The organism is Nonomuraea sp. NPDC047529, assembly GCF_040642995.1.
Taxonomy (GTDB): Bacteria; Actinomycetota; Actinomycetes; order Streptosporangiales; family Streptosporangiaceae; genus Nonomuraea.
The window spans coordinates 111,269-161,085 of the sequence record NZ_JBEYTJ010000026.1 but is presented as its reverse complement, the minus strand read 5'-3'; the positions used below and the strand labels follow the sequence as shown (position 1 = coordinate 161,085).

47 protein-coding genes, 2 tRNA genes and 1 riboswitch (1 of these 50 cut by a window edge) are annotated in these 49,817 nt (G+C 70.6%); of the genes, 23 read left to right on the top strand and 26 right to left on the bottom strand.

Annotated features, from left to right (window positions below; translation table 11 throughout):
- Window positions 1-369: 369 nt before the first annotated feature.
- The 6 genes from ABZ815_RS33955 to ABZ815_RS33930 form a co-directional block, all read right to left on the bottom strand.
- A complete protein-coding gene (locus ABZ815_RS33955; protein ID WP_357705276.1) occupies window positions 370-2,934 on the bottom strand; it encodes a valine--tRNA ligase in 2,565 nt (854 codons plus the stop codon).
- Between the two features lie 72 nt (window positions 2,935-3,006).
- On the bottom strand, window positions 3,007-4,290 hold the full coding sequence (gene clpX / locus ABZ815_RS33950; protein WP_185067261.1) for an ATP-dependent Clp protease ATP-binding subunit ClpX: 1,284 nt from the start codon (window positions 4,288-4,290) through the stop codon (window positions 3,007-3,009).
- Between the two features lie 184 nt (window positions 4,291-4,474).
- Window positions 4,475-5,098 carry an ATP-dependent Clp protease proteolytic subunit gene (locus ABZ815_RS33945; protein WP_357705273.1) on the bottom strand — a complete coding sequence of 208 codons (624 nt, stop codon included), beginning with the start codon at window positions 5,096-5,098 and terminating at the stop codon, window positions 4,475-4,477.
- An 11-nt stretch (window positions 5,099-5,109) separates the two neighbouring features.
- Window positions 5,110-5,742, bottom strand: coding sequence for an ATP-dependent Clp protease proteolytic subunit (locus tag ABZ815_RS33940; protein WP_352323605.1), 633 nt, complete (start codon window positions 5,740-5,742; stop codon window positions 5,110-5,112).
- Window positions 5,743-6,261: 519 nt separating this feature from the next.
- The gene (tig, locus tag ABZ815_RS33935; RefSeq protein ID WP_357705271.1) at window positions 6,262-7,644 is read right to left on the bottom strand and encodes a trigger factor; all 1,383 of its coding nucleotides are present in this window, start codon (window positions 7,642-7,644) and stop codon (window positions 6,262-6,264) included.
- 166 nt (window positions 7,645-7,810) lie between these two features.
- Window positions 7,811-8,677: a helix-turn-helix transcriptional regulator gene (locus ABZ815_RS33930; protein ID WP_357705269.1), complete on the bottom strand. Its 867-nt coding sequence runs from the start codon at window positions 8,675-8,677 to the stop codon at window positions 7,811-7,813.
- 233 nt (window positions 8,678-8,910) lie between these two features.
- Here ABZ815_RS33930 and ABZ815_RS33925 point away from each other — a divergent pair, with 233 nt between their 5' ends.
- Entirely contained in the window at window positions 8,911-9,390 is a 480-nt protein-coding gene (locus ABZ815_RS33925) for an ATP-binding protein (protein ID WP_357705267.1), read from the top strand.
- Between the two features lie 11 nt (window positions 9,391-9,401).
- Here ABZ815_RS33925 and ABZ815_RS33920 read toward each other — a convergent pair whose 3' ends face one another.
- Window positions 9,402-9,902, bottom strand: a complete 501-nt coding sequence (locus ABZ815_RS33920) for a DinB family protein (RefSeq protein ID WP_357705265.1) — start codon at window positions 9,900-9,902, stop codon at window positions 9,402-9,404.
- Window positions 9,903-9,999: 97 nt separating this feature from the next.
- Window positions 10,000-10,076, bottom strand: a tRNA-Pro gene (locus ABZ815_RS33915).
- A gap of 89 nt (window positions 10,077-10,165) precedes the next feature.
- On the opposite strand from ABZ815_RS33915, the gene ABZ815_RS33910 reads away from it, so the two are divergent.
- Window positions 10,166-10,239: transfer RNA gene (locus tag ABZ815_RS33910), tRNA-Gly, on the top strand.
- Between the two features lie 615 nt (window positions 10,240-10,854).
- On the top strand, window positions 10,855-11,484 hold the full coding sequence (locus ABZ815_RS33905) for a uridine kinase (protein WP_357705263.1): 630 nt from the start codon (window positions 10,855-10,857) through the stop codon (window positions 11,482-11,484).
- On the opposite strand, the gene ABZ815_RS33900 is transcribed toward ABZ815_RS33905, so the two are convergent.
- On the bottom strand, window positions 11,438-12,076 hold the full coding sequence (locus ABZ815_RS33900; RefSeq protein WP_357705261.1) for an HAD family phosphatase: 639 nt from the start codon (window positions 12,074-12,076) through the stop codon (window positions 11,438-11,440). The two genes, ABZ815_RS33905 and ABZ815_RS33900, sit on opposite strands and share 47 nt — an antisense overlap.
- Before the next feature lie 95 nt (window positions 12,077-12,171).
- Here ABZ815_RS33900 and ABZ815_RS33895 point away from each other — a divergent pair, with 95 nt between their 5' ends.
- From ABZ815_RS33895 to ABZ815_RS33880, 4 genes are all read left to right on the top strand, one after another.
- A complete protein-coding gene (locus ABZ815_RS33895) occupies window positions 12,172-13,482 on the top strand; it encodes a TrpB-like pyridoxal phosphate-dependent enzyme (RefSeq protein WP_357705259.1) in 1,311 nt (436 codons plus the stop codon).
- A gap of 256 nt (window positions 13,483-13,738) precedes the next feature.
- Window positions 13,739-14,518, top strand: coding sequence for a DeoR/GlpR family DNA-binding transcription regulator (locus ABZ815_RS33890; protein ID WP_125636437.1), 780 nt, complete (start codon window positions 13,739-13,741; stop codon window positions 14,516-14,518).
- On the top strand, window positions 14,515-15,585 hold the full coding sequence (galT, locus tag ABZ815_RS33885; RefSeq protein ID WP_357705256.1) for a galactose-1-phosphate uridylyltransferase: 1,071 nt from the start codon (window positions 14,515-14,517) through the stop codon (window positions 15,583-15,585). Before ABZ815_RS33890 ends, galT begins: the two co-directional genes overlap by 4 nt.
- A 69-nt stretch (window positions 15,586-15,654) precedes the next feature.
- Window positions 15,655-15,793, top strand: a riboswitch (cyclic di-AMP (ydaO/yuaA leader).
- 5 nt (window positions 15,794-15,798) lie between these two features.
- Window positions 15,799-16,752: a hypothetical protein gene (locus ABZ815_RS33880; RefSeq protein WP_357705254.1), complete on the top strand. Its 954-nt coding sequence runs from the start codon at window positions 15,799-15,801 to the stop codon at window positions 16,750-16,752.
- A 57-nt stretch (window positions 16,753-16,809) separates the two neighbouring features.
- Here the strand turns inward: ABZ815_RS33880 and pip are convergent, their stop codons facing one another.
- Window positions 16,810-17,742: a prolyl aminopeptidase gene (gene pip, locus ABZ815_RS33875; protein WP_357705252.1), complete on the bottom strand. Its 933-nt coding sequence runs from the start codon at window positions 17,740-17,742 to the stop codon at window positions 16,810-16,812.
- Window positions 17,743-17,760: 18 nt separating this feature from the next.
- On the opposite strand from pip, the gene ABZ815_RS33870 reads away from it, so the two are divergent.
- Window positions 17,761-18,261: a MarR family transcriptional regulator gene (locus tag ABZ815_RS33870; protein WP_357705250.1), complete on the top strand. Its 501-nt coding sequence runs from the start codon at window positions 17,761-17,763 to the stop codon at window positions 18,259-18,261.
- Window positions 18,262-18,271: 10 nt separating this feature from the next.
- On the opposite strand, the gene ABZ815_RS33865 is transcribed toward ABZ815_RS33870, so the two are convergent.
- Complete coding sequence (locus tag ABZ815_RS33865; RefSeq protein ID WP_357705248.1) at window positions 18,272-19,201, bottom strand: zinc-binding dehydrogenase; 930 nt, start codon at window positions 19,199-19,201, stop codon at window positions 18,272-18,274.
- A gap of 76 nt (window positions 19,202-19,277) precedes the next feature.
- Between ABZ815_RS33865 and ABZ815_RS33860 the strand changes: the two genes are divergently transcribed.
- Complete coding sequence (locus tag ABZ815_RS33860) at window positions 19,278-19,934, top strand: TetR family transcriptional regulator (protein ID WP_357705246.1); 657 nt, start codon at window positions 19,278-19,280, stop codon at window positions 19,932-19,934.
- Here ABZ815_RS33860 and ABZ815_RS33855 read toward each other — a convergent pair.
- On the bottom strand, window positions 19,921-21,222 hold the full coding sequence (locus ABZ815_RS33855) for a M50 family metallopeptidase (RefSeq protein WP_357705244.1): 1,302 nt from the start codon (window positions 21,220-21,222) through the stop codon (window positions 19,921-19,923). The genes ABZ815_RS33860 and ABZ815_RS33855 overlap by 14 nt on opposite strands.
- A 155-nt stretch (window positions 21,223-21,377) precedes the next feature.
- Here ABZ815_RS33855 and ABZ815_RS33850 point away from each other — a divergent pair, with 155 nt between their 5' ends.
- Window positions 21,378-21,974, top strand: a complete 597-nt coding sequence (locus tag ABZ815_RS33850) for a response regulator transcription factor (RefSeq protein WP_357705242.1) — start codon at window positions 21,378-21,380, stop codon at window positions 21,972-21,974.
- Between the two features lie 141 nt (window positions 21,975-22,115).
- Here ABZ815_RS33850 and ABZ815_RS33845 read toward each other — a convergent pair whose 3' ends face one another.
- Window positions 22,116-23,231 (bottom strand): PP2C family protein-serine/threonine phosphatase, encoded by a 1,116-nt coding sequence (locus tag ABZ815_RS33845; RefSeq protein WP_357705240.1) that lies wholly within the window; start codon window positions 23,229-23,231, stop codon window positions 22,116-22,118.
- Between the two features lie 118 nt (window positions 23,232-23,349).
- Here ABZ815_RS33845 and ABZ815_RS33840 point away from each other — a divergent pair, with 118 nt between their 5' ends.
- Entirely contained in the window at window positions 23,350-24,582 is a 1,233-nt protein-coding gene (locus ABZ815_RS33840; protein WP_357705238.1) for a GNAT family N-acetyltransferase, read from the top strand.
- Window positions 24,583-24,653: 71 nt separating this feature from the next.
- Window positions 24,654-24,809, top strand: a complete 156-nt coding sequence (locus ABZ815_RS33835) for a hypothetical protein (protein WP_357705236.1) — start codon at window positions 24,654-24,656, stop codon at window positions 24,807-24,809.
- On the opposite strand, the gene ABZ815_RS33830 is transcribed toward ABZ815_RS33835, so the two are convergent.
- Window positions 24,806-25,273: a ribose-5-phosphate isomerase gene (locus tag ABZ815_RS33830; protein WP_352360446.1), complete on the bottom strand. Its 468-nt coding sequence runs from the start codon at window positions 25,271-25,273 to the stop codon at window positions 24,806-24,808. The genes ABZ815_RS33835 and ABZ815_RS33830 overlap by 4 nt on opposite strands.
- A 90-nt stretch (window positions 25,274-25,363) precedes the next feature.
- On the opposite strand from ABZ815_RS33830, the gene def reads away from it, so the two are divergent.
- Entirely contained in the window at window positions 25,364-25,849 is a 486-nt protein-coding gene (gene def, locus ABZ815_RS33825) for a peptide deformylase (RefSeq protein WP_357705234.1), read from the top strand.
- 8 nt (window positions 25,850-25,857) lie between these two features.
- Here the strand turns inward: def and ABZ815_RS33820 are convergent, their stop codons facing one another.
- Together ABZ815_RS33820 and ABZ815_RS33815 are read right to left on the bottom strand one after the other, a co-directional pair.
- Complete coding sequence (locus tag ABZ815_RS33820) at window positions 25,858-27,261, bottom strand: aldehyde dehydrogenase family protein (RefSeq protein ID WP_357705232.1); 1,404 nt, start codon at window positions 27,259-27,261, stop codon at window positions 25,858-25,860.
- Between the two features lie 129 nt (window positions 27,262-27,390).
- The gene (locus ABZ815_RS33815; protein WP_357705230.1) at window positions 27,391-28,011 is read right to left on the bottom strand and encodes a disulfide bond formation protein DsbA; all 621 of its coding nucleotides are present in this window, start codon (window positions 28,009-28,011) and stop codon (window positions 27,391-27,393) included.
- Window positions 28,012-28,101: 90 nt separating this feature from the next.
- On the opposite strand from ABZ815_RS33815, the gene pepN reads away from it, so the two are divergent.
- The 3 genes from pepN to ABZ815_RS33800 all read left to right on the top strand — a co-directional run bounded on the left by pepN (window position 28,102) and on the right by ABZ815_RS33800 (window position 33,171).
- Window positions 28,102-30,666: an aminopeptidase N gene (gene pepN, locus ABZ815_RS33810; protein ID WP_357705229.1), complete on the top strand. Its 2,565-nt coding sequence runs from the start codon at window positions 28,102-28,104 to the stop codon at window positions 30,664-30,666.
- A 94-nt stretch (window positions 30,667-30,760) separates the two neighbouring features.
- Window positions 30,761-32,191 (top strand): protein kinase, encoded by a 1,431-nt coding sequence (locus tag ABZ815_RS33805; RefSeq protein ID WP_357705227.1) that lies wholly within the window; start codon window positions 30,761-30,763, stop codon window positions 32,189-32,191.
- 29 nt (window positions 32,192-32,220) lie between these two features.
- Window positions 32,221-33,171: a hypothetical protein gene (locus ABZ815_RS33800; protein WP_357705225.1), complete on the top strand. Its 951-nt coding sequence runs from the start codon at window positions 32,221-32,223 to the stop codon at window positions 33,169-33,171.
- An 18-nt stretch (window positions 33,172-33,189) separates the two neighbouring features.
- Here the strand turns inward: ABZ815_RS33800 and ABZ815_RS33795 are convergent, their stop codons facing one another.
- Genes ABZ815_RS33795 through ABZ815_RS33785 form a run of 3 tightly spaced genes read right to left on the bottom strand, consistent with a single transcriptional unit; the run spans window position 33,190 to window position 35,310 of the window.
- Window positions 33,190-33,552, bottom strand: coding sequence for a DUF5130 family protein (locus tag ABZ815_RS33795; RefSeq protein WP_357705223.1), 363 nt, complete (start codon window positions 33,550-33,552; stop codon window positions 33,190-33,192).
- A 7-nt stretch (window positions 33,553-33,559) separates the two neighbouring features.
- A complete protein-coding gene (locus ABZ815_RS33790) occupies window positions 33,560-33,850 on the bottom strand; it encodes a hypothetical protein (protein ID WP_357705221.1) in 291 nt (96 codons plus the stop codon).
- Window positions 33,851-33,903: 53 nt separating this feature from the next.
- Window positions 33,904-35,310: an amidase gene (locus tag ABZ815_RS33785; protein WP_357705219.1), complete on the bottom strand. Its 1,407-nt coding sequence runs from the start codon at window positions 35,308-35,310 to the stop codon at window positions 33,904-33,906.
- Window positions 35,311-35,500: 190 nt separating this feature from the next.
- On the opposite strand from ABZ815_RS33785, the gene ABZ815_RS33780 reads away from it, so the two are divergent.
- Window positions 35,501-36,277 carry a nuclease-related domain-containing protein gene (locus ABZ815_RS33780; protein ID WP_357705217.1) on the top strand — a complete coding sequence of 259 codons (777 nt, stop codon included), beginning with the start codon at window positions 35,501-35,503 and terminating at the stop codon, window positions 36,275-36,277.
- A gap of 6 nt (window positions 36,278-36,283) precedes the next feature.
- Here the strand turns inward: ABZ815_RS33780 and ABZ815_RS33775 are convergent, their stop codons facing one another.
- Window positions 36,284-37,012, bottom strand: a complete 729-nt coding sequence (locus ABZ815_RS33775; protein ID WP_357705215.1) for a TetR/AcrR family transcriptional regulator — start codon at window positions 37,010-37,012, stop codon at window positions 36,284-36,286.
- A 68-nt stretch (window positions 37,013-37,080) separates the two neighbouring features.
- Between ABZ815_RS33775 and ABZ815_RS33770 the strand changes: the two genes are divergently transcribed.
- The 3 genes from ABZ815_RS33770 to ABZ815_RS33760 all read left to right on the top strand — a co-directional run bounded on the left by ABZ815_RS33770 (window position 37,081) and on the right by ABZ815_RS33760 (window position 40,386).
- On the top strand, window positions 37,081-37,890 hold the full coding sequence (locus ABZ815_RS33770) for a thioesterase family protein (protein WP_357705213.1): 810 nt from the start codon (window positions 37,081-37,083) through the stop codon (window positions 37,888-37,890).
- Window positions 37,891-37,975: 85 nt separating this feature from the next.
- Complete coding sequence (ilvD, locus tag ABZ815_RS33765) at window positions 37,976-39,814, top strand: dihydroxy-acid dehydratase (RefSeq protein ID WP_357705211.1); 1,839 nt, start codon at window positions 37,976-37,978, stop codon at window positions 39,812-39,814.
- A gap of 74 nt (window positions 39,815-39,888) precedes the next feature.
- A complete protein-coding gene (locus ABZ815_RS33760; RefSeq protein WP_357705209.1) occupies window positions 39,889-40,386 on the top strand; it encodes a WYL domain-containing protein in 498 nt (165 codons plus the stop codon).
- 946 nt (window positions 40,387-41,332) lie between these two features.
- Here the strand turns inward: ABZ815_RS33760 and ABZ815_RS33755 are convergent.
- Genes ABZ815_RS33755 through ABZ815_RS33745 form a run of 3 tightly spaced genes read right to left on the bottom strand, consistent with a single transcriptional unit; the run spans window position 41,333 to window position 42,941 of the window.
- A complete protein-coding gene (locus ABZ815_RS33755; protein WP_357705207.1) occupies window positions 41,333-41,548 on the bottom strand; it encodes a zinc ribbon domain-containing protein in 216 nt (71 codons plus the stop codon).
- A 9-nt stretch (window positions 41,549-41,557) separates the two neighbouring features.
- A complete protein-coding gene (locus ABZ815_RS33750) occupies window positions 41,558-42,385 on the bottom strand; it encodes a GNAT family N-acetyltransferase (protein WP_357705205.1) in 828 nt (275 codons plus the stop codon).
- 46 nt (window positions 42,386-42,431) lie between these two features.
- A complete protein-coding gene (locus tag ABZ815_RS33745) occupies window positions 42,432-42,941 on the bottom strand; it encodes an HNH endonuclease (RefSeq protein ID WP_352322827.1) in 510 nt (169 codons plus the stop codon).
- A 280-nt stretch (window positions 42,942-43,221) separates the two neighbouring features.
- Here ABZ815_RS33745 and ABZ815_RS33740 point away from each other — a divergent pair, with 280 nt between their 5' ends.
- The 3 genes from ABZ815_RS33740 to ABZ815_RS33730 are packed head-to-tail and all read left to right on the top strand — an operon-like array spanning window position 43,222 to window position 46,437.
- Window positions 43,222-45,279, top strand: coding sequence for a prolyl oligopeptidase family serine peptidase (locus ABZ815_RS33740; RefSeq protein WP_357705203.1), 2,058 nt, complete (start codon window positions 43,222-43,224; stop codon window positions 45,277-45,279).
- A gap of 10 nt (window positions 45,280-45,289) precedes the next feature.
- Window positions 45,290-46,090, top strand: a complete 801-nt coding sequence (locus tag ABZ815_RS33735) for an AraC family transcriptional regulator (RefSeq protein WP_357705201.1) — start codon at window positions 45,290-45,292, stop codon at window positions 46,088-46,090.
- Complete coding sequence (locus ABZ815_RS33730; RefSeq protein ID WP_357705199.1) at window positions 46,087-46,437, top strand: VOC family protein; 351 nt, start codon at window positions 46,087-46,089, stop codon at window positions 46,435-46,437. The genes ABZ815_RS33735 and ABZ815_RS33730 overlap by 4 nt, the downstream gene beginning before the upstream one ends.
- Window positions 46,438-46,451: 14 nt before the next feature.
- Here the strand turns inward: ABZ815_RS33730 and purU are convergent, their stop codons facing one another.
- The 3 genes in view from purU to ABZ815_RS33715 are tightly spaced (each overlapping or abutting the next) and all read right to left on the bottom strand, a layout consistent with a single transcriptional unit that may run on beyond the window.
- The gene (gene purU, locus ABZ815_RS33725; RefSeq protein ID WP_357705197.1) at window positions 46,452-47,306 is read right to left on the bottom strand and encodes a formyltetrahydrofolate deformylase; all 855 of its coding nucleotides are present in this window, start codon (window positions 47,304-47,306) and stop codon (window positions 46,452-46,454) included.
- Window positions 47,303-49,687, bottom strand: a complete 2,385-nt coding sequence (locus ABZ815_RS33720; RefSeq protein WP_357705195.1) for an FAD-dependent oxidoreductase — start codon at window positions 49,685-49,687, stop codon at window positions 47,303-47,305. Before ABZ815_RS33720 ends, purU begins: the two co-directional genes overlap by 4 nt.
- On the bottom strand, window positions 49,684-49,817 hold the 3' portion of the coding sequence (locus ABZ815_RS33715) for a LysR family transcriptional regulator (protein ID WP_357705194.1). Its footprint extends 790 nt past the window's final position; the window shows 134 of its 924 coding nt (coding positions 791-924); the start codon falls outside the window, past its right edge; it ends in the stop codon at window positions 49,684-49,686. The genes ABZ815_RS33720 and ABZ815_RS33715 overlap by 4 nt, the downstream gene beginning before the upstream one ends.

The window sequence follows — 49,817 nt, the reverse complement described above, 5'->3', positions numbered from 1 at the left end:
TTTCATGCACTGGCTTTTAACACACTGTTGAGTTCTCAAGAAACGGACGCGTACTTCCTCACCAGAACCCGTTCCCGGATCCTCGTTCAGAGGCGCTCACATTTTCTTTCCTTCAGTCTACCAGATCCGGACGATTCTTGTCAAACCGCCCGATCCGGGAGCTTCCGGACCTGCCCCGTTTCGGAGCAACCCTGCTAACTTACTCTAACTTCCGGCCTTTGTCCAACCGCTAGGTCAGACCGCCCGAAAGTCGGGGTTGATCAGAAGGGGTGTGGGGCCGATCGGCCCCGCGTTGAAAACTGTAGCAGCCCTGAGGACGACGAAGGTCCATCTTCGGTAACGAATGGACCTTCCCCGCGTTCGTATGGTCTAAACCCCGAGCCCGGACAGCTGCGCCTCAAGGCGCGCGATGTCCGCGGCGGCCTGCTCGGCACGGGCCCTGACCTTGGCCACCACGTCGTCGGGCGCCTTGGACATGAACTGCTCGTTGCCCAGCTTGCCGGTCGCCTGAGCGGCTTCCTTCCGGGCGGCGGCGAGATCCTTCTCCAGACGCTTCCGCTCGGCCACGACATCGATGGCGCCCGCGGTGTCGATCTCCACGGTCACCGCGCCCACGCTGAACCGCGCCGTGGCGTTGAACGTCTCCGCCGGCTCGGTCAGCCGCAGCAACGCGCGGATCGCCTTCTCCTGGGCCTCCAGCGGCGTGGCGGACAGCCCCAGCCGGGCGGCCACCTTCTGGCCGGGCTTGAGCCCCTGGTCGGAACGGAACCTGCGGACCTCGGTGACGAGCTCCTGGAGGGCGTCGATCTCGGCCTCGGCCGCCGGATCGGCGTAGCGCGGGTCGGCCTGCGGCCAGGGGGCCACGACGATCGACTCGCCACCTGTCACCGCTCGCCACAACTCCTCGGTGACGAACGGCACCAGCGGATGCATCAACCGCAGCAGCGCGTCGAGCACGTGCCCGAGCACGAGCCGGGTGTGTTCGAGCCCCTCCCCGAGCTGGATCTTGGCCAGCTCCAGGTACCAGTCGCAGACCTCGTCCCAGGCGAAGTGGTAGAGCAGGTCGGAGGCCTTGGCGAACTCGTACTCGTCGAAGGCCGCATCCGCGGCGTTCACCACGGTCTGCAGGCGGGACAGGATCCAGCGGTCGGCCGCGGTGAGGTCGAGCCCGTCGAGCGAGCCCACCGTCGCGCCGTTCATCAGCGCGAACCTGGTGGCGTTCCAGATCTTGTTGCAGAAGTTGCGCGAGCCGGCCGCCCATTCCTCGCTCACCGCCACGTCGGCGCCGGGGTTGGCGCCGCGCAGCAGCGTGAAGCGGGTGGCGTCGGCGCCGAAACGCTCGACCCAGTCGAGCGGGTCGACCACGTTGCCGAACGACTTCGACATCTTCTTGCCGTATTGGTCGCGGACCATGCCGTGCAGGGCCACGGTCTGGAACGGCGGACGGCCGTCCATGGCGTAGAGGCCGAACATCATCATCCGGGCCACCCAGAAGAACAGGATGTCGTAGCCGGTGACCAGGACGGAGGTCGGATAGAACTTCTCCAGCTCCGGGGTGGAGTCGGGCCAGCCGAGCGTCGAGAACGGCCACAGGCCCGAGGAGAACCAGGTGTCGAGGACGTCGGAGTCCTGGGTGTAGCCGGCCGGCGGCTCCTCGTCGGGGCCGACGCAAACGACCTCGCCGCCCGGGCCGTACCAGACCGGGATGCGGTGGCCCCACCACAGCTGGCGGGAGATGCACCAGTCGTGCATGTCGTCGACCCAGTCGAAGTAGCGCTTGGCCAGCTCCGGCGGGTGGATGCGGGTGCGGCCGTCGCGCACGGCGTCGCCGGCGGCCTTGGCCAGCGGCGAGACGTTGACGAACCACTGCAGCGACAGCCGCGGCTCCACCACGGTCTTGCAGCGCGAGCAGTGGCCGACCGAGTGCAGGTACGGGCGCTTCTCGGCGACGATGCGGCCATCGGCGCGCAGCGCGGCGACCACGGCCGGGCGTGCCTCGAAGCGGTCGAGCCCTTGGAAGGGACCGTGAGCGGTGATGACGCCGCGCTCGTCCATGACGGTGAGCGACGGCAGCGAGTGGCGTCGGCCGATCTCGAAGTCGTTGGGGTCGTGAGCCGGGGTGACCTTGACCGCTCCGGTGCCGAAGGCGGGATCGACGTGCTCGTCGGCGACCACGGGGATCATGCGGCCGGTCAGCGGCACCTCGACCATCGTGCCGACCAGGTGGGCGTAGCGCTCGTCGGAGGGATGGACGGCCACGGCCGTGTCGCCGAGCATGGTCTCGGCGCGGGTGGTGGCCACCACGATCTCGTCGGAGTAGCGGATCGAGACCAGCTCACCCTCGTCCTCGCTGTGCTCGACCTCGATGTCGGACAATGCGGTCAGGCAGCGCGGGCACCAGTTGATGATGCGCTCGGCGCGGTAGATGAGCCCGTCGTCGAAGAGCTTCTTGAAGATGGTCTGGACGGCCCGCGACAGCCCCGGGTCCATGGTGAAGCGCTCGCGCTCCCAGTCGACGCCGTCGCCGAGCTTGCGCATCTGGCCGAGGATGCGGCCGCCGGACTCCTCCTTCCACTCCCAGACGCGCTCGACGAACGCCTCGCGGCCCAGGTCGTGGCGGGACAGGCCCTGCTTGGCCAACTCGCGCTCCACGACGTTCTGGGTGGCGATGCCGGCGTGGTCCATGCCGGGCAGCCACAACGTCTCGCGGCCCTGCATGCGGGCGCGGCGGGTCAGCGCGTCCTGGACGGAATGGTCGAGGGCGTGCCCGATGTGCAGGACGCCCGTCACGTTGGGCGGCGGGAGGACGATGCTGTACGGCACTCGCGAGCTGCCCGGGTCGGCGTGGAAGTAGCCTTCGGACACCCAGCGCTCGTAGCTACGGGTCTCGACGTCGGCCGGCGTGTATTGGGTGGGCAGCTCTTGCGTGGTCACAGTGACCAATTCTAGGGAGCCGGGCAAGCGAAACGCCCCCGGGTTGATTCCCGGGGGCGTTTTCGACGACGGTCAGGCCGACTTCTCGCGCGGCGTGCGCTGCTGCTTGGCGGCGAGCTGGTCGCGCGGCACGAGCGTCGGGATCGCGTGTTCGAGCACCGACTCGCGGGTGATGACCACGCGGGCGACGTCCTGGCGGGAGGGCACCTCGTACATGACGGACTGGAGCACTTCCTCCAGGATCGCGCGCAGGCCGCGCGCGCCGGTGCCGCGCAGGATGGCCTGGTCGGCGATGGCCTCCAGCGCGCCGTCGGTGAACTCCAGCTCCACGCCGTCGAGCTCCAGCAGCTTGCGGTACTGCTTGACCAGCGCGTTGCGGGGCTCGGTGAGGATCTGGATGAGGGCCTCGCGGTCGAGGTTGTGGACCGAGGTGATGACCGGCAGACGCCCGACGAACTCGGGGATCATGCCGAACTTCAGCAGGTCTTCGGGCATCACGTCGCCGAAGATGTCGGCCGTGTCGACCTCTTCCTTCGAGCGGATGATGGCGTTGAAGCCGATGCCCTTCTTGCCGATGCGCGACTCGATGATCTTTTCGAGGCCGGCGAAGGCTCCACCGCAGATGAACAGCACGTTGGTGGTGTCGATCTGGATGAACTCCTGGTGCGGGTGCTTACGCCCGCCCTGCGGCGGCACCGAGGCCGTCGTGCCTTCGAGGATCTTCAGCAGCGCCTGCTGCACGCCCTCGCCGGAGACGTCACGAGTGATCGACGGGTTCTCGCTCTTACGGGCGATCTTGTCGACCTCGTCGATGTAGATGATGCCCGTCTCGGCCTTCTTGACGTCGTAGTCGGCGGCCTGGATGAGCTTGAGCAGGATGTTCTCGACATCCTCGCCGACGTAGCCCGCCTCGGTGAGGGCGGTGGCGTCGGCGATGGCGAAGGGCACGTTGAGCATCTTCGCCAGAGTCTGTGCGAGGAGAGTCTTTCCCGACCCGGTGGGCCCGAGCAGCAAGATGTTGCTCTTGGCCAGTTCAAGGCCGTCGTCTCTGCCCCGGTCGCCGGACTGCACCCGCTTGTAGTGGTTGTAGACCGCCACCGAGAGCGCCTTCTTCGCCTTGTCCTGTCCGATGACGTAGGCGTCGAGGAACTCGTAGATTTCCCTCGGCTTGGGCAGGTTGTCCCACTTGAGCTCGGAGGACTCGGAGAGCTCCTCCTCGATGATCTCGTTGCAGAGATCGATGCACTCATCGCAGATGTAGACGCCTGGACCGGCAATGAGCTTTTTGACTTGCTTCTGACTCTTTCCGCAGAAAGAGCACTTCAGCAGGTCTCCCCCGTCGCCGATGCGTGCCACCCCAGATACTCCTTTGCGTGGGACCGCCCTGCTCACGCGAGCAGTGTCTCCGGACATCCTCCGGACTAGGCCGAACCGCTCAGGTTTCGACGTTACCGTCTTCTGGGCCCTCAGTGAGCCCCCTAGCGGCGAGTCGCACCGGAACGTGCCCTATTGGGCAGCGCTCCGGTGCGTCACATCTCAACTAGGAAGCGACGGCCTGAGCTCGTTTCTTCCTGGTCGGGATGATGTCGTCGATCAGACCATACGCCTTTGCCTCGTCCGCGCTGAGAATTTTGTCGCGTTCGATGTCCTTGCGGATGTCGGCGGAGGCCTTGCCCGTGTGCTTCGCCACGATGTCCTCAAGGAGGGATCGCATGCGGAGGATCTCGCGGGCCTGGATCTCGATGTCGCTTCCCTGGCCACCGCCCTCGGTGGAGGGCTGGTGGATCAGCACCCGGGCGTTGGGCAGCGCGAAGCGCTTGCCCGGGGTGCCGCCGGCCAGCAGCACGGCCGCGGCGGACGCGGCCTGGCCGAGGCAGACGGTCTGGATCTCCGGCCGGACGAACTGCATCGTGTCGTAGATCGCCGTCATGGCCGTGAACGAGCCGCCGGGCGAGTTGATGTAGATGCTGATGTCACGGTCGGGGTCGAGCGACTCCAGCGTCAGCAGCTGGGCCATCACGTCGTTGGCCGACGCGTCGTCGATCTGCACTCCGAGGAAGATGATGCGGTCCTCGAAGAGCTTGTTGTACGGGTTCATCTCCTTCACGCCGTAGGACGTGCGCTCGACGAAGGAGGGGAGAACGTAACGGCTCTGGATGTTCATGTCAGCTCCCCCTAGGAGACCGGGCCCACGGAGGGCACCTGCCGCGCGCTGCGCACCACGTGATCGATGAAGCCGTAGTCCTTCGCCTCCTCGGCCGTGAACCAGCGGTCACGGTCGGAGTCGGACTCGATCTGGTCCAGCGGCTGCCCGGTGTGGAAGGCGATCCGCTCGGCGAGCGTCTTCTTCACGTAGAGCATCTGCTCCGCCTGGATGGCGATGTCGGCCGCGGTGCCGCCGATGCCGCCGGACGGCTGGTGCATCATGACGCGGGCGTGCGGCAGGCCGTAGCGCTTGCCGCGGGCGCCGGCGGTGAGCAGGAACTGCCCCATGGAGGCGGCCATGCCCATCACCACCGTGGACACGTCGTTAGGCACATATTCCATCATGTCGTAAATCGCCATACCGGCACTCACCGAGCCCCCCGGCGAGTTGATGTACAGCGTGATGTCGCGCTCGGGGTCGTCGGCCGCGAGCAGCAACAGCTCGGCGCAGATCCGGTTGGCGATCTCGTCGTTGACCTCCTGACCGAGCACGATGATGCGCTCACGCAGCAGGCGCTGGTAAAGCTGGTCCTCAAGCCGGAAGGACGAGCCGTTCTCACGGCCTCGCGACTCAGGCTGATAGAAGGTCGGCGGGCTGGTCACAGCGTCACCTTCCGATGCGTCGTAAGTGATTGGCTTTGCTTGTGACCTTAACGCGCGACGCCCACAGGTCATGCCCGGTCCCCCGTACTGTTCGCTGACGGCGCAGGTCTGGGTGACCGGTCTTCTGTCAGGCTACGCCGTTCCTCCACGTCCAGCTCATGGTCCGGCTCTGTGGGCGTTTCGGCGGGGATGATTCCTGGCTGGTGGGGCTTGTGGAGCTTCTGAGGTTGCGTCCCGGTGAATGCCGTCCGGCGGCGGGGAAGCCATCGCGCGAGCGGTGGCGGTGAGGGGCTTGACGAGCCCTCAGAGGGCGGCCCCCGCCCCCCAGGGCCGGATTCGCTCCTGCGGGATCGTCAGGAGCCCTCTGGGCGCGCACACGCGTTCCATCGCGCGCGGGGACGCGTGACAGCCATGTCCAGAAGGCTTCTGGCCTGAAAACGCGAAACCCCGAACCGGAGTGGTTCGGGGCGGAATGCGCGAAGCCCCCGAACCGTGGTGGTTCGGGGGCTTCGGGGAAGATCAGGCTTCGGCCTTGTCCTCGGAGTCGGCCTCCTCGGCCTCCTCCTCGACCGGGGCGCCGTTGATCTCGGCGTAGATGGCCTTGAGGTCGACCTCGTTGCCCTCGCTGTCGACGACCTTGGCGGCGTCGCCGAGCACGGACTTGGCCTTGTCGCGGACGATCTCGACCATGGCCAGCGTGAGCTGGTCGTTGTCGGCGAGGTGCTTGGCCAGCTCGTTGGGCTGGACGCCCATCTCCATGGCGCGGCGCACCACGAAGTTGGTCAGCTCCTGCTCGTTGACGCCCAGCTCCTCGGCCTTGACGATCTTGTCGAGCACGAAGCCGACCTTGAGCGCCTTGGCGGAGTTGGTGTCGAACTCGGTGAAGCGCTCCTCCTCCGTCGTCTGGTACAGACGGAAGAAGGCGTCGCGGCTCAGGCCGCTCTCGGCGATCTGGTGGTCGAGGTTGTGCTTGCGGGCGTCGACCTCGGCCTTGAGCGCGCTCTCGGGCAGCGGGATGTCGATCTTCTCGAGCAGCGCGTCGAGGGCTTTCTCGCGGGCCTGGACGACCTGGTCGATGAGCTTGTTGCGGCGGGACTGCTCGCGGATGCTGGCCTTGAGCTCGTCGAGCGTGTCGAACTCGCTGGCGAGCTGGGCGAACTCGTCGTCGAGCTCGGGAAGGACCTTCTCCTTGACCGACTTGACGTTGATGATCACGTCGGCCTCCTCGCCGGCGTTCTCGCCGCCGACGAGCTCGGTCTTGAAGCTCTTCTCGTCGCCCGCGGACATGCCGACGAGGGCGTCGTCGAGGCCCTGCAGCACCGAGCCGGCGCCGACCTCGTAGGAGACCTCGCTGGCCTGCTGCTCCTCGATGTTCTCGCCGTTGATCTCGGCGCGCAGGTCCATCACCACGAAGTCGCCGTTGGCGGCCGCGCGCTCGACGCCGGTCAGCGTCGCGAAGCGCTGGCGCAGCGAGTCGAGCTGGCCGTCGACGTCCTCGTCGGAGACCTCGGCGGAGTCGACGGTGACCTCGGCGCCCTGGTAGTCGGGCACCTCGAAGTTGGGCCGGATGTCGACCTCGGCGGTGAACTCGATCTGCTCACCGTCGTCGATCTTCGTGACCTCGATGTCGGGCTGGCTCACCGGGAACACGTCGACCTCGTCGACGGCCTGGCCGTAGAGCTTGGGCACCGCGTCGTTGAGGGTCTCCTCCAGCACTACCGCCCGGCCGAAGCGCTGCTCGATGATGCGGGCCGGAACCTTGCCAGGCCGGAACCCGGGGACGCGCACCTGCTGCGCGACCTTCTTGTACGCCGCATCCATGCTCGGGCGCAGCTCTTCGAACGGCACCTCGACGGTGAGCTTGACCCGGGTCGGGCTGAGCTCCTCGACAGCGGTCTTCACGGAATGGTCTCCTTGATCAAGCTACGAGTGATCGCGGGCGCGTCCATTCGGTACGGCTCACGCGCCGCGCCCACATGAGCGGCGTTGGGCATGCTCCGCCACGGCGGGATCCAACGCCGATGGCCAGTCTAGGGCAGATGCGTACCGAACAACGACGCCGTCGCCGTCAGAACTCCTCGGCGATCGTCCGCAGGAGATCGATCGTCTCATCCGGGGTGGTGCTCACGGCGCACAGCCGCTCCATGACCTCTGTGTAGCGGTCCACGTCCTCACGCTTGTCCAGGTACAGGGCGCTGGCCAGTTGCTCGACGTAGACCACGTCGGGCAGGTCGCGGTCGGGGAAGCGCAGGACGCTGAAGGCCCCGCCCTCGGCGCTGTGGCCGCCGAAGCTGAACGGCATGATCTGGATGGTGATGCTGGGCTGCCGCATGAGGTCGATGAGGTGTTCGAGCTGGGCGCGCATGACCTCGACGCCGCCGATGGGCCGGCGCAGCGCCGCCTCGTCGATCACGGCCCAGAAGATCGGGCCGTCCGGGCGGTCGAGGATGCGCTGGCGTTCGAGCCTGAGGTCGACCCTCCTGGCGATCTCCTCCGTCGCGATGCCCGCCGCTCCCGCGGTCACGACGGCCCGGGCGTACTCCTTGGTCTGCAGCAGTCCCGGCACGAACTGGACCTCGTAGGTCCTGATCCGGGCGGCGGCCTCCTCAAGGCCGACGTACGCCTGGAACCACGTGGGCAGGACGTCGTTGAACCGGTGCCACCAGCCGGGTTCGTTGGCCGTGGCCACCAGGTCGAGGACGGCGGCGCGCGCCTGCGGATCGACGACCCCGTACAGGGTGAGCAGGTCGGCGACGTCACGTTCCTTGAACCCCACCCGGCCCAGCTCCATGCGGCTGATCTTGGATTCGGACCCCCTGATGAGGTGACCCGCCTCCTCGCGGCTGACGTTCTTCGCCTCCCTGAGCTTTCGCAGCTGGGAGCCCAGGAGGATGCGCAGCGCCGTCGGCCCCGAACCCGGCTGGTTCTGCGTCACTTTGCCTCCTACTCAAGGTCCGCACACACAGTGACACCACATTGCCGGGTATGACAAGGTCTCAACCCCGTGTCCGATTAGGAGAGTTTTGCCCCAAAAGGCGCATGCTGCTGCACATTGCAGCTGCACGTGCATTTGGGTCTTGCAGCCGCCGCGTTCGTGACCCATGATGGCTTAGTGCATTGTGGGCCAAACATGCACTAAACCGAGGGCTACGGGGAGGTATCGGCGGCATGGTGGAGGATCCTCTGGCCACTGCCGATTGCCTGCAGATCACCCGTGAGGTGGGGTTCGACCACCTGCTCAAGGGCGGGAAGCCGAACACGACCGCGTGTCCCCTGCCCTTCCAGGCCGACTCGGTGAAGACCGCCAGGGACGTGACCCGCTCCACGCTGCGGGGATGGGGCCTGCACGAGCTGAGCGACGACGCCGCGCTCGTGGTGTCGGAGCTGGTGACGAACGCCGTCAGGTACGCCATGTACGCGGCCGGCCGGCGGGAGATCGAGCTCCTGCTGATGCGCGTGTCGCCGCACGTGCTGCTGGCGGTGGCGGACCCGAGCGACGAGGTGCCGCGCCGCAAGGAGCCGGACTTCATCTCCGAGAACGGGCGCGGCCTCTACATCGTCGAGACCTACAGTCAGTGCTGGGGGTGGGACCCGCTCGACCGCGGCGGCAAGGCCGTGTGGGCGTTGTTCCGCGCCGAAGAGGGCTGACCCGCTCGTCCCTACTCGCCGGTGACGCCGTCGATGCGCTCGCGCAGCAGGTCGGCGTGGCCGTTGTGGCGCGCGTACTCCTCGATCATGTGGACGAGGATCCAGCGGTGGGTGCAGTCCTGGCCGTTCCTGTCGCCCGTGGCGTCCAGGGACTTGGCGGCCGAGATGGCACGTGCGCGCTCCATCTCGTCCTGCCAGGCGGTGAACGCCTCCTCGACCGAGGCGTCGTCCACGTCGTTGAAGTCCGCGTCGGCGTCGACTTCCTTGTTCCAGAGGCGGGGGATGTCCTCGCCGTCCAGCACGCGGCGGAACCAGACGCGCTCCACGTGCGCCATGTGCCGGACCAGGCCCAGCAGTGACATTGTGGAGGGCCCGGCCGAGCGGAGCCTGAGCTGGTCGTCGGTCAGGCCGTCGCATTTGACGGCCAGAGTGCCGCGATGCCATTCGAGCCAGTTGTTGAGCATGGTCCGTTCGTCGCCGGCATAGGGCGGCGGCACGCGATTGTCTGTCACGCCATGACCTTAGTGGGCAGTTCGTCCTGCTTCGACGTGATTTTTGGGGCGCGGAAAAGCAAGAGGCCCCCTCCGGATGGGAGGGGGCCTGCTGAGCTGGTCGGGGCGACAGGATTTGAACCTGCGACTTCTTGCTCCCAAAGCAAGCGCGCTGCCAAGCTGCGCCACGCCCCGCCTCGTCGGGTGCGCATGCGGTCCGTGACTCCGGTACGCTTACGCCCTGACGACCGGATGAAGTCTAGACCAGAGTTCGACCGGTTCGCGCGGACGTAGCTCAATGGTAGAGCCCTAGTCTTCCAAACTAGCTACGCGGGTTCGATTCCCGTCGTCCGCTCCAGACACGAAGGCCCAGGTCCGGGAGATGATCCCGAGCCTGGGCCTTACTGTTGTCCGATCTTGTCTCTTTGTGGCCGCGCCGGCCTCATGCCGTCCGGCCATCTGCCCTACAGGGGACACCGACACTGATCGCACGCTCTACGGGAGGGCGCTGAAGTACATCCATGCGGCGACGGCCTCCACCCTCAAGGCCGATGGAACCTCAGGGCTCCTATGATCGGCACGACGACAGGAGGCCCAGTGTTCTTCCATCCGTTCACGCTCTTCGTCATCGCGATTCTGCTCGGCGGAGTCGCCTTGTTCGTCGTGATGAGCATCCAGCTGTGCAGGCTGTTCTGTGGGAACGCCTCCGGCGGGGGCGCTCGGCCCCGGGGTGATCGCGAAGGCGGCCCTGTCTCCGGGTAGTCAGCGGCCGAGGCAGAGCCCATGATCTTCATGGCCATAGCCGCGTTCCCACTCTCGTCACGCACCAGGACTGCAAGAAGCGGCCGACCACGGGGGCGTCGCGGTGATCGACGGTGTGCGTCATGACGGACCCGACGTACGGCGGAGCAGCTCTCGTGCGTGGTTCGGGGGCCTGGGGTTTTCGTGATCTTCGGGGCGTAGGGTGGTGGTGATGCGTGCACGACCGATCTCACGGGAGGCGCTCGTCGAGGAGCTGGCCGAGCGTGTCGCCGCGTGGCCCAGGGACTCATGGGTGCGGGTGGCCGTCGACGGGGCGCCCGTGGCGGGGCCCGGCGCGCTGGCCGACGAGCTGGTCGCGCCCCTGCGGCTGTGGGGGCGGCCCGTGCTGCGGGTGTCGGCCGGCGACTTCCTGAGGCCGGCCTCGCTGCGGCTGGAGCACGGCCGGACCGATCCCGACGTCTTCTACGAGGACTGGCTCGATGTCAAGGGGTTGCTGCGCGAGGTGCTCGAACCGCTGGAACCGGGCGGCTCGGGGCGGGTGCTGCCGGCGTTGTGGGACAGCGGGATCGATCGGGCGTACCGGCTGCCGTACCGGGAGCTGGCGCCGGGCGGGGTGGTGCTCGTGGACGGGACGCTCCTGCTGGGACGGGGGCTGCCGTTCGAGCTGAGCGTGCACGTGTGGCTGTCGGCGGGTGCGCTGGCGCGGCGCACCCCCGAGGACGAACGGTGGCGCCTGCCGGCCTACGAGCGGTACGAGCGCGAGGCGCGCCCGCAGCGGGCCGCCGACGTGGTCGTCAGGGCCGACCATCCGGACCGTCCGGCGGTGCTGACGGACGGCTGAGCCCCAGCAGGGCGTCCAGCTCGGCGACGGCCTGGGCGTTGGAGGTGAAGCGCACGGCGTGCAGGCCGGCCGCGCGGGCGCCCTCGACGTACGGCTCGTGGTCGTCCAGGAACACCGTGGCGGCGGGATCGGCGCCGAGGGCGTCGCAGGCCAGCAGGTAGATGCGCGGGTCCGGTTTGCGCACGCCCGCCTCGTGCGAGTAGACGATGTGGTCCACCAGGTCGGCGTAGCCGTACGCGGCCTGCTCGCGTTCCCTGGCTCCGACGTAGCTGTTGCTCACCAGGCCCGTACGGAAGCGGGGACGCAGGGCGCCCAGGTACGCCATCAGCCCGGTGTTGGGGCTGCCGAGGTACTCGGTCCAGACGTCGGCCATGAACGCCTCGGCGTCCGCGCCGAGCAGCTTCGCCACCTCGGCGTCGGCCTGCTCCTCCGTCACCTCTCCCACGGCCCCGGCCAGCCAGGTCGGCTCCAGGTGCGCGTCGAGGTGACCGGCGGGCAGGCCGAGCCGCTCCTCCCATGTGGCCGTCACCCCCAGGTACGGCGTGAGCTCCAGGACGCCGCCGATGTCGAAGATGACCGCTTCGATTTTCATTCGCTCCTCCTGTGAACTGTTTCAACCAAGGTAAAGAAGGAACGTGTCCGCGTCCATACCCTTGACGGCTCGGAAGGGCGGCTCAAACTGAAACGGTGATCCCTGGCAACTGGTACAACATCGTTCCCGATCTTCCCGTGCCGCCTCCGCCGCCGCTGCACCCCGGCACCCGCCGTCCCGTCGGGCCGGACGACCTCGCGCCACTGTTCCCCATGGAGCTCATCGCGCAGGAGGTCAGCGGCGAGCGCTACGTGCCCATCCCGAAGGAGGTCTACGACGTCTACCGACTGTGGCGGCCGACGCCGCTGATCAGGGCGCACCGGCTGGAGAAGGCCCTCGACACGCCGGCCCGCATCTACTACAAGTACGAAGGCGTCTCACCGGCCGGGTCGCACAAGGCGAACACCGCCGTGCCGCAGGCGTACTACAACGCCAAGGAAGGCGTGCGGCTGCTGACCACGGAGACCGGCGCGGGACAGTGGGGGTCGGCCCTGGCGTTCGCCTGCGCCCAGTTCGACATCGAGTGCCGGATCTGGATGGTTCGCGCCTCCTACGACCAGAAGCCGTACCGCAGCTCGCTCATGCGCGTGTACGGCGCCACCGTCCACCCCAGCCCCTCCCCCGTCACCGGCGCGGGCAGCAAGGCGCTGGCCGACGACCCCGACTCGCCCGGCAGCCTGGGACTGGCGATCAGCGAGGCGGTCGAGGTGGCCGCCGCGAACCCCGAGGCCCGGTACGCGCTCGGCTCGGTGCTCAGCCACGTCCTCATGCACCAGACGGTGATCGGCGAGGAGGCCCTGGCGCAACTGCCCGAGCTGCCCGACCTGGTCATCGGCTGCACCGGCGGCGGCTCCAACTTCGCCGGCCTCGCCTTCCCCTTCCTCAGGGAGAAGCTGGCCGGACGGATCGCCACCGAGTTCCGGGCCGTCGAGCCGGCCGCCTGCCCGTCGTTCACCCGCGGCGTCTACGCCTACGACTTCGGCGACACCGCCGGGCTGACGCCGCTGCTCAAGATGCACACCCTCGGGCACTCCTTCGTCCCCGACCCGATCCACGCCGGCGGGCTGCGCTATCACGGCATGGCGCCGCTGCTGTCCCACATGTACGAGCTGGGGTTGTTCGAGGCGGTGACCCGTACCCAGAGCGAGTGCTTCGAGGCGGGCGTGCGCTTCGCGCGGACGGAGGGCATCGTCCCGGCTCCCGAGCCCACGCACGCGCTGGCCGAGACCATCGCCGAGGCGCTGCGCTGCAAGGAGAGCGGCGAGGAGAAGGTGATCCTCACCGCGCTGTGCGGGCACGGCCACTTCGACCTGGCCGCCTACGACCGCCACCTGGCCGGCGAGCTGGAGGATCACACCCTCCCGCAGGAACGGCTCGACCGGGCGCTCACCGAGCTGCCCGGCTGAGGGAAGCACGGGTGGCCGCGGGATCCCGCGGCCACCCGTGGTCAGTTCGCGTTCGGGCGCTTCCTGTGGTTCGCCTTCTTCTTCTTGCGCCCCCTGCCCTTGCGTGCGCGTTTCGCCATGGGCTCACCTCCGGCGGTCGGGATCGTGACCTTCAAGGTCTCCCCTGCCCGTCAGTCGCACAAGCGATACGCCGCGACCTAACATTCCTCAACAAACTCGTGTCATAATTTGGTGGAATCTGTTGGAAGGGGTGGGCGTGCTCGCACAGCAGCGTCAGCAGACGATCCTGGAACGCGTACGCAGCAGCGGCGGCGTCCGGGTGGCCGACCTCGTGCGCGAGCTCGGCGTCTCGGACATGACGATACGCCGTGACCTTGAGGTGCTGGCCGAGCGCGGGCTGCTGGAGAAGGTCCACGGCGGCGCGACGGCCCTCGGCCCCGGCTCGACCGAGGAGCCCGGCTTCACCGCCAAGTCCGCCCGCCAGCAGCAGGAGAAGGAGGCCATCGCGCGGCACGCGGCCACCCTCGTCCGGCCGGGCACCGCCGTCGCGCTCTCCGCCGGCACCACCACGTGGGCGCTGGCCCACCATCTGGTCGCCGTGCCCGAGCTGACCGTGATCACCAACTCGATCCCCGTCGCCGAGGTCTTCCACCGCAACCCGCGCGCCGACCGCACGGTCGTGCTGACCGGCGGCGTGCGCACACCCTCCGACGCGCTCGTCGGCCCCGTGGCGGTGGCGGCGATCCGCCGGCTGCACGTGGACACGCTCTTCCTCGGGGTGCACGGCATGAGCCTGCGCGCCGGGTTCACCACGCCCAACCTCCTGGAGTCCGAGACCGACAGGGAACTGGTGGCCGCGGCGCACCGGCTGGTGGTCCCCGCCGACCACACCAAGTGGAACACGGTCGGCATCAGCACGATCGCCGAGCTGACCGAGGCCGACGTGGTCATCAGCGACGCGGGGCTGCCCGAGGAAGCACGCACCGAGCTGGCCGAACGGGCCGGAGAACTGATCATCGCGGAGGGCACGCCTTGAAGCGCACCATCACCCACCTGGCAGACGGCCGAGAGCTGATCTACTTCGACCGGCGCGACGACGCCGACCGGAGCGCGATCGACCGGCGTCCGCTCGACCCGCGGCCGGTGGCCTCCGAGCTGCGCTACGACCCGCTGACCGAGGAGTGGATCGCGATCGCCGGTCACCGGCAGACGCGCACGTTCCTGCCGCCGGCCGACGAGTGCCCGTTGTGCCCGTCGTCCGGGACGCGGGCGTCGGAGATCCCGGCCCATGACTATGACGTGGTGGTGTTCGAGAACCGCTTCCCCTCTTTCTCCGGAAATTTTGGGACTTATGGGGATGTCGGCGGGTTGAGTGAGGTGCGTCCGGGGGTCGGGCGGTGTGAGGTGGTGTGCTTCACCTCCGACCACACCTCCTCCTTCTCCAAGCTCTCCAACGCCCAGGTCAGGCTGGTCATGGAGGCGTGGGCCGACCGCACGGCCGAGCTGTCCGGCATGGAGGGCGTCGAGCAGGTGTTCTGCTTCGAGAACAGGGGCGAGGAGATCGGCATCACGCTCCCGCATCCGCACGGGCAGATCTACGCCTACCCCTACGTGACCCCGCGCACCAAGCTCCAGCTCGGGGCGGCCTCGCGGTACACGGGCGGCAACCTGTTCGCCGACGTGCTGGCCGCCGAACGGGCCGCCGGCACGCGGGTGGTCGCCTCCAACAAGCTGTGGACGGCGTTCGTCCCGGCCGCCGCGCGCTGGCCGTTCGAGGTGCACGTGTATCCGCACCGGCAGGTGCCCGACCTGGCGGCGCTGTCGGAGGAGGAGCGGGCCGCGTTCGCGCCGCTGTACACCTCGGTGCTGCGGGCGCTGGACGCGCTGTTCGGGGTGGCGATGCCGTACATCTCGGCCTGGCACCAGGCGCCGGTGCGGTACGGCCGCGAGCTGGCCTACCTGCACCTGGAGCTGTTCAGCATCAGGCGGGCGCCCGGCAAGCTGAAGTACCTGGCGGGCTCGGAGTCGGCCATGGGCGCCTTCGTCAACGACGTGCTGCCGGAGGATGCGGCACGCATGCTGCGATCACGAATTGATCACTAATTGATTTCTCCTTAAAGTCGCATGACTCGTGATCTACCACTAATATCCCGTTTAGACATCGACCAAAACGGTCGTTGTACGCCTAATCCCGGGCGCGTTGCCCGGGAGCCGGGGACCCATCGCATCCGGGGTGAATCCGCGCAAGTGGTAGGGACTGCTCCCGTGCCCGAACCCGTCAGCTAACCCGGCCGGCAGAGGGAGAGGAACACCCACGTGGCGGCTTCGACCCCCGCGAGTCTTGCCATCGGCCTCATCACCGCCACCGCGCTGCTCATCCATCCGGCCGCCGCCTCGGCCGCGCCCAAGCCGTCCGAGGCCGAGCTGCGGGCCCAGCTCAAGCAGCTCAACAGCAAGGTGGACAAGCTCATCGAGACGTACAACCTCAAGCGGGTCGAGCTGGCCAAGGCCCAGCAGGCCGCCACGGCGGCACAGCAGCGGCTCACCGCCGCCGAGCAGGCGGTGGCCACGGCCGAGCAGCGGGTCGCCGAGATCGCCCGGATGCGCTACCAGAACCGCGACGCCTCCCTGCCCGGCTTCATGCTGACCCCGGACGGCAACAACGTGGCCATGCTCGAACAGCTCACCGCCGAGCAGCAGGCCGTCGTCAACAGCGTGGCCAAGGCCCGCGACGACCAGAAGAAGGCCGCCGCTGCCGCCACCGCGCTCGCGGCCGAGCTCAAGGCGGGCACGGCGGAGGTGGCCGAGCAGCGCGACGACGCCCAGGACGTCATCGACGACATCAAGAAGAAGCTCCAGGACCTCGTGCCGTTCGGGCCGGGCAAGAAGTCCGACGGCAGCTGGGCGCCCGAGCTGCCGTCCGGCTCGGACAACATCACGCCGCGCACCCGGCTGATGCGCGCGCAGGTGCAGAAGAGCTTCTCGCTGCCGTACGAGGTGGGCTGCTTCCGGTCCGGCTCCAGCGGCGAGCACCCGCTCGGCCGGGCCTGCGACTTCATGATGAGCACGGGCGGCACCATGCCGAGCGCCGTCAACAACGCCCTGGGCGACCGCCTGGCCGCCTGGGCGCTGCAGAACAAGGCCAAGCTCGGCGTCAAGTACGTGATCTGGAAGCAGCGCATCAACCAGGGCTCGGGCTGGCGCGCGATGTCCGACCGCGGCAGCATCACCGAGAACCACTACGACCACGTGCACATCTCGATGAACTAGCCGACGTCCTGTGCACGTGACCACCTGACAGCCTTGCCGGCCCGGGCTGTCGGTGGTTCAGCCCCGGAACTTGTCCGTCGCGGCGGTCAGCAGGTCGATCATCTCCAGCCCGCCGTGTCCCTCCCCCACCACGTGCAGCTCGCTCCCGGGCCACGCCTTGTGCAGCTCCCAGGCCGTCACCAAGGGCCCGCTGACGTCGTACTTCCCGTGGATGAGCACCCCGGGCACCCCCGCCAGCCGCGTAACCCCGCGAACGAGATCGCTCTCCCCGAGAAAACACCCGTTCCCCCAGTAGTGCGTCACCAGCCGGGCGAACGTCATCCGGAACACCGGGTCCTGATATCTCCGGCTCGGCTGGAACTCCGGGTCGAGGCTCACATGCGTGTCCTCCCACGCACACCACTCGATCGCCGCCCGCTCCCGCCGCTCGGGGTCGGCCAGCGCCTTCGCGTAGCCCGCCGCCAGGTTCCCGCCCCGGTCCTCCTCCGGCAGGAAGTCGCGGAACCGCTCCCACTCCCGGGGGAAGATCCGCCCGACGTCCCGGGTGATCCACTCGATCTCCCAGGGCCGCCCGGCGGTGACCGCGAACAGGATCACCTCGCTCACCCGCTCCGGATACCGCTCGGCGTAGGCCAGCGACAGCGTCGACCCCCAGGACGCCCCCACGAGCTGCCACCGCTCGATGCCGAGATGCTCCCGCAGCCGCTCCATGTCGGCGACGAGGTGCGCCGTGGTGTTGACCGACAGATCGGTTTCCGGCTCCCCGGCATCAGGCGTGCTCTTCCCGCAACCACGCTGATGAAAGACGACGATCCGGTACGCCTCGGGATCGTGGTACCGCCGCCACCCCGGGGACGCGCCCCCGCCCGGCCCGCCGTGCACGATCACCGCCGGCTTGCCATGCGGATTCCCGCTGACCTCCCAGTAGACGAGGTTGCCGTCACCCACGTCCAACATGCCCTGCTCGTAGGGCTCAATCGAGGAATACATAAGCGCTAATATATCTACATGACCCAGAGTCTCGGCACCCTGATGCGCACCTTCCACGAGCGCACCGACGGCGCGATCGCCCGGCTGTACGCCGACCTCGGGCTCCCCGACTACCGCCCCCGCTACTCCCCCGTCGTCCGCGCCCTGGTCGAGACCGGCCCCATGACCATCCGCGACCTGGCCGCCGCCATCGGCGTCACCCACTCCGCCGCCAGCCAGACCGTCACCCAGATGCGCCGCGCCGGCTACCTCGACCTCCGCCCCGGCCCCGACGACGCCCGCCAGCGCATCGTGCACCTCACCGGACGATGCCGCGACGCGCTCCCTCTCATCGAGGCCGAATGGCAGGCCACCGCCCTCGCCATCGCCACCCTGGACGCCGAGCTCCCCGTCCCGCTGGCCGACGTCCTCGCCTCCGCCCTCCAGGCCCTCGACGCCCACCCCTTCCGCGACCGCCTTTTCGCGACCGCGCCGCTGGCCGCGTACGGCGATCGGCGCGGTCCCGGGGGCAGGGACTGACCCTGCTCTCTCACGCCAGGTCGAGCACCGCCTTGCCGTGCACGCGGCGTTCGAGGAGGGCGGTCACGGCCTCGGTGGCATCGTCCCAGCCGCCGCGCCAGGTGATCTCAGGGCTCAGCGTGCCGCCCGCGACCTGTCCGGCCAGCCAGGTCAGGTCGCGGCGCAGGCCCTGGCAGTAGAGCAGGTGAAACGTCACGAGCGAACGGTCGTGACGGTCGGCTCCGCCGAACAGGGCTCCGAACGGGAAGCTCTCCCCCTCGCCGGTGGAGTGGCCGACGGCGACCAGCGTGCCGCCCTCGGTGAGCTGGTCGAACGCCTCGACCAGCGGGGCGCCGCCGAGCAGGTCCAGGACGCCGTCGAGCCGTCCGCCGCTCTCCGCGGGGCTCGCGACGACCTCGTCCGCACCGAGCGCGCGCAGGGCGTCGCCGTGCCGGGCCGGGTCGCCGGTGGCGGCGATCACGTACGCGCCGCCGAGCCGGGCGAGCTGCACGGCGTACCGTCCGACGCCGCCCGTCGCGCCGGTGACCAGGACGCGCCGCCCCAGGATCGGCCCGAGACGGTCGAGCGCGCGCAGCGCCGTGGCGCCGGCGACCGGGATCGTGCTGATCGCGCCGGGGTCCGCGTCCTGCGGCGCCACCCCGATCCAGTCGGTCGACACGGCCCGCAGCTCGGCCCAGCCACCACTCTCGCCCACCGTGACCACGGGCGTGCCCGCGGCTGGCCCCGAGCCGTCGGCCGCGGCCTGGACGACGACCCCCGCGGTGTCCCAGCCCAGCACCGTGCCCTCGGGCGCCTCCTGGAGGCCGTGCCTGACCTCGCCGTAGTTGAGCGACGTGGCGGTGACCCGGACCAGCGCCTGGCCGGGCGCGGGCACCGGCTCGGGGGCCTCCCCCACCCGCAGGCCCCCGGGGACGGAACGGTCGACGATCAAAGCGCGCATGATGATGCCTTCCAAAGTGCCACTGAGTGGCATAAGCCTATAGGGGGCATATGCGCTCCGGCTACACTAGGGGACGATGACCGCCGATCTGCTGCCGCTCCGGGAGCGCAAGAAGCTCAAGACCAGGGCCGCCCTGGTGGACACCGCGCTCGCGCTGTTCACCGAGCGCGGCTTCGACCAAGTGACCCTCGACGAGCTGTGCGCGGAGGTCGAGATCTCCAAGCGCACGTTCTTCCGGAACTTCGCCAGCAAGGAGGAGGTCGCCTCGGCCCCGCTGGAGGCCCTGTGGACCGCGCTGCTCGGCGACGTCGAGCACGCGCCGCTCGGCGGCCGTCCCGTGCTGGAGGTGTTGCAGGAGGCGATGCTCGCGGCGGTGCGCCGGATGTCGGCGGAGGGGCCGGAATGGGTGGCCCGCGTGCGGCTCAGCCAGGAGCTGTCGCAGCGTACGCCGTCCATCGCCGCGCACGGGCTGCAGTTCTGCGACCGCACCAGCGCGGCCTTCGAGACGACCCTGCGTACGCGGCTCGGCCTCGGCGACCGCGACCAGCGGCCCAGGCTGGCACTCGACCTGCTGGTGGCGGCCTTCCACGCCGCCCTGCGCGGCTGGACCACCGGCTCGCCCGAGCCCACGCTGGACGGCCTGCTCGCCGAGCTGCGTTCCGTGTTCGCGGCCGTGCCCGAGGCGGTGACGTTCACCGGCGACGGGCCCGGCCGCCGGGTCAGCCGAGCGTGAGCGGGTTGACCAGGTCGGCGTAGACCAGCAGACCGGCCATGATGATCAGCACGAACGCCATCGCGTACGTGAGCGGCAGCACCTTGGCGATGTCGACGTGGCGCGGCTCGGGACGGCGCATGACCCTGGCGTAGCCGCGCTTGATCCCCTCCCACAGGCCGCCCGCGATGTGACCGCCGTCGAGGGGCAGCAGCGGGATCAGGTTGAACAGGCCGATCGCCAGGTTGAACCCGGCCAGCAGGCTGACGAAGGTGAACAGCTTGTTCGTGACGGAGGTGTCGGAGGCCAGGATCTCGCCGCCGAGCCGGCCCGCGCCCACGACGCCCACCGGGCCCTCGGGGTCGCGCTTCTCGCCGGAGAAGGCGGCGTTCCAGACGCCGACCATCTTCTCCGGCAGGTTGACCATCGAGCCCACGACGCGGCCGGTCAGGTCGCCCATGTAGCCCAGGACGTACCCCATGCTCTGCTTCTCGTAGACCTGGGAGGGCACGACGCCGAGGAACCCGACACCCTTGTCGATCTTGCCTTCGTCGGCCGTGCTGGGCAGGTCGCGGGCGATGAGGGTGACGTCGAGCGTCATCGGCCTGCCGTCGCGGACGATGCCGAGCTTGACCGGGCCGGCGCCGTGGCCGCGGATGAGGCGGGTGGCGTCCTGCCAGCTCGCGATCTTCTGGCCGTCGAGGGAGACCATGCGGTCGCCGACCTTGACACCCGCCTTCGCGGCCGGGGTGCGCTCGTCGGCGGGCGTGCACGTCTTGCGCACCTCGGTGGTGGGGATCACGCACGTGTTGGTGTCGGCCGACACGATCGGGGCCAGCTTGGGCAGGCCGATGCCGACCAGCAGGATGCTGAAGAAGATGAAGGCGAGCACGAAGTTCATCGCCGGGCCGCCCGACATGATGATGACCTTCTGCCACCACTTCTTGCGGTAGAAGACGCGGTCCTCGTCGCCGGGCCGCACCTCCTCCATCGCGGCGTCGCGGGCGGTCTCGATCAGGCCCTGCCACGGCCCGGTCGGCGCGCTGCGCAACCTGCCGGGGACGTCGCCCGGACGCGGCGGCAGCATGCCGATCATGCGGATGTAGCCGCCGAGCGGGATCCACTTGATGCCGTACTCGGTCTCGCCCCTGCGGATGGACCAGGCGGTCGAGCCGAAGCCGACCATGTACTGGGTCACGCGCACGCCGAAGATCTTGGCCGGCACGAGATGGCCCACCTCGTGCAGGCCGACGGAGACCATCAACCCCACCAGGAAGAGGAGGATCCCGGCGACAAAGAGCCAGTTCATCTACGCGCGCTCCAGGCAGACAGGCGGTCTCGACGTGTCCAGACTAGTCGAACTCATCACATCCCTCGGGCTTGTCCGCACTTTGGCGAATCCACGAGCCACATTGACAGTAAGCGATCAGCCGATCACCCTGGGAGACGATGGAGGGGGACGTCTTGATCCGCATACTCATCGCCGAACACCTGCCCTTGGTGCGACGCGGTCTGCAGGCCACGCTCGAAGCCGAGCCCGACCTGCGGGTGGTCGCCGAGACAGGCTGCCCCGACGGCGTGCTGCCCGCGGCACGGTCCAGCGCGCCCGACGTCGCGATCGTCGACCTCGACCTGCCGGGCCTGCCGGTCGCCACCCATCTGACCCAGCAGATCCCCCGCTGCTCGGTGCTGATCCTTTCCGCGCGGCCGAGCCCCGGCGAGGTGCGCAGGGCGTTCAACGGCAGCGTGCTGGGGTTCATGAGCCTGCGGGTGGCGCCCGAGCGGCTGGCCGAGGGGGTGCGCCAGGTCGCGGCGGGCGGCCGGGCGGTGGAGTCGGAGCTGGCGGTGGCCGCCCTGCAGTCGGCCGCCAACCCCCTCACCCGGCGGGAGCTCGACGTGCTGCGCATCGCGGCCGGCGGGGCGAGATCGACGGAGATCGCCGACCAGTTGTTCCTGTCGGTCGGCACCGTACGCAATCATCTGTCGCGGATCATGTGCAAGACGGGCGCCCGCAACCGGCTCGACGCCGTACGCATCGCCAGCGACAGCGGCTGGCTGTGAGAGCGGCCCACGGGAGCCGGACGAGGAGACGGGCCCGGTGGAGCCGCGCCGCTCCGCCGGGACCCGAACAGTCGAATGATCTCAGCCTGCCGAACCCGCTGCCAGTGACCGCCATCACGACCTGACCCGTGTGAAACGTCACTACGGACGCCAGATCAACACCAGCGCGCAGTCGTCGTTGTGGCCCGAGGACATCGCGTTGACCAGCGCCCTCGCGCCGTCGCGGAAGCCGGAGGGCAGCAGCCGTTCGGCCTCGCCGAGCAGCCGGTCGAGCCCGGCGTCGATGTCGCGCCCCGGCTGCTCGATCAGCCCGTCGGTGTAGAGCAGCAGCGCGTCACCCTTGCGCAGGGTGCCGCTGTCGGGCTCGCAGTGAAGGTCGGGCACCACGCCGAGCACCACGCCCTTGGCCGAGGCGACCTGCCAGTTGCCGGTGCCGGAGTCGAGCTTGACGACCGGCGGGTGGCCGGCCGAGGTGATCGTGTAGTCGCCGGTGGCCAGGTCGAGGCGTAGGTGCACGGCCGTCACGAAGCCCTCGTCGCCGCGCTGCCGGTGGAGGTAGGCGTTGCACGCGGGCAGGAAGTCGTCGACCGAGCCCAGCAGCCCGCCGAACGTGCCCGACAGCAGCAGCGCGCGGGTGCCGGCGTCGACGCCCTTGCCCGAGACGTCGACGAGGGCGATCTCCACGGAGTCGCCGTCGCGCATGGAGACCAGGAAGTCGCCGCCGAACGACGAGCCGCCGGCCTGCTTGAGCACCACCTTGGCGCCCCAGTCCTTGGGCAGCGGGGGCAGCTCGCCCTGGCTCTTGAGCCGGTCGCGCAGTTCCAGCAGCATCGCGTCGCCGCGCAGCCCCTGCACGCCGAGCTTGCCCCTGGTACGGGCCATCAGCACGGCCAGCACGGTGGTGAACACGATCGTCACCGTGAGCCCCAGCCCCACCCGCGCCACCCCGAGCGTGGCCGCGATGTAGGCCAGCGCGACGCCCACCGCCACCAGCAGCTTGACCAGGCTGCGCAGCCGCAGCTGCAACCCGCCGATCAAGGTGACCAGGATGAGCAGCGACGGCGAGAACCACTCGGTGGACACCTTCGCCGCCAGCAGCCCGATGACGAGCGAGAGCACGGTCAGGGTGATGAGCAGGTTGCGGTCGCGGGCCAGCGGCCCTCTCCGGAGGAACCGGACGGCAGACACCAGGAACGGCACCCGCACCAGGACCGCGCGGACCCGTGGCGGAATCAGCGGCGCCGGACGGGAACTCATGATGCGTGTGACTGTATCGGTCTGCCCCCTGTTTGGGCAGCCCACTTGACCAAGGCCTTGATCATTAAGCACGGATATTGGGTGGCCGTCCCCCTTTGCCCGCTCCTACCGTGGACGGATGACCTATCCGATCCGTCCCATTGACGAATCCGAGTGGCCGGGCTTCGCCGGCGTGCTCGCAGAGGGGTTCGGCTGGACGCCGCATCCCACCCAGGACGAGCGGTTCAAGGCGGCCACGGAGTTCGACCGCACGCTGGTCGCCTTCGACGGCACCACCATGGCGGGCGTCACGTCCGTCTTCAGCCTCACGATGACGGTCCCCGGCGGACGCCAGATCCCCGTGGGCGGCGTGACCGCGGTCGGCGTGCTTCCCTCGCACCGCCGCCGCGGCGTGCTGTCCGCGCTCATGCGCCGGCAGCTGTCCGACATCCGCGACCGGGGCGAGTCGGTGGCCGCCCTCTACGCCTCCGAGTCGCTGATCTACGGCAGGTTCGGCTACGGCAGGGCGGCCAGCGAGCTGTCGTACCGCATCGACAAGCACCGCTCGGCCTTCGTGCGGGACGCCCCCACGGACCCCGCGCTCAGGATCAGGGTGGTCTCCCCCGCCGAGGCCAGGAGCGACTTCGAGAAGCTGTTCTCCGAGGTCGTGACCCGGCGTCCGGGACGGTACGCGCGCAACCGGCACATCTGGGACGGGATGCTCGCCGACGAGGAGCACGACAGGGACGGCTGGGGCTCGCTCCGCGCGGTGCTCGCCGAGGACGACGGCAACGTGCGCGGCTACGCGCTGTTCCGCACGAAGTCCGCCTGGGACCCCAACGGCGTGGCCAACGGCGAGCTGCGGCTCATCGAACTGGAGGCGGCCGACCCGGCGGCCTACGCCCTGCTGTGGCGCAACGTGCTGGACCGGGACCTGATCACCAGGCTGGAGGCGTACGCCCGGCCGGTGGACGACGCCCTGACCGCGCTGCTCGCCGACTCCCGGCAACTGCGCGCGACCTGGTCCGACGAGCTGTGGGTACGCCTGGTCGACGTCGACGAGGCCCTGACCGCCCGCGCCTACGCGGCCCCCGTGGACCTGGTGATCGAGATCGAGGACGACGTGTGCCCGTGGAACGCCGGCCGCCGCCGGCTCACCGCGGGCACCGACGGCGCGCAGTGCAAGCAGGTGGACGACGAGCCGGACCTGACGGTGCCGGTGTCCGCGCTCGGCTCGGCGTACATGGGGGACGGCCTGCTCGGCGCCCAGCTCGACGCGGGCCTGCTGCGCGAGCGCACGCCGGGCGCGGTGCGGGCGCTGGCCGCGGCCATGGCCTGGACCCCCAAGCCACTGGCCGGGCTGGTGTTCTGATCCCCGGAACAAGACCGGAGACAAGGCACAGGACAAGGCACAGAACGAGACCCGGAGCGTAAGCTCGGAGCATGGCCCTGCAAAGTCTGCAGATCACCGCGACCATCGCCATGCGGGCCCGCGACGTGTCCAGGCCGTCGAAGGAGCAGCAGGAGGCCGCCGACCGGCGGCCCCTGCGCGACGAGACGCCACGGCGCGAGGCCAGGCGCAAGAGCGAGCCCGCCTAGGGCAGCGAGGGCAGCTGGCCGATCGTCTCGTAGGTGGTCAGCTGCGCGATGCGCCTGCTGTGGCGCTCGCTGCCGGAGAAGGAGGTGGTCAGGAAGACCTCCACGAACCTGGTCGCCTCCTCGGTCGTGTGCATGCGGGCGCCGATGCTGACGACGTTGGCGTTGTTGTGCTCGCGAGCCAGGGAGGCGGTCTCCTCGCTCCAGGCCAGGGCCGCGCGGATGCCGCGCACCTTGTTGGCCGCGATCTGCTCGCCGTTGCCCGAGCCGCCGATCACCACCCCGAGGCTGCCGGGGTCGCCGGCGACGCCCTCGGCCGCGCGCAGGACGAACGCGGGATAGTCGTCCTCGGCGTCGTAGACGAAGGGACCGCAGTCGGTCACCTCGTGGCCGTGGTCCTTGAGCCAGGACACGAGGTGGTTCTTGAGCTCATAGCCGGCATGGTCGGCACCGATGTAGACACGCACCCGTCCAGTCTTCCACAGCCCCGCCGATCCCACTCGCTGGCTAGAGTAAGGACCCCAACCGTTCCCCAGTCCTTACGAAAGTGGAGACGCATGCGTGAGATCCGCGTCATCGGCGATCCGGTGCTGCGCACGCCCGCCGAGCCCGTCACCGACTTCGACCGCGAGCTGCGCCGCCTGATCGAGGAGATGTTCCAGGCGATGTACGCGGTCAACGGCGTCGGCCTGGCCGGCCCGCAGATCGGCGTGTCGCGGCGGCTGTTCGTCTACGACATCGCCGGCCGCAAGGGCCACGTCGTCAACCCCGTGCTCACCGTCGACGACGCCGAGGAGGTCTCCGACGAGGAGGGCTGCCTGTCGGTGCCCGACCGCCGCACCGGCACGCCGATCTACGCCGCCGTCGCGCGGGCGGCGGGCGTCACCGTCGAGGGGCTCGACCGGCTGCAGCGGCCGGTGCGCCTGAAGGCCCGCGGCTCGCTGGCGCGCTGCTTCCAGCACGAGACCCAGCACCTCGACGGCAAGCTGTACGTGGACCGCCTGCCGAAGGACGAGGCCCGCAAGATCATGCTCCGCGCGTAGGCCGGGGCCTACAGCTGCAGCGACTTGATCTCCAGGTACTCCTCCAGGCCGAACTCGCCCAGCTCGCGGCCCACTCCCGACTGCTTGTAGCCGCCGAAGGGGGCCAGCGGGTTGAACTGGCCGCCGTTGACGACGACCTGACCGGTGCGCAGCCTGCGCGCGACGGCGACCGCGCGCTCCTGGCTGCCCGACCAGACCGCCCCGGCCAGGCCGTACCTGGTGTCGTTGGCGATCTCCACGGCCTGGCCCTCGCTCGTGTACGGGATCAGCGCCAGCACGGGCCCGAAGATCTCCTCCTGCTCGATCGTCATGCCCGGCTCGACCGCGGCGAAGACCGTGGGCTCGACGTAGAAGCCGCGTTCGCGGGGGCGCTCGGTGCCGCCGGCGACGAGCCTGGCGCCCTCCTCCTGACCCCGGTTGATGTAGCGGACCACCCGCTCGCGCTGGGCCGCCGACACCAGGGGCCCGACCCTGGTGGCCTCGTCGAAGGGGTCGCCGACGGTGTACTTGCGGGCCGCCTCGACGGCCAGGCGGACGGCGTCGTCGTACTGGTCGCGGTGGACGATCATCCGGCTCCAGGCCGAGCAGGTCTGGCCCGCGTTGATGAAGCAGTTGGCCACCCCGACCTTGACGGCCGTGGCGAGATCGGCGTCGGGCAGGACGATGTTGGCCGACTTGCCGCCGAGCTCCAGCGCCACCCGCTTGACGGTCTCGGCGGCGAGCGCGGCGACCCGGCGGCCGGCCGCGGTGGAGCCGGTGAAGGAGACCATGTCCACGTCGGGATGGGCGGCCATGGCCTCGCCGACGACCGGGCCGCGTCCGCTGACCAGGTTGAACACCCCGGGCGGCAGGCCTACCTCGTCGAAGATCTCCGCCAGCGCGTACGCCGCGAGCGGCGCCACCTCGCTCGGCTTGAGCACGACCGTGCATCCGGCGGCCAGCGCGGGGCCGACCTTGCAGATGATCTGGTGGAGCGGGTAGTTCCAGGGCGTGATCGCCGCGACGACCCCGATCGGCTCCTTGACCAGCAGGGAGTTGCCGATGCGGGACTCGCGCGGGTAGCTCTCGGCCATCTGCGCGTAGGAGGACAGCACGGCCGCGGGCATCAGCGTCTGCACCTTGAGCGCGAAGCCGAGCGGCGCGCCCATGTCGGTCGCGATCGTCCGCGCGACGCTCTCGGCGCGCTGCTTGAGCAGCTCGGCCGCGGCGCCGAGCAGCTTCCCGCGCTGCGTCGCCGACGTGTCGGACCAGACGGGGAACGCCTCGCGCGCCGCCGACACCGCCGCCTCGACGTCGTCGGGGGTGCCCGCGGGCACCCGATCGATGATCTCCTCCGTGGCCGGGTTGGCGACCTCGATGGACTCGTCTGACGTAGAGGCGTTCCAGGAACCGCCGATGTACAGCTGGCGCATGGGGCCATCCTCGCGTGCACGTCGTGGACTGGCGACAGCATGGACCGGGCAGAGGGGGATTCCTTATCCTCGGCGCGCCCGAGACCTACCGCCAGGGTAGGAGTCTTACCCCGGCGGCGGAAGACATATCTAGTCGAAGGTGGGCTGTCTGGTACGAGTCCGCTTCAGCTCGAAGAAGTCATCGAACTCGGTGACGAGAAGAACGCCGTCCCACAGCCTGCCCGCGTCCTCGCCCTTCGGGATGGACGTGATCACGGGACCGAAGAAGGCGTTGGCGCCGACGCGGATGACCGGGGTGCCGACGTCCTGGCCGACCAGGGTGATGCCCTCCTGGTGGGAGGCGCGTACGTCGTCGTCCCACTCGGTGGAGTGGGCGGCGGCGGCGAGGTCGCGGCTGAGGCCGATCGCCTCCAGGGAGTCCTCGATGAGCTCGCCGAGGCGGCTGAGGTCCTTGCTCCCGCCCTGGTTGTGCAGGCGGGTGCCGAGCTCGGTGTAGAGCGGGCCGACGACCTTGTCGCCGTGCGCGGCCCGTGCCGCGGCCACGACGCGGACGGGTTCGATGGCCCTGGCGATGGCCTCACGGTAGGAGTCGGGCACGTCATTGCCCTCGTTGAGGACGTTGAGGCTCATCACGTGCCAGCGCGGCTCGATGGCGCGAACCTTCTCCACTTCGAGAAGCCATCGTGACGTCGCCCAGGCAAATGGGCAGAAAGGATCGAACCACAGGTCCACGGGAATCTTCTCAGTCACGTGGGGCCATAACCTGAGGGTGTCGAGGTCCTATTCCCGGCGTGGCAGGATACCGACAAACTACAACGAAGTGGTGAAAAGGAGCGCAACTTGGCAGGGAACCTGACCCGGGACGAGGCTCGCGAGCGCGCCCGGCTGTTGACGGTCGAGTCGTACGACGTCGCACTCGACCTGACGGAGGGGGACGAGCGCTTCGAGAGCGTCACGACGGTGCGCTTCACCAGCACCAGCCCGGGCGCCTCCACCTTCATCGACCTCCACGGCGCCAACGTGCGCAAGGTCACCCTCAACGGCGTCGACCTCGACGTCTCCGCCTACGACGCCGAGAAGGGCCGCTTCCCGCTCCCCTCGCTGGCCGAGTCCAACGAGCTGCTGGTCGACGCCGACTGCAGCTACATGCGCACGGGCGAGGGCCTCCACCGCTTCGTGGACCCGGTCGACCAGAAGGTCTACCTGCACAGCCAGTTCGAGACGGCCGACGCCCACCGCATGTACGCCTGCTTCGACCAGCCCGACCTCAAGGCCGTCTTCCAGCTCACCGTGCTGGCCCCGGCCGACTGGGAGGTCGTCTCCAACGGCGCCGCGGCCAAGGTGGAGGACCTCGACGGGCACTCCGGCCGCCACGGCGGCGTCGAGGCGGCCAGGCGGTGGGAGTTCGAGGCCACGCCGGTGATCTCCACGTACATCACCGCGCTGGTGGCCGGGCCGTACTACAAGGTCACCTCGGAGCACGACGGCATCCCGCTCGGCCTCTACTGCCGCGCCTCGCTCGGCGAGCACCTCGACGCCGACAACCTCTTCGAGGTCACCCGGCAGGGCTTCGACTTCTTCCACCGGGTGTTCGGCGTCCGCTACCCGTTCACCAAGTACGACCAGCTCTTCGTGCCCGAGTTCAACGCCGGCGCGATGGAGAACGCGGGTTGCGTGACGTTCCTGGAGGACTACGTCTTCCGGTCCCGCGTCACCGACGCGGTCGTCGAGCGGCGCGCCGAGACGATCCTGCACGAGATGGCCCACATGTGGTTCGGCGACCTGGTCACCATGCGCTGGTGGGACGACCTGTGGCTGAACGAGTCCTTCGCCACGTACGTGTCCGTGCTGGCCCAGGCCGAGGCCACCCGGTGGGGCAACGGCGCGTGGACCACGTTCGCGAACGTGGAGAAGTCCTGGGCCTACCGCCAGGACCAGCTTCCCTCCACCCACCCGATCGCCGCCGACATCCCCGACATGCAGGCGGTCGAGGTCAACTTCGACGGCATCACGTACGCCAAGGGCGCCTCGGTGCTCAAGCAGCTCGTCGCCTACGTCGGCCTGGACAACTTCCTGGCCGGGGTGCGCGACTACTTCGCCGAGCACGCCTGGGGCAACACCGAGCTGAAGGACCTGCTCGCCGCCCTGGAGCGCACCTCGGGCCGCGACCTGTCGTCGTGGTCGAAGGAGTGGCTGGAGACCGCCTGGGTCAACACGCTGCGTCCCTCCTTCGAGGTGTCCGACGGCCGCTTCACCTCCTTCGAGGTGCTGCAGGAGGCCCCGGCCGACTACCCGACGCTGCGCTCGCACCGCATCGCGATCGGCCTGTACTCGCTGGTCGACGGCGTGCTCACCCGGACCAAGCGGGTCGAGCTCGACGTGGTGGGGGCCCGTACGAGCGTGGCCGAGCTGGTCGGCGCCGAGCAGCCCGACCTGGTGCTGCTCAACGACGACGACCTCACCTACGCCAAGATCAGGCTCGACGAGCGTTCCCTGCGCACGCTCGTCGAGGGCGGCATCGCGGCCTTCACCGACTCGCTTCCGCGCGCTCTGTGCTGGTCTGCGGCCTGGGACATGACCCGCGACGGCGAGATGTCCACGCGCGACTACGTCAGGCTGGTCATCTCCGGCGCCGGCACGGTCTCCGACATCACGGTCCTGCAGGCGGTGCTGCGCCAGGCGCGGCAGTCCGTCCAGCAGTACGCCGACCCGGCCTGGCAGGCCGAGGGCCAGGCGCTGCTGGCCGCCGAGCTGCGCTCGCTGCTCGGCTCCGCGGCGCCCGGCTCCGACCACCAGCTCGCCTTCCTCCAGGCGTTCGCCCCGGTGGCGGTCTCCGCCGCCGACCTCGACCTGGTGCAGGCCATCCTCGACGGCACCGGCGTGCCCGAGGGGCTGACCGTCGACGCCGACCTGCGCTGGACGCTGGTGGCCGCGCTGGTCTCCGGCGGCCGGCTGGACGAGGCCGACATCGAGGCCGAGCTGCGGCGCGACCCTACGGCGACGGGTGAGCGGTCGGCGGCGCTGTGCCGGGCCGCGATCCCGACGGCCGAGGCCAAGGCGGCGGCCTGGGACCGGATCGTGGGCGGCGAGCTGGCCAACCACATCGCCCGCAGCACCATCGCCGGCTTCCAGGACCCGCATCACACCGGGCTGCTGGAGCCGTACCGGGAGAAGTACTTCGCCGAGGTCGGGCGTGTCTACCAGGAGTGGACGTTCGATCAGGCCTCGACGTTCGCCGTGGGCTGCTTCCCCACGCTGCTCATCGAGCCCGCCACGGTCCAGGCCGCCCAGGACTTCCTGGCCGCCGAGCAGCCGCCGCAGGCCCTGCGCAGGCTGATCCTGGAGGGCGCCGACGGCGTCAGCCGCGCCCTGCGCAACCGCGAGACCGACGCCGCGTCGGCCTGATCCACCCGGGTCCCCGCCACGCCCGGCGGGGACCCGGCTTCGCGCTGCGCCGAATACGGCCTGAGCACGGAGAGTGGGTGTTAGCCTCAAGTACGTGCTAGGCGCCGGTACCACGCTCAACGACCGCTACGTGCTGGCCGACCGCCTCGGCGGCGGCGGCATGGGCGAGGTCTGGCGTGCCGACGACCTGGTCCTGGGCCGGGCCGTCGCGGTCAAGGTGATGATGCCCGCCCTGTCGGAGAATCCCACCTTCACCCAGCGCTTCCAGAACGAGGCCAGGGCCATGGCCACGCTCAGGCACCGCGGCGTGGTCGGGGTCTACGACTACGGCGTCCACGAGGCCGACGGGCGCCGGGTCAGCTACCTGGTCATGGAGTACGTGCGGGGCGAGTCGCTCGACCGCGTCCTGCGCCGGGGCCCGCTCGGCCCCCAGGAGGCCATGCGCCTGATCGCCGAGGTGGCCGACGCGCTGGCCGCGGCCCACGCGCAGGGCATCGTCCACCGCGACGTCAAGCCGGCCAACCTCATGGTCAGGCCCGACGGGCAGGTCGCGCTGACCGACTTCGGGGTCGCCCACTCCGCCTCGGCCGGTCACCTCACGGCCACCGGCACCATGCTCGGCTCGGCCGCCTACTGCGCGCCGGAGATGGCCGCCGGCAACGAGGTCACGCCCGCGGTCGACGTCTACGCGCTGGGCGTGGTGGCCTACGAGTGCCTGACCGGGCGGCTGCCGTACCAGGGGGAGACCCCTGTCCAGATCATCTTCAAGCACCTCAACGCGCCCGTGCCCGAGCTGCCCGCCGAGCTGCCCGCGGCCGTGCGCCAGGTGGTGTCGCGGGCGTTGCAGAAGGACCCGGCGCAGCGCTGGCCGTCGGCCTCCGACATGGCGCGGGCGGCCCGCGCCTCGGTGAGCGGCGCGGCCCTGCCGGTCGACCTGCCGGTCAACACGTCTCCCGTCACCACGTCCTCGGTGTCCGCGTCCACGACGAGCGGTCCCCACCCGGGCCTCCAGCCGACGGGCGTCATGCCCGCGGCCGACGCCGGATCGCCGTTCACCATGCCGTCGGCCCCGGCCGGCCGCACGTCCCGCCGGCGGCGCACGCTGACGGCCCTGGTCACCATGGCCGCCGCCGTCATGGTCTCGGCCGCGGTGGCGGGGTCGGTGTGGCTGCGTCCGGCCGAGCCGGCGAGCACGGGCGAGGTGCTGCCGCCCGCCGAGGAGACCACGCAGGCCCACACCCCGAGCAGCCCGGAGCACACCACCAGGCAGCCCGTGCCGCCGACCAAGGCCGCGCCGAGCGCCAAGCCGAGCGGCACCGCCAGCGCGACGCCCGGCCCGACCGTGGCCCCCACCACCCCGAGCGCCACGCCCTCCATCTCGCCGAAGCCCACGCCCACCGCGACCACCGCCGAGCCCGAGCCGTCGCAGGAGCCGAGCCAGCCCGGCCCGGAGGAGCCCACGGACGAGCCCACGGTCACCAGCCCGCCGGAAGACGTCCAGTGCGTGCGCGCCCCGTGTCCGTGACCGTTCCAAGATCGTGAGAAAGTCATCGCGTGGATTCGACTCGTGAGCTGCTGATCGCCCTCGCCCGCCGGTACGCCTTCGCCGACCTGGGCGCGCTCGCCCCCACGGCCGAGATCTCCGACGTGTGCGAGTTCGGGCAGCGGCTGCTCTCGCTCGACGCCGAGGACTTCGCTGCCGAGGCCAGGTCCGTGCCGGCCGACCTGCGCCGGCTCGCCCGCGCCTGTCACATGCCGCAGACGCCGCGGGAGCAGCCGCGCGGGGCCCTGGAGTCGCTCAAGCCCGCCTACGGCCTGCTCCTTGAGGTGATCGCCGTCCGCTGGCACCGGCGCGAGCTGAGCCCCATGATCGCGGCCGTGCACATCGCCAGCGAGTACCTGCCGCTGCTGGCCTTCGAGCCGCAGCTCGGCCACGCCGGCGACCCGGCCCGCTGGCCCGCGGGGCTGAGCGCGCCCGGGAGCAGGTTCGGCGTGATCGGCGACCGGGAGTGCGACCACACCAAGTCCGAGCAGTCGGCCACCAACCGCACGCTGCGGGTGTCGGTCGAGCCCGGCGAGGGCTGGCGGGCCTACTTCGACCGGCAGCACAGCCAGCTCGCGGGCGCGCTGGCGGTGTGCGTCGCGACCTGCCGCAACCCGTGCACGGCCATGGACTGGATCGAGCCCGAACCGCGCGCCGACCTCCAGGTGCGCGCCCGTACGGCGCTGACCTTCGCCGAGACGCCGCTCGTCCGGCTGCGGCACGCCGCGCCCGTCGGGCACGGGTTCGGGGTGCCGTCCCCGGAGGAGGTGCTCGACGCCTGGGAGCGCAGCCGGGCGGCGCTGGACAAGAACGCCGTGGGCGCGGCGGCCACCGCGGACGACGACTTCCCGCTGCCCGGGCTGCCCGCGCTGTTCTCGGCCGTGGCGGGGGCGCCGATCGAGCCGTCCGGGCTGCTCGCCGGCGTCAGCGACCACGTCGTCACCCTGCTGCAACGCGCCTGACGACCGCTGCGGCGCAGGTCAGTGGCGGGTCGTGGCCTGTTCGCCGAGGGCGGCGATGCCGTACAGGAGGCCGCCGACCAGGTCGCCGGCGCTGAAGGCGGTGGCCATCGACAGGGCGGTGAGCCGGCAGGCGCCGTCGCTCAGCCGCCGCCTGGCGTTCGGGCCCGTCACGATCTCCAGGGCGCGTCCGGCCGGATCGACGAACACCAGCACGGCGTCGGCGGCCTCGGCGCCCAGGGCGGCGTGCAGACGCTCGGCGAAGTGCCGCCGGGCGCCGACCGGCTCGCCCAGGAACACACCGAAACGCAGCCCGCTGCGCCGCTCAGCGCCCTGGACGGCCTTCCGGAGGTCGTCGGCCTGGGCCGTCGTCAGCGTGCGCATCGCCGGATCACCATCCCGCCGAAGCGCCGCCGAGGCGCCCGTCGGGCTCGGCGGTCGCCGCCGAGGCCGGCCAGTCGTGCTCGGACGCCCGCGCCCAGGGCGCGACGCCGTCGGCCAGCACCAGCCCCGACGTGCTCACGCCGTGCTCGCTCCCGGACGGCCCGCCCACCCACACCGGCCCCGCCTCCGCCACCCTGGACGAACCACGCCCCGGCACCATGACCAGCAGGCTGATCAGGACGAACAGCCCTGAGGACACCCCGAGGAGAAAGAGCAGACTTTCCGCTGCGCTGTTCACACGACGAACGTAACCCTCGGCCGGGGGCCCGGCCAGACCCAGGCCGCGACCGCCTACCAGACGACCGGCCGCCGCTCCCCCCAGAAGCCGCCCCTGGCCGCCTCGACCTGGGCCGACAGCGAGATCAGAGTGCCCTCGCCACCGATCCGCCCGGCCAGCATGACGCCGATCGGCAGGCCGTCGCCGCTCCAGTGCAGTGGCAGGTTCACCGCGGGCTGGCCGCTGACGTTGTAGATCGCGGGGAAGGCGGCGAAGCGCTTCATGCGCTCGAACGTCTCCTCGACGTCGTCCACGTCCTCGAACCAGCCGATCGGCCTGGGCGGCTGGGTGAGGGTCGGGGTGAGCACCGCGTCGTAGGCGTTCGTGATCGCGAGCGCGCCCCGGGTGGCGAGCTGGAGGGCCGCCTGGGCCTGGAGGAACGCAGGTGCGGGGGTGGCCAGGCCGCGCTCGCGCAGCCATCGGGTGAGCGGCCGGAGCAGGTGCCGCTGGTCGTCGGCGACCGGGTGCATGCAGGCGAAGGTGTACCAGAGGGTGACGAACTGCGGCACGAGGTCCACGCCGAACGGCCTGGGGATCTCGACGACCTCGTGCCCGAGGCCGGCCAGGGTCTCGGCGGCGTCCTCGTACGCGGCCAGCACCTCGGGGTCGATCTCGGTCCCCGGCACGACGGGGTCGGCGTAGCGGGCGATGCGCAGCCGTCCGGGGTCGCGGCCGGCGCAGTCGAGGAACGTGCCCTCGTGGCGGGGCGCGAGGTAGAGGTCGCCGGGCTCGTTGTGCGCCATCACGTCGAGCAGGGCCGCCGCGTCGGCCACGGTACGGGCGATCGGGCCGTTCGTGGACATGCCCGCCAGGTCGGGGATGATCGGGGCGAAGCTGATCCGGCCACGGGTGGGTTTGATGCCGTACAGGCCGCACGCCGAGGCCGGGATGCGGATCGAGCCCGCGCCGTCGCTGCCCTGGGCGGCCGGTGCCAGCCCGGCGGCCACGGCGGCGGCCGCTCCCCCGCTGGACCCGCCGGCCGAGGTGCCGAGGTCCCAGGCCGAGCGGGCGGGCGGCGAGACGTCGGTCTCGGTGTAGCAGGGCAGCCCGAACTCGGGGGTGGCGGTCTTGCCCAGGATGACCGTGCCGGCCTCGCGCAGCCGCGTCACGACGGTGTCGTCCACCGGCGCGACGAACCCCCGGTACACCGCCGACCCGAACGTGATCGGCACGTCCTTGACCAGATTGAGGTCCTTGACCGGGATCGGCACCCCGGCCAGCGGCCCGTCCGGCAGGTCCTTCTCCAGGCGTCGGGCCTGGTCGAGGGCCTGTTCGGCGGTCACGGTGACGTACGCGCCGACCTGCGGATCGATCCGCTCGATCCGGTCGAGATAGTGCCGGGTCAGCTCGACCGGTGAGACGTCACGGTCGCGGACGGCCCGGGCCTGCTCAAGCGCGGAAAGCTCATGAAGTTCTCGCACGATCGGCACACTAGGCATCTCTAGAGAAGAACGTAAGACATACCCCGAAAACATGAGTGGAACACGATGAGCTGGGCCATAAAACTATGGACAGGTCAACACTAGGAATCGTTCCGATCTCCGGGCTACGGTGAGTTACGTGGACTCCGACAACCAGCGAGAAGACGGTCACAATGCGTCACCCATCTGGGTGAGCGACCGGCCAGAGGGCGAGCAGACCGCCGCCGCGACGCCATCGGCGCCCACGACCACCTACGCGCCCGTGGAACGCGCGTCCATGCGTGACCTGCTCCAGCAGCCACGGTTCCGCCGCCTGCGCAACCGCGCGCTCGTGGCGGTCGGCGTGGCGGTCGTGGTGGGCTTCCTGTTGCGCGACTGGCGCATGGGAGTGACCGCGGGGGTGGTCGCGGCCATCCTCGAAACGGTCTACCGCGCGCGTTCCCATTCCACGGTGCCGGCGTGGCGGCGCGCGTCCGTGGCCGAACGGCGTACCGAGGGGCAGCTCCGCAGGCTGGAGCGCAGCGGTTACCGCACCCTGCACGCCAGGGCGATCCCAGGCAGCGAGGCGCAGATCGACCACCTCGTGGTGGGGCCGACCGGCGTCTACGCGGTCGACTCCGAGAAGTGGGACAAACGGCTTCCCGTCCGCGTCCAGTCGGGCAAGAAGCTGTTCCACGGTCCCTTCGACATGAAGCCGAGGCTCACCGAGGCCAAGTGGGAGGCGTCCCAGGCGAGCGAGCTGATCAGCAAGGCGTTCGGCCGCGAGGTCGTCGTCGTGCCCTCGCTGGCCATCTACGGGCCGCCCGTGCCGTGGAAGATCATGACCATCCGCGGCGTGGACGTCTACCAGGGCGACCGGGCCCGCAAGTGGATCACCAAGCGGGAACGGGCGCTGACCCCGGCCGAGATCGACCGGCTCTACGACATCGCCGCCCAGGTCCTGCCCGCCAGGTACGGCGAAGGCTAGGACGGCCTAGGACGGCCGACGGACCTCGCGGAGTTCCGCTCCGCGGGGTTCTTTCACGTCCGCCGACAGCCGGGCGCCGAAGTCGTCCAGTTCGGCGGCCAGCACGTCGCTGGGCGGCAGCGCGCCGGGCAGGCGGGACGCCAGCGCCGTGCCCATCCCGGCGATGCGCACGATGTGGTCGATCAGCGCCTCCCGGTCCTCGGGCCACGGGAACGACGGCTGGGCGATGAGCAGCGAGACGCAGCCGTGCATGGACGACCACAGGCCGAGCGCCAGCTTCTCGGGGTCGCCTTCGAGCACGCGGACGGCCACGCAGGCGGCGACGGCCGCCACCATGTGGCGGAAGCACTCGGCGGCGGCCGGCGGCACGCCCTGCGCGGTCGAGGGCCGCATCATCAGCACCCGGTACTGCACGGGATGGTCCAGGGCGAAGCGGGCGTAGGCCCGTCCGCAGCGGCCCAGCGCGAGGAACGGGTCGCCCGTCAGGTTCTCGCGGAACAGGCGGCCGAGCTCGTCCCACACGCGCAGGCAGACCGCCTCCAGCAGCGCTTCCCGGTCGGCGAAGTGCAGGTAGACCGAGGGGGTGGACACCCCGGCGCGCTGGGCGACGGCGCGCAGGGTGAGGGCGTCCTCGGTGCCGGACTCGGTCAGCAGGTCCTCGGCCGCGCGCAGGATCTCCTCCCGCAGCAGGCCGCCTTCTCCGCGCCGGGCGCGCACACGTTTCGCAGCGGTCATGGACCTCACATTGACGCCGTCAGGTTGACGGTGTCAAGCTGACCTTCTGCGGAAGGGATATCGCGAAAATGGGGACTTTCGGGGAGGCGACCGCGCTGGTCGCCCGCGGCGCGGACGAGTTCGGCGCCACGCTGGACGCCCAGTGGAGCGTGGGCACCAAGCTGCACGGCGGCTACCTGCTGGCCGTGCTGGCCCGCGCCGCCTGCCAGAGCACCGCCGGCGAACGGCACCCCCACGTGACCGCCGTGAGCGGCGCCTTCCTTGAGCCGCCCGTGCCGGGCCCGGCGGACGTGCGCGTGGAGCCGCTGCGGATCGGCCGCAGCGTGGCCCAGGTCCGGGTCTCGCTGGCCCAGGAGGGCAGGGTGCGCGTCGAGTCGCACGTCACGCTGGGCGTGCTGGACGACGGCGACCCCTGGTGGTCCGCGCTCCCGCCGGTCGAGCTGCCGCCCGAGGAGGACTGCTTCCTCGTGCCCGTCGAGGCGCCCGGCGCGGGCTTCGCCGTGCCGCTGATGGCCGTGGTGGAGGAGCGCGTCGATCCGGCCCATCTGGCGTTCGTGTTCGGCACGCCGGCCAGGAAGGGCGTGATCGCGACCTGGCAGCGCCTGGCCGACGGCACCGACTGGGACCCGCTGAGCCTGCTCGTGGCGCTGGACCCGGTGCCGCCGGTCTCGTTCGAGCTGGGGCTGTCCGGCTGGGTGCCGACGATCCAGCTCTCGGCCTACGTCCGCCGGCTGCCCGCGCCCGGCCCGATCAAGGTCCGCCTGTCGGCCACGGACGTCGGGGGCGACCGCATGGACGAGGTGGCCCACGTGTGGGACTCCAAGGGGCGGCTGGTGGCCCAGGCGACGCAGCTGGCGGCCGTACGGTTGCCGGACTGAGGTGTCCGGTTGATGGACACGTGTCTCAGCCGCCGGGCGGGTGGCCGTAACATGTGAAGACTCGCCTCATGATGGGAGAAGCACAATGCCGGCCCTCAGGTCACGTACGGTCACCCACGGCAGGAACATGGTCGGCGCCCGGGCCCTCCTCCGGGCGACCGGCGTAGCCGGGAGCGACTTCGGCAAACCCATCATCGCGGTGGCCAACAGCTTCACCCAGTTCGTCCCGGGCCACGTGCACCTGCGTGAGGTCGGCGACGTGGTGTCGGCCTCGATCCGCGAGGCCGGGGCGATCCCGCGCGAGTTCAACACGATCGCCGTCGACGACGGCATCGCGATGGGCCACGGCGGCATGCTCTACTCGCTGCCGTCCCGCGAGCTGATCGCCGACGCCGTCGAGTACATGGTCAACGCCCACTGCGCCGACGCGCTGATCTGCGTCTCCAACTGCGACAAGATCACCCCGGGCATGCTGCTGGCCGCCCTCCGGCTGAACATCCCCACGATCTTCGTCTCCGGCGGGCCCATGGAGGCCGGCAAGACGCCCGGCCGCAAGCTCGACCTCGTCGACCCGATGATCGCCGCGGCCGACGACTCGGTGTCCGACGCCGAGCTGCTGGAGATGGAGGAGAACGCCTGCCCGACCTGCGGCTCCTGCTCGGGCATGTTCACCGCCAACTCCATGAACTGCCTGACCGAGGCCATGGGCCTGGCCCTGCCCGGCAACGGCACGATCCTGGCCACCCACAAGAAGCGCAAGCAGCTCTTCGAGGACGCCGGCCGCCAGCTCGTCGAGATCACCCGCCGCTACTACGAGGACGGCGACGAGTCGGTGCTGCCGCGCTCGATCGCCACCCGCGAGGCGTTCGAGAACGCCATGGCGCTCGACGTGGCGATGGGCGGCTCGACCAACACGATCCTGCACATCCTGGCCGCGGCCCGCGAGGCCGAGGTCGACTTCGGCCTCAAGGAGATCAACGAGATCTCGCTGCGGGTGCCGTGCCTGTGCAAGGTCGCCCCGGCCACGAGCAAGTACCACGTCGAGGACGTCCACCGCGCCGGCGGCATCCCGGCCATCCTGGGCGAGCTCGACCGGGCCGGGCTGCTGCACCGCGACGTGCCCACCGTCAACGGGGGCACGCTGGCCGACACGCTGGCCGCCTGGGACGTCAAGTCGCCCTCCGCGCTGCCGGAGGCCACCGACCTGTGGCACGCGGCGCCGGGCAACGTGCGCACGGTGAAGGCGTACTCACAGGACAACCGCTGGGACTCCCTCGACCTCGACCGGGCCGAGGGCTGCATCCGCGACCGCGAGCACGCCTACAGCGCCGACGGCGGCCTGGCCGTGCTCTACGGCAACATCTCGCGCGACGGCGCGGTGGTGAAGACGGCCGGGGTCGACGAGTCGATCTGGAAGTTCAGCGGGCCCGCGGTGGTGTTCGAGTCGCAGGAGCAGGCCGTGGAGGGCATCCTCGGCGGGCAGGTCAAGGAGGGCGACGTGGTGGTCATCCGCTACGAGGGCCCCAAGGGCGGCCCCGGCATGCAGGAGATGCTCTACCCGACCTCGTTCCTCAAGGGCAAGGGCCTGGGCAAGGCGTGCGCGCTGGTCACCGACGGCCGCTTCTCCGGCGGCACGTCCGGGCTGTCGATCGGGCACGCCTCGCCCGAGGCGGCCGAGGGCGGCACGATCGCGCTGGTCGAGGACGGCGACATCATCGACATCGACGTCCCCGGCCGGTCGATGGAGCTGCGGGTGCCCGAGGCCGAGCTGGCCGCCCGGCGCGAGCGGCTGCTGGCCGACCTGGGCGGCTACCGGCCGCGCGACCGCAACCGGCCGGTGAGCGTGGCGTTGCAGGCGTACGCGGCGATGACCACGTCCGCCTCGACCGGCGCCTCGCGTGATCTGTCGCAGCTGTCCCGATAGTTAGTGTGCGGTGGACCCCCGGTCCACCGCACAGATTTTCGAAAATTGTCGGTGGTCGTCCCTATTCTTGGGGTATGACGACAGTCGTGAAGGACGAGACTCGCCCGCTGACGACCGCCGAGATCGCCGCCATCGCCCTCTCCCTCGCTCACCTCGGAGCGGGCCCGCAGGCCGTCGCCGCACGGCGCGGCCTGCAGCACGCGCTCGAACACCTGGAGCTCGACGACGACGTCATCGCGACCACGCTCGCGACCCTGACCGAGCCGCTGCCCGTGGAGGTCGCCTCCCGGGCCAGGCTCGTCGCCGACGCCATCACCAGCCGTCTCATGATCCGTCTCCACTACCGCGACGCCTCGGGGGCCGTCACCTCCCGCGACGTCGAGCCGGTGACCTGCCTGGTCCACCGCGAGTACTGGTACCTGGTCGGCGTGTGCAGGATGCGCCAGGCCATCAGGGCGTTCAGGTTCGACCGGATCATCGCGGTCGAACCCACGCTGACCCCGTCGCGGCCGCACCTGGCCGACCGGTTCCTCCCGTTCCAGCGCCGCCGCCGGCGGACCAAGGCGGCGTGAACCGCAAGCGGACCACGCGGCGTAACCTGCCGCAAGCTTGACCCTCGGGCCCCCGGGCGTTGGTGCGGGGCGTGACAGGCTCGCGCACATGCGCGTCCGGGGGATCTCGCTCATCGCCGCCCTGCTGCCCGTCGTCGTGTCCGCCTGCTCGGCGGGCCGGCCGCCGGACCCGCTCCCGATCGTGGCGCACCGCAAGGCGGTGTCCATGGGGCGCCTGCTGCCGCCCTCCACGCGGCGGGCGCTCGACCGGGCGCTGGACCGTCAGCTGCGGGGCCGTCCGGGGCGGGCGGCGCTGTCGGTGTACGACCGCGCGACGGGCGTGCGGTACTCCTACGCCGAGGGCAGGCCGTTCGTGCTGGCCAGCGTGGCCAAGGTGGACATCCTGCTCGCCCTGCTGCTGCTCAGGCAGAGCGAGCACCGGCGGCTCAGCGCGTACGAACGCGGGCTGGCCTCCCGGATGATCCGCGAGAGCGACGACGAGAGCGCCCACGAGCTGTACATGACCGTCGGCGGCCAGGTCGGGCTCACCCGCATCCTGCGTGCGCTGGAGGTGCACGACACCGTGCCGGGCGCCGGTCTGTCGTGGGGAATGACTCTCAGCGGCCCGTCGGACCAGGTGAGGGTGCTGGAGAAGCTCACCGACCCCGCCGGGCCGGTGTCGGCCGCGAGCCGCCGCTGGGCGCTCGGGCTCATGTCGTCGGTGGACAGGACGCAGGCGTGGGGCGTCAGCGCCGCCGGCGGCGAGGTCGCGCTCAAGAACGGCTGGCTGCCCGTCGGCGCGCACGGCGGCCGGTGGACGGTCAACAGCGCGGGCCGGATCGTGCTGAACGGCCACGAGCTGCTCGTCGCCGTGCTGTCGGAACGCAGCCCCGACCTGGAGACGGGCGTGGAGACGGTGGAACGGGCGGCCCGGGTCGTGGTGGAGGTGCTCAGCCGGGCCCGCCGGTCACGAGCAGCAGCCACCGCCGCAGCAGCCACCGCCGCCGCCGCCGCCGGCTGGACGGGGAGCGGCCGCGCCGCCGGTCATGGAGACCGTGGACAGCAGCTTGACCGTGTCGCCGTGACCCTCCGGGCAGGTCGCCGGCTCGTCTGAGGCCGACATGGGACGGGAGACCTCGAACGTGGAGCCGCAGGCGCGGCAGCGGAAGTCGTAACGCGGCATGCCGTAAGCCTAACCCGCTGCGGCGGGTGAGCGGGAGCCGGTGTAGGTCAGGTGCGCATGGTCGGAGACGGGCTCGTAGCCGATCGACCGGTAGATCGCGTTGCTCGTCGGATTGTCCAGGTCGGTGAAGAGCACGACCTGCTCGCACCGCTCGGCCAGCGCCACCTGGCCGGCGTACGCGGTGACCGCGGCCCCGTAGCCCTTCCTTCGGCACGACGGCGGCGTGTAGACCGGGCCGACGCGGCACACGCCGCCGGCCGCCCGGCCGAGCCCCGCCATCGAGACCGGCGCGCCCCCGGCCTCCCAGACGAACAGCTCGCGCCCGGCCACCCGCCGGGCCACCCGCTCGGCGACGTCGTGCGCCTCGCCGAGCCCGACCTCCTCCCCGAACGCCTGGTACCAGCTCACCATCAGCGGGAAGTCGCCCGCCCCGGCGAGCCGGCCGCGGCCGGGCACGGAGGGGACGGCGGGCACGCCGAGGCGGTAGAGCCGTTCGGACACCGTCCGGTCGGGCTCGCCGAGCAGCCGGACGACCTCGGATGTCACCTCGACCGGCCCTGTCACCATGGACAGGTCACCGACGAGCGCCTCGACGAGCGACGCGACGGCCTCGGCGGGCATGCGCGTGAGGCTCAAGGGGGCGGGCGGCGTGCGGAAGGCGGCGGCGCGAACCTGGCCACTGGCGGTCCACCAGGCGAAGAAGGCGTCCTCGGCGGGCCGGCCGGCACGCAGTTCGGCGAGAACGGTCAGCGGAACCGTGTTGCCGACCGGGTCGCCGAGCAGGAACGGCTCGGCGACCGCGGCGAACTCCTCTGGATCAGCGGTGAAGGTCCACATACCCGTCATGGTGACAGGCGGCGGCCTCCGGGTTCAAAAAGTGTGTCTAGGCCGCCGCCTCCAGGTAGGGCGCCCATTGGGGATCGCCGACGAGCGAGGCGCCGATGAGCCGCCAGTGGGCGCCCCTCGGCACCGCCGGGAGGACGCGCAGCGTCCATCCCAGCTCCTCCAGGTACTTGTCGGCCTTGCGGTGGTTGCAGGTCGTGCACGAGGCGACGCAGTTCTCCCACGTGTGGGTGCCGCCGCGCGACCTCGGGATGACGTGGTCGATGGTTTCGGCCCGCTGCCCGCAGTAGGCGCAGCGGTAGTCGTCGCGCCTCATGAGGGCCGCCCTGGTCAGCGGGATTCGGGACCGGTAGGGGATGCGGACGTATCTGCGGAGCCTGATCACCGAAGGCACATCGAGGGTGCAACTCGCCGAGCGGAGCTGGGCGCCCCGCCCGTCGCGGTGCACGACGTCGGCCTTCTCCCGCAGCACCAGGACGATGGCCCGGTGGAGCGAGAGCGTGGTGAGCGGCTCATAGGTGGCGTTGAGCAGCAGGACCTGGCGCGTCATCGGGCCTCTCCCTGCCGCGCGCGTATCAAAGGGGACATGCCGTGGCATGTCCCGCCTGTCGGCCCCTCCTGGGGCACTGGTGCTTCCGTCACATGGACCTCCGCCGGACGGTCCAGCGGATGGTCACCACGGCACCGTCCTGTCACCAAGTCTGGCGTTAGCCGTAGCGTCCCCGCCACCCCATAATCTTCAAGCCGGAATGACCAGAGGGACACACGTTACGTTTTATGCCCGCTTCACCAGCGCTTTACGCCCCCACCTTGGCAGTAGGGTTCCTGGCATGACGCGAGAGCCTTATCCGACGGCACGCCGCGAAGACGTCGTCGACATCCTGCACGAAACGCCCGTCCCCGACCCGTACCGGTGGCTGGAGGACCCTGACAGCCCGGACACCAAGGAATGGCTGCTCGCGCAGGCCGAGCTGTTCAACGCCACGCGTGGCGAGCAGCGGTTCAAGGACCGCATCGCCGAGCTGCTGCGGTCCGGCTCGGTGGGCCCGCCGGCCTGGCGCGGGGAGCGCCGGTTCTTCTCCCGCCGCACGCCGGACCAGGAGCACGCGGTCTACTACGTCGTCGAGGCCGACGGCACCGAGCGGGCGCTGATCGACCCGATGGAGATCGACCCGTCCGGTCTCACCACGCTCGACGCCGTGCAGCCCGACAAGGAAGGGCGGCTGCTGGCCTACCAGATCTCGGTGGGCGGCGACGAGGAGTCGATCCTCTACATCATGGACGTCGCGACCGGGATGCGCGTCGAGGGCCCGATCGACCGCTGCCGCTACTCCCCCATCGCCTGGCTGCCGGGCGGCGAGGCGTTCTACTACGTGCGCAGGCTGCCGCGCACCGAGGTGCCGGAGAACGAGGCGCAGTTCCACCGCCGCGTCTACCTCCACCGCGTCGGCACCTCGACCGAGGACGACGCGCTGATCTTCGGCCAGGGGCTGAAGATGACCAACTACTACGGCGTCTCGGTCTCGCGTGACGGCCACTGGCTCCAGGTCTCGGCACACGAGGGCACCGCGCCGCGCAACGACCTGTGGGTGGCCGACCTGACCGCCTCGCCCGCCGACTCCCCCGACCTGAAGGTCGTGCAGGAGGGCGTCGACGCGCAGACCGCCCTGGTGTTCGGCCGCGACGGCAGGCTCTACGTGCACACCGACCGGGACGCCTCCCGCGGCCGGGTGTGCGTGACCGACCCGGCCGACCCCGGCTACGAGACCTGGCGCGACCTGATCCCCGAGGACCCCGAGGCGGTGCTGTCCGACTTCGCCATCCTCGACGACCTGGAGCGCCCGGTCATGCTGGTGGGCTGGACCCGCCACGCGATCAGCGAGATCACCGTCCACGACCTGGCCACCGGCGAGCGCGTGGGCTCGGTGCCGACGCCGGGCCTGGGCACGATCGGCGGCATCTCCGAGCGTCCCGAGGGCGGCTTCGAGGCGTGGTTCGGCTACACCGACAACACCACGCCGCCGACGATCCAGCGCTACGACGCCCGCACGGGCGAGACCACGCTGTGGGCCGCCTCGCCGGGCGCGGTCGAGGTGCCGCCGGTGCGCACGTCGCAGGAGGTGTACCGGTCCAAGGACGGCACCGAGGTCCGGATGTTGATCATCTCCCCGGCCGACGAGCGTCCCGGCCCCCGCCCGACGATCCTGTACGGCTACGGCGGCTTCGGCCTGTCCATGACCCCCGGCTACTCGGCCTCGATCCTGGCCTGGGTCGAGGCGGGCGGCGTCTACGCCATCGCCAATCTGCGCGGCGGCGGCGAGGAGGGCGAGGACTGGCACCGCGCGGGCATGCTGGCGAACAAGCAGAACGTCTTCGACGACTTCCACGCGGCGGCCGAGCACCTCATCGAGACCGGCGTCACCACCCGCGAGCAGCTCGGCATCTCCGGCGGCTCCAACGGCGGCCTGCTGGTCGGCGCCGCGCTGACGCAGCGCCCCGACCTGTACGCGGCCGTCGTCTGCTCGGCGCCGCTGCTCGACATGATCAGGTACGAGAAGTTCGGCCTCGGCGCGACCTGGAACGTCGAGTACGGCAGCGCCGACGACCCCGAGCAGTTCGGCTGGTTGCGGGGCTATTCGCCCTACCACCGGGTCGAGGAGTCGGTGGCCTACCCGGCGACGCTGTTCACCGTCTTCCAGTCCGACACGCGGGTGCACCCGCTGCACGCCTGGAAGATGTGCGCGGCGTTGCAGCACGCCTCGACCGCCGGGCGGCCGGTGCTGCTGCGCAACGAGACCGAGGTGGGCCACGGCGCCCGCTCGGTGAGCCGTACGGTCGATCTGTCGGCCGACACGCTGACCTTCCTCGCCGAGCACACCGGTCTGTAGTGTCGGCGGTATGAGCACGCCGGGGCCGGCCATCGTCGAGGCCGCCCCCGGCGCTGCGCTGCGGCCGTACGTCACCCGGTTGTGCGCCTACAGCGAGCACTACCCCGCGCCGCTGACGCGGGCCGAGGCCGCCATGCCGGGGGCGGTGCTCATCCTGGGCGTCGGCGCGCCGATGGAGGCGTACGGGGAGCGGGTCAGGGCGTTCGCGGGCGGGCTCGCCGACCGGTTCGCGCTCACCCGGGTCACCGGGCCGTGCGAGGGCGTGCAGGTGGTGCTCACGCCGTTCGGGGCGCGGCGGCTGCACGGGCTGCCGATGCGGCACCTGACCAACCGGGTGGTCCCGGTGGAGGCCGTGCTCGGGCGGTGGGCCGGGGAGCTGCTCGACCGGCTGGCCGCGACGCCGTCGTGGCGGGAGCGGCTGGCCCTGACCGACCGGCTGCTGACCGAACGCATCCTCACCGGGCCCGAGGTGGGCCCCGAGCTGCCGTGGGCGTGGGCGCGGCTGCTGGAGTCGGGCGGGCGGCTCGGGGTGTCGTCGCTGGCGGCGTCGCTGGGCTGGAGTCACCGTCATCTGGTGGCCCGCTTCCACGACCAGGTCGGGCTGGCCCCGAAGGCGGCGGCCCGGGTGATCAGGTTCGGCCGGGCCGCGCGGCTGCTGCGCTCCGGCGAGCCGATCGCCGCGGTCGCGGCCGAGTGCGGCTTCTACGACCAGGCCCATCTCAACCGGGAGTTCCGGGCGCTCGGCGGCACCACGCCCGGTCAGATTCGTCCAAGACCCGCCGGCGGCCCGCCGTGGACACTGGAGCCATGAAACGCACTGTCTACGCACTGGCCCGCTACGAGGACCCGCAGGCGGCGCTCGACTTCCTGACCGGGGCGTTCGGGTTCCGGGTGCACGAGTCGTCGAAGGACGCGTCCGGAGCCGTCGAGCACGCCGAGCTGTTCGTCGAGGACGACCTGATCATGATCGGCCGGGGGAAGCCGGGCGGGCCCGGCGTCTACATCGCGGTCGACGACGTCGACGCCCACCACGATCACGCCAGGGCCGCGGGGGCCGTGATCACCATGGAACTCGTCGACCAGCCGTACGGCTCGCGCGAGTACGCCTGCAAGGACCCCGAGGGCAACTCCTGGTTCTTCGGGACCTATCGCCCGTAACCCATCGGAAGAGGTCAGCGAGGGAAGACGACGGTCTTGTGGCCGTCGAGCAGGACGCGCTGCTCGGCGTGCCACCGGACCGCGCGGGCCAGCGCCACGCACTCCACGTCGCGGCCGATGCGCACGAGGTCTTCGGGCGAGTGGCTGTGGTTGACCCGGGCGACCTCCTGCTCGATGATCGGCCCCTCGTCGAGGTCGGAGGTCACGTAGTGGGCCGTCGCGCCGATGAGCTTGACGCCGCGGTTGTGGGCCTGGTGGTAGGGCTTGGCGCCCTTGAACGACGGCAGGAACGAGTGGTGGATGTTGATCGCCCGCCCGGCCAGCTTCTCGCACAGGTCCTCCGACAGCACCTGCATGTAGCGGGCCAGCACCACCAGGTCGACCTGGTAGTGCTCGACCAGCGCCAGCACTTCGGCCTCCTGCCTGGGCTTGGTCTCGGGGGTGATCGGCAGGTGGTGGTAGTCGATGCCGTACGACTGGGTGAGCGGGCGCAGATCGGGGTGGTTGGAGGCGACCGCGACGATCTCGATGTCGAGCGTCTTCGACCTGACCCGGTAGAGCAGGTCGTTGAGGCAGTGGTCGAACCGGCTGACCATGATCAGCACGCGCGGCTTCCTGGCCACGTCGCGCAGCTTGAACTCCATGGCGAAGTCGGGGGCGAGGGCGGCGAAGGCGGCGCCCAGCTCGTCCTCGCCGAGGGGGGCGGAGAACTGCACGCGCATGAAGAAGCGCTGGGCGACCCGGTCGCCGAACTGCTGGCTCTCGATGATGTTGCACCCGTGCCCGGCCAGGAGGCCGGAGACGGCGGCCACCACGCCGGGGCGGTCGGGGCAGGACAGGGTCAGGATGTACTCGGCGTGGCTGCTCATGACTTCACTCTCGCGGACGTGGGATCGTAGGGCGCCTTGAGGCTGATCTGGGCAGAGTACAGGTCGCCGGCCACCTCGACCTCCACCTTCTCCAGCGTGACGCCGCCTTCCGGCGAGACCTCGGTGACGAAGCCCAGCGCCACGGACCTGCCGAGCGTGGGGCTGTGGGCCGCCGAGGTGACGTAGCCCACCGGGACGCCGTCGGACAGCAGGGACTCGCCGCCCCACAGGTGTGCGGCGGGGTCGTCCAGCACGATCGAGACTACCCTGCGCGACGGCGACCCCAGGGCGTGCCGCGCTCCCCGGTAGCCGCTCTTCTTGCAGGTGAAACGCAGTCCGGCGGCGGCGGGGGTGATCTCCGGGCCCAGCTCGCGGCCCCAGGCGCGGTAGCCCTTCTCGATGCGCATGGCCTCGATGGCGTAGTAACCGGCCTGGGTCAGCTCGCCGGTGCCCATGAGCGTCTCGTGGACGGTGACGGCGAACTCGGCGGGCACGTACAGCTCCCAGCCCAGCTCGCCCACGTACGTGACGCGGGTGGCGCGCACGGTGGCGTGACCGAGGTCGACCAGCCGGGACGTGCCGAAGTCGAAGGCCGAGAAGTCCGACTTCGACACCGACTGCAGGATCCTCCTGGACGACGGGCCCATCACACCGAAGACGGCGTACGCGCCGGTGACGTCCACCAGGACCGCCCGCCGGTCGCCGAGGCCCTTGGAGATGTGGTCGAAGTCCCTCGTGGTCTGGGCCGAGCCGGTCACGACCAGGTACTCGTCGCGGGCCACGCGGGTCACCGTCAGGTCCGACTCGTAGCCGCCCCGGTCGTTGAGCAGGCCGGTGTAGACGACCCGGCCGAGCTCGACGTCCACGTCGGCGGCGCAGAGCCACTGCAGCGCCTCCATGGCCTCGGGGCCCTTGAGGACGAACTTGGAGAAGGACGTCTGGTCGAACAGCGCCGCCGCGTTCCGGCACGCCGCCACTTCGGCGTCCACGTACGGCTGCCATCCCGGCCGCCCGAACGTGGACGGCGTGGCGGGCCCGAAGTAGTTGACCCGCTCCCAGCCCATCTTCGACCCGAAGCGCGCCCCGGCCTCGGCCAGCAGGTGGTGGACCGGCGAGCGGCGCAGCGGCCGGGCCGTCTCCAGCTCCTTGTCCGGCCAGGACATCGCGTAGTGCAGCCCCAGCGTCTCGGTGACCCGGTCGCGCAGCCAGGTGTCGTTGCCGGCCCAGCGGGCGAAGCGCCGGATGTCGGCGGGCCACAGGTCGCCGGTCGGCTCGCCGTTCACGATCCACTCGGCCAGCGCGCGGCCGGCGCCGCCCGCCGAGGCGATGCCGGCCGAGTTGAACCCGGCGCCGACGAACAGGCCGCGCACCTCGGGCGTCTCGCCCAGCAGGAACATGTTGTCGGGCGTGAAGCTCTCCGGCCCGTTGTAGAACATCCTGATCCCGGTGCTCTCCAACGCCGGGACGCGCTGGATCGCGTTCTCCATGATGATCGCGAACTGGTCCCAGTCCTCCTGCAGGAGCTGGAACTCGAAGGGGTGGGGGATGCCGTCCATGCCCCACGGTTTGGCGTCCGGCTCGAAGCCGCCCACGACCAGGCCGCCGACCTCCTCCTTGAGGTAGGCGTACCCGTCGGGGTCGCGCAGCACGGGCAGGTCGGGGCGTACGCCGGGGATCGGCTCGGTCACCACGTAGTAGTGCTCGGCCGAGTGCAGCGGGACGGTGGCGCCGGCCATCCGGCCGAGTTCCTTGGCCCACTGGCCGGCGCAGTTGACCAGCACCTCGGTCTCGATGTGGCCCTCGGTGGTGTCCACGCCGCGCACGACGCCGTCCCGTACGGTGACGCCGGTGACGCGGACGCGTTCCATCACCAGCACGCCGCGCCGCTGGGCGCCCCGGGCGAGCGCCTGGGTGAGGTCGGAGGGGTTGGCCTTGCCGTCGCCGGGCAGCCAGACGCCGCCCACCAGGTCGTCGGTGCGCATGACCGGCCACAGCTCGCCGGCCTCGCGCGGGGTGATGACCTCGGCCTGGATGCCGTAGTTGCGGGCGGCGGACGCGGTGCGCCTGAGCTGGGTCATGCGCTCGGGGGTGCGGGCCACGCTGACGCTCCCGCACTGCTTCCAGCCGGTGCCGAAGCCGGTCTCGGCCTCCAGGCGGGCGTACAGGTCGGTGCTGTACTTGATCAGCCTGGTCATGCTCTCGGTGCTGCGCAGCTGGCCGACGAGCCCGGCGGCGTGCCAGGTGGTGCCGCAGGAGAGTTGTCCCTGTTCGAGCAGCACGACGTCGGTCCAGCCCAGCTCGGCCAGGTGGTAGGCCACGCTGCAACCGGCGATGCCGCCACCGATGATCACGACCTGTGCCCGGGAGGGCAGGGATGTCACGAGATGCTCCTCAAGCGGTTGATCCCCGGCCAGCTGCGGACGTTGCGCAACATGGCGATGAACGCCTGTTCGGCGGGCCCCAGCAGCCGGTCGCGGCGGTGGGCCAGCACGATGGGGCGGGGCTTGGGCG

What these genes read in the sequence shown, in the direction of transcription:
- ABZ815_RS33945 (WP_357705273.1), bottom strand. Translation starts at nt 5,098, where the DNA reads ATGAACATCCAGAGCCGTTACGTTCTCCCCTCCTTCGTCGAGCGCACG.
- ABZ815_RS33925 (WP_357705267.1), top strand. Translation starts at nt 8,911, where the DNA reads ATGGTGGAGGATCCTCTGGCCACTGCCGATTGCCTGCAGATCACCCGT.
- ABZ815_RS33905 (WP_357705263.1), top strand. Translation starts at nt 10,855, where the DNA reads ATGCGTGCACGACCGATCTCACGGGAGGCGCTCGTCGAGGAGCTGGCC.
- ABZ815_RS33900 (WP_357705261.1), bottom strand. Translation starts at nt 12,076, where the DNA reads ATGAAAATCGAAGCGGTCATCTTCGACATCGGCGGCGTCCTGGAGCTC.
- pip (WP_357705252.1), bottom strand. Translation starts at nt 17,742, where the DNA reads ATGTATTCCTCGATTGAGCCCTACGAGCAGGGCATGTTGGACGTGGGT.
- ABZ815_RS33870 (WP_357705250.1), top strand. Translation starts at nt 17,761, where the DNA reads ATGACCCAGAGTCTCGGCACCCTGATGCGCACCTTCCACGAGCGCACC.
- ABZ815_RS33865 (WP_357705248.1), bottom strand. Translation starts at nt 19,201, where the DNA reads ATGCGCGCTTTGATCGTCGACCGTTCCGTCCCCGGGGGCCTGCGGGTG.
- ABZ815_RS33860 (WP_357705246.1), top strand. Translation starts at nt 19,278, where the DNA reads ATGACCGCCGATCTGCTGCCGCTCCGGGAGCGCAAGAAGCTCAAGACC.
- ABZ815_RS33855 (WP_357705244.1), bottom strand. Translation starts at nt 21,222, where the DNA reads ATGAACTGGCTCTTTGTCGCCGGGATCCTCCTCTTCCTGGTGGGGTTG.
- ABZ815_RS33845 (WP_357705240.1), bottom strand. Translation starts at nt 23,231, where the DNA reads ATGAGTTCCCGTCCGGCGCCGCTGATTCCGCCACGGGTCCGCGCGGTC.
- ABZ815_RS33840 (WP_357705238.1), top strand. Translation starts at nt 23,350, where the DNA reads ATGACCTATCCGATCCGTCCCATTGACGAATCCGAGTGGCCGGGCTTC.
- ABZ815_RS33835 (WP_357705236.1), top strand. Translation starts at nt 24,654, where the DNA reads ATGGCCCTGCAAAGTCTGCAGATCACCGCGACCATCGCCATGCGGGCC.
- def (WP_357705234.1), top strand. Translation starts at nt 25,364, where the DNA reads ATGCGTGAGATCCGCGTCATCGGCGATCCGGTGCTGCGCACGCCCGCC.
- ABZ815_RS33820 (WP_357705232.1), bottom strand. Translation starts at nt 27,261, where the DNA reads ATGCGCCAGCTGTACATCGGCGGTTCCTGGAACGCCTCTACGTCAGAC.
- ABZ815_RS33795 (WP_357705223.1), bottom strand. Translation starts at nt 33,552, where the DNA reads ATGCGCACGCTGACGACGGCCCAGGCCGACGACCTCCGGAAGGCCGTC.
- ABZ815_RS33775 (WP_357705215.1), bottom strand. Translation starts at nt 37,012, where the DNA reads ATGACCGCTGCGAAACGTGTGCGCGCCCGGCGCGGAGAAGGCGGCCTG.
- ABZ815_RS33770 (WP_357705213.1), top strand. Translation starts at nt 37,081, where the DNA reads ATGGGGACTTTCGGGGAGGCGACCGCGCTGGTCGCCCGCGGCGCGGAC.
- ilvD (WP_357705211.1), top strand. Translation starts at nt 37,976, where the DNA reads ATGCCGGCCCTCAGGTCACGTACGGTCACCCACGGCAGGAACATGGTC.
- ABZ815_RS33760 (WP_357705209.1), top strand. Translation starts at nt 39,889, where the DNA reads ATGACGACAGTCGTGAAGGACGAGACTCGCCCGCTGACGACCGCCGAG.
- ABZ815_RS33755 (WP_357705207.1), bottom strand. Translation starts at nt 41,548, where the DNA reads ATGCCGCGTTACGACTTCCGCTGCCGCGCCTGCGGCTCCACGTTCGAG.
- ABZ815_RS33750 (WP_357705205.1), bottom strand. Translation starts at nt 42,385, where the DNA reads ATGTGGACCTTCACCGCTGATCCAGAGGAGTTCGCCGCGGTCGCCGAG.
- ABZ815_RS33745 (WP_352322827.1), bottom strand. Translation starts at nt 42,941, where the DNA reads ATGACGCGCCAGGTCCTGCTGCTCAACGCCACCTATGAGCCGCTCACC.
- ABZ815_RS33740 (WP_357705203.1), top strand. Translation starts at nt 43,222, where the DNA reads ATGACGCGAGAGCCTTATCCGACGGCACGCCGCGAAGACGTCGTCGAC.
- ABZ815_RS33735 (WP_357705201.1), top strand. Translation starts at nt 45,290, where the DNA reads ATGAGCACGCCGGGGCCGGCCATCGTCGAGGCCGCCCCCGGCGCTGCG.
- ABZ815_RS33730 (WP_357705199.1), top strand. Translation starts at nt 46,087, where the DNA reads ATGAAACGCACTGTCTACGCACTGGCCCGCTACGAGGACCCGCAGGCG.
- purU (WP_357705197.1), bottom strand. Translation starts at nt 47,306, where the DNA reads ATGAGCAGCCACGCCGAGTACATCCTGACCCTGTCCTGCCCCGACCGC.